The sequence below is a fragment of the Enterococcus sp. C57 genome, from assembly GCF_040887305.1.
GTDB classification, from domain to species: Bacteria; Bacillota; Bacilli; order Lactobacillales; family Enterococcaceae; genus Enterococcus_B; species Enterococcus_B hirae.
On the sequence record NZ_JBFOFP010000006.1, the window covers coordinates 1 to 57,671 of the forward strand.

Genomic DNA, 57,671 nt, shown 5'->3' on the forward strand with positions numbered 1-57,671 from the left:
ATTAGCGAAAGTACAAGAAGCACAAAAAGCTTATAATGATGCGCACATTATTGTACTTCCTAAAGGAAATAAATAGGCGAATTGATGACAAAGAAATATTTTTATCATGAAATCGATTAGGTTAGAAAAAATGATTGATTGGATAAATAATCTAAAAAAGAGCTTGGAACAAAAAAACGTGCCAAGCTCTTTAGCATATGTAAAAATAAATAAAAGCGGTTGTGACATACTTTTGTCACAACCGCTTGTTTAGTAGTTAATCATTCTTTTTCAGGTAATTTATTCTCTAAATCAGTACGTACCACTAGAACATCACAAGTGGCGTTACGAATCACATATTCTGAAACAGAACCAATAAATAGACGTTCAACAGCATTCAATCCTGTTGCACCTAACATGATTAAATCTACATGGTTATCCTCAGGAATTTCTTTAGCGATGATTTGTTTCGGCGAGCCGTATTCAATCACGGTAGTAACATTGTTCAATCCCGCTTTTTTAGCATTTGCTTCATAATCAGCTAGCGTTTGCTTCGCCATTTCAGTTGCTTGCTCTGCCAACATGCCATCAAATGATGAAACGGTTTGGAAAGAACGAGTATCAATCACGTGTGCTAATAAAAGTTCTCCATTATTTCTGATAGCAACGTTTACGGCTTTTTTAAAAGCTAATTCAGCTTCATCAGAGCCATCTACGGCAACCATAATTTTTTTGTACTGTTGTAACATAAGCATTCACTCCTTCAGATAAATCAATCATTTATAATTCTATTGTAAAACAAGTTGAACAAAAAGAGAATTATTTACTGTTTGGTTTGACCATTTTCCGAGCGAAAGTAAAACTGAAGACAGAAGCAACAATAATGACCAAGAGCAGGTAAGCCAAAGCAATAAATCGTTGATTGAAAAAGGCGACAAAAATACCTAATACCCCTAGGAAAGCGTAAATGGCACCATAGAATTGTAAATAGCCACGATTTTTCTCTGTTTCTTCTATTAATACGAAAAAGATGGGTTGTTTTTTTAATAAATAATAGCTAACAAATAATAATAATAATGCGGCAATGCCCATTAAAAGTTGAATCATAGAAATTCCTCCAAAAGTCTAAAGATTGGTCAAATAATGTTTTTCAAGGGATCTACTCGAAAAAAAAGGAGCTGTACCAAGTAATTGGCATAGCCCCTTAATCTTCAAAAAATGGTAATCTCCGTTAATGCCGTTGTTCGTCCTGTAGTATTGATCCCGCGAATTCAAGCAGGTGGGTCCCACGGTCGTAGCCTCGAACTACCAAATGATAAGGCATGTTACCAGCAGTGACACAAGACGGGTCCCAAGATATCAATAAAAATGTTCGGTCAACACACAAAGAGGACAATTCGAACATCACAGATTTCCCACCTCTATAGTAGCATATGGAAATAAAAAGAGCAATGAGAGCGCTCATGGAAAATCAAGTCTATGTCGTTGGCTTATTGCCTCCTGATTTTTTCCATTCTTTGATTCGCTGATATTGTTGCCCAAGGGCTTGTTCATATTTCCCTGTAGTCTTCGGATGATAATAAGACGCTTGTTTTAATTTGTCGGGTAAATATTGTTGGTTCACCCAGGCTTGATCAAAATTGTGAGGGTATTGATAACCAATCCCACGATTCAATGCCTTGGCTCCTTGGTAATGACTGTCTCGTAAATGATCGGGCACTTCGCCAGCGTTGCCTGAGCGGATATCAGCAATCGCTTCATCTAAAGCGGCATAAGCAGAATTTGATTTAGGAGAGAGACAAAGATCAACTACGGCATCTGCTAAAGGAATCCTTGCTTCGGGAAGTCCTAGACGTTCAGCAGCTAAGACAGCATTGACAGTTCTAGCTGCGGCAGCAGGGTTTCCTAGACCAATATCTTCATAACCAATCACCATCAAGCGCCGACAGATACTTGCCAGGTCCCCAGCTTCAACCAAACGGGCTAAATAATGAAGTGCTGCATCAACATCGCTTCCTCGGATCGATTTTTGAAAAGCTGAAATCACATCATAATGAGCATCTCCGTCTTTATCATGAGTGAGGGCTTTTCGTTGGATACATTCTTCAACGATGGCTAATGTCAAATGAATGATCCCCTGTTCATTTGGCTCGGTCGAACGAGCCGCTAATTCCAAGCCGTTGAGTGTGCTTCGAAGATCGCCGTTCGTTGCCCGTGATAGATGAAGCAAAGCATTTTCGTCTAATTGAATAGCTAGATTACCAAGTCCACGCTCTTTATCACTTAGAGCTGATCGAACCGCTTGCTGGATATCTAATTCGTTTAAGGGTTTTACTTCAAAAATCTGTGTTCGACTGCGAATAGCAGGATTAATCGTGATATAGGGGTTTTCAGTTGTTGCGCCAATCATGATGATCCGTCCATTTTCCAGATGAGGGAGCAAAAAATCTTGTTTCGTTTTATCAAGACGATGGATTTCATCAAGTAAGAGAATGACAGTGCCACTCATCTTGGCTTCTTCGGCAACTACTTGTAAGTCTTTCTTGGAATCAGTTGCTGCATTGAGCATGCGAAAGGCAAATTTGGTTGAGCCAGCAATCGCACTAGCAATACTGGTTTTACCAGTTCCTGGTGGACCATATAAAATCATGGAAGACAGCATTTTGGCATCAACCATTCGCCGAATAATTTTTCCTTCACCAACTAAATGTTCTTGTCCTACGACTTCATCGATCGTTCGTGGACGCATCCGATAAGCTAAAGGTTGCTGCATAAAACGGCCTCCTTTTTTTATTTTTCGTTCGTTAATTATACCATACATTAAGACAATCCACTTTATGGTAACGCTAATTTAGAAAGCCGTAAACCGTAAAGTGAAAGGAAACGAGTTTACTCATATTCAGGCTAAGTTTAACAGAGAGGATCCTTATTGAAAGGACTGGGGGACTTTTAAAATAAAGCACCAGTTTCCTCGTTTATTCTGATTTGAGGTAAAATAAAGGGAGTGAAGACATAGATGGCTTGGAGGAGGAGAAAAATGAAAGCGACACGATTATTGAGTGAAACATTGTTACGAGCACAAGAACGGTTTGAAGAAACGTTAGACCAGCTAGATGTAGCAGAAGCAAATACAATGCCGGCACCTTTGATCAAATCAGTAACTTGGCTGATCTGGCATACTGCTCGAGAATTAGACCTTCAAATATCCGATTTGAAAAATAGTGAACCACTGTGGTTTAGTCAAGACTGGTCTGGAAAATTTGCATTAGATCTGCCTGATGATACGCAAGATTGGCAACACACACCTGCGGAAGCAAAAAAAGTCGTCGTAACAGACAAAAAACTACTTACAGATTATTTAGCTAATAGTGTTTCATTGACGATTGAGTACTTGGAACAAGTCGATGAAGGAACACTTGATGAAGTCATTGATTCCAACTGGACACCTCCTGTCACACGTGAAGATCGTCTCGTGTCGATCATTGATGATGCAGTGATGCATTCTGGTCAGGGAATCTATACTCGCCGACTGGTGATCGGTAAATAATGAATGCTAAACCTTGTTCTGGTTTGAACGGTCTATGTAAAATCCTATAAAAGGCTGTGACAGAAGTGTCTAGTTCTGAAAAATAAGCCGGAGAATCCGAAGATAGTTCTTCCTATTTTTGGGATTTTTCGGCTATTCTTATCTGCCTGTCTATTGCTGTAGGTTTTTCTTGGTTTCCATAGCTTATGCTTTCAATATTGTGTATGATAAGGGTGGTGAATAAAATGACAAATAAAGAGCAATTAGATGAACTTTTATTGAATAAAACAACACCCGAAGTTGCCAGAGATCTTTTAGGGATGTATTTAGAATATGTTACGCCAACTGGTACCGTTGGTGGTTACATCGTTGATGCAGAGGCATATCTTGGTCCAGAAGATGAAGCGGCTCATAGTTTTGGGATGCGCAGAACCCCACGAGTGGCAGCGATGTATGAAAAGCCAGGAACGATTTATCTTTATACGATGCACACCCACCGTATTTTAAATATTATTACGCAACCTGAAGGGATTCCACAAGGGGTAATGATTCGTGCGATCGAGCCTGCAACTGGTGTGGTTCAAATGAGCATTAACAGAGGCGGGAAGACTGGTCCTGATATTAGTAACGGTCCCGGAAAATTGGTAGCAGCATTAGGATTACCACAAGAACTTTATGGACAATCGATTTTAGACAGTCCGTTGCATTTTGTTTTTGAAAAAACAAAAATACCTAAGAAAATCATGGCTTTGCCAAGGATCGGTATTCCTAACAAAGGAGAATGGACAGACAAACCATTACGTTTTGTAGTGGCTGGAAATCCATATCTATCATTACAAAGAAAGAACCTGGTGGAGGAAGACTGGGGCTGGAGGAAGAAAAAATGAAAAAAACAAACTTACTAGACTACTTAGACAAAACAATCGAAAAAACGATCACTGATTATGATGTGGCATTAGACTGGGATACGAAAAACCATACGATTGAAATCATTGTCCGACTATTTGCAGAAAATAAAGCGCATTTGGAAATCGATGATGCCGAAGGTGTAGTTTCCGAAGAAGAAATCATTGAATTTGAAGATGGTATTTTATTGTTCAATCCACAAAAATCCCATTTTGATGAAAAAGATTATTTAGCGGTTATTCCTTATGAAGGAAAGAAAGGGATAGCCAAATCGGTCATTGATGCATTGATTGAGTATTTGAACGAAGTATTAGCACAAGGGCAAAGTGATCTCTTAGATTTTCTTGATGCAGATGATGAAACGGCAGTGTTTGAGTTGAATTGGGACAATCAACAGTTAGCAAAACTAGTCGAAGAAAAACAGCAAAATGAGACGGACGTCTATTTGCCTTATCCAAGTTATTAAGGAGTGAATGTCATGAAATGGAATGAAGTAAAAGTTGAAACCGCCAGTGAAGCAGTGGAAGCTGTGGCTAATATACTAATGGAAGCAGGAGCAAGCGGTGTTGCGATTGAAGATGCTTTAGACGTTGAAAATTTCAAGTCTGATCAATATGGGGAAATCTTGAATAAAGAAGATTTTACTTCATTAACAGAAGGCGCACTGGTGATGGCTTATTTCCCTGAAACGATTTTTTTACCAGAAATTTTGCCTTTTATCAAAGACCGTGTAGCCCAACTCCCAGAATTTGGCTTGGCGATCGGTAAAAATATCATCACCGTTAGTGAAGTGGAAGAAAGCAACTGGGCAACTGCTTGGAAAAAGTATTATCACCCAGTACGGATCACCAGAATGTTAACGATCGTGCCTAGTTGGGAAGCGTATCAAACAAGTGATCCATTAGAAAAGATCATTACATTAGATCCTGGAATGGCATTTGGAACAGGGACACATCCAACTACCTCTTTAACATTGCAAGCATTAGAAACGGTATTGCGTGGCGGAGAAACACTTTTAGATGTAGGAACTGGTTCTGGCGTCTTAAGTATCGCAGCAAAATATTTAGGAGCCAAAGATGTTTATGCCTATGATCTGGATGAAGTGGCTGTTCGTGCAGCGAAAGAAAATATGGATATGAATGAAGTAGCCAAAGATGTTCACGTAGCTGCTAATGATTTATTGAACGGCATCACAATCGAAAGTGATGTTATCGTGGCGAACATCTTAGCAGATATTATTTTGTTGATGATCCCTGATGCTTGGCGCTTATTAAAACAAACGGGGCGCCTGATCGTATCTGGTATCATTGAAGAAAAAAAACAAATGGTCATTGACGCCATGAAAGAACAGGGCTTTGTCGTTGATCAAATTTTCCAACAAAAAGATTGGTATGCAATTATCTTGAAAAAGCCTGAGGTGGAATAAATGCAACGTTACTTTTTAGAAGAGGCGTATCAACCAAATACACGCTTCGAACTTTCGGGAGAGGCATTTCATCATATCGTACGGGTCATGCGCATGGCGCCAAAAGATCAAGTCTATTTAGCATTCAACGATCAAGTATCGATTCGTGCGGAGATCACAGAAATCAGTGAAGATACCGTTTATTTGAGCGAGCTTGAAAAAGAAAAAAGCCAAAAGGAATTACCCAATAACATCACGATTGCCAGTGGTTATCCAAAAGGGGATAAACTAGACTGGATCGTTCAAAAAGGAACAGAATTAGGTGCGCATGGATTTATTGGCTTTCCAGCTAAAACATCTATTGTAAAATGGGATGCGAAAAAAAGAAACAAACGTCAAGAACGTTTGAACAAAATTGCTCAAGAAGCAGCTGAACAATCTCATAGACAGATTGCGCCCCAAGTGGAATTATTGGAAAGTCAGCAAGCTCTTTTTGATCGACTATCTGCTTATGATGTGTTGTTGATTGCTTATGAAGAGTCAGCAAAACAAGGAGAACTAGCCAATTTAGCTAAGGTATTCCAAGAACTCACTGATGGTAGTCGGATTTTAGCCATTTTTGGTCCTGAAGGAGGTCTTGCTCCTGAAGAAGTTGAAGCCTTTGTTGAAAAAGGTGGAATCTTATGTGGATTAGGACCACGGATTTTACGTACGGAGACGGCACCTCTTTATCTTTTAAGTGCGGCAAGTTATCAGTGGGAGCTCACTCACTGATAATAACTGAATAAAATCAGGAAAAATTGAAAAAATTCCGAACAATCTGTATAATAAAAACAATTATTTTATTGTAAACAACGGATGACATCAAATGAATGGTGTGCATGAGTTTGTTTCTAGTTATGTTATAAAAAAGAAGAATGGTTTTTAATATTATTCGGAGCAACAGCTGTTGTTCGTAACCTTTGAAAGGGGGATGTTCCATGCCAAAAGAAGAATTATTGACAGGTCCTGGAGTGATTAAATTGGTTAGCCAATACATGGGACCTGATCATGTAGCATTTGTTCAAAAAGCTTGCGATTATGCAACGGCTGCTCACGATGGCCAGTTTCGTAAATCAGGCGAACCATACATTATCCATCCTATCCAAGTTGCTGGGATCTTAGCTGATTTAAGAATGGACCCCCATACTGTTGCAACTGGTTTTTTGCATGATGTTGTAGAAGACACCGACGTTACTTTGGATGATTTGAAAGAAGAATTTGGTCCAGACGTTGCAATGTTAGTTGACGGTGTAACGAAACTAGGGAAAATCAAATACAAATCACATGAAGAACAATTAGCAGAAAATCATCGAAAGATGTTATTAGCTATGGCGCAAGATTTACGTGTAATTATGGTGAAATTAGCTGATCGACTACATAACATGCGTACGCTAAAACATCTTCGTGAAGATAAACAACGTCGAATCGCCCAAGAAACTTTAGAAATTTATGCACCATTAGCTCATCGCTTGGGGATCAGTCGAATCAAATGGGAATTAGAAGATACCGCACTTCGCTATCTCAATCCTAAACAATATTATCGAATCGTGCATTTGATGCAAACGAAACGAGAAGAACGAGAAAAATATGTCAACGCCACAGTCGAAGATATTCGTCTAGCAACAGAAGAACTAGATATCTATGCAGAAATCTATGGACGTCCTAAACACATTTATTCCATTTATCGGAAAATGAAAGACCAAAAGAAACAATTCAATGAAATCTATGATTTACTTGCAATACGGGTAATCGTTGACTCTATCAAGGATTGTTATGCTGTTTTAGGAGCAATCCATACCAAATGGAAACCAATGCCAGGGCGGTTTAAAGATTATATTGCTATGCCTAAAGCAAATATGTATCAATCCTTGCATACAACAGTCATTGGACCAGCTGGAAATCCGGTAGAGATCCAGATACGAACTCAAGAAATGCACGAAATCGCCGAGTTCGGGGTGGCTGCACATTGGGCATACAAAGAAGGTAAAAATGATAAGGTCGAACCAGATGGTATCACGAAACAATTAAGCTGGTTCCACGAAATCATTGAACTGCAAGATGAAAGTTATGATGCTTCAGAATTTATGGAAGGTGTCAAAGGAGATATCTTTAGTGATAAGGTCTATGTTTTCACTCCTAAAGGGGACGTGACAGAACTGCCAAAAGGTTCTGGACCTTTAGATTTTGCTTATAGTATCCATACTGACATTGGAAATAAAACAACGGGTGCCAAAATCAACGGCAAAATGGTTCAATTAGATTATAAGTTGAAAAATGGAGACATTATTGAGATTTTGACTTCACCTAATTCGTTTGGTCCAAGTCGAGATTGGTTGAAATTAGTTGCTACGAGTAAAGCTCGCAATAAAATCAAACGTTTCTTCAAAGCGCAAGACAGAGAAGAAAATATCATCAAAGGACATGAAGCAATCACAAAATGTATCATCGATCTAGGCTTTGCACCTAAAGAAATTTTAGCAAAAAGTAAGCTGCAAGATGCTTTAGAAAAGCTGAATTATCAAACGGAAGATGATATGTATGCAGCTGTGGGTTATGGTGAAGTCAGTGCATTGACGATGGCGAACCGTTTGACTGAAAAAGAAAGAAAAGAACAAAAGATCGAGCAACAAAAACAAGAAGCTGAAGAAATCATGAACCAACCGAAAAAAGAACCGGAAAAAATGAAGGTTCGCCATGAAGGTGGTGTCGTGATTCAAGGTGTCGATAACTTGTTGATTAGGATCAGTCGTTGCTGTAACCCGATCCCTGGAGATGATATCGTGGGTTATATCACTAAAGGAAGAGGAATCTCGATTCACCGAAGAGACTGTCCGAATGTCCAAGTAGACAAGCCGAATGTGGCCGAACGCCTGATCGAAGTTGAATGGGAAGATACCTCAAATACCAGAAAAGAATATGATGCTGATCTAGAAATTTATGGTTATAATCGTTCCGGCATGTTAAATGATGTCTTACAAACGGTAAATACCATGACTAAAAACTTAAACAGCGTGGAAGCGAGAACCAACAAAGACAAAATGGCAACGATCCATTTAACAGTAGGGATCCAAAATCTTGCTCACCTAAAGAGCATCGTGGATAAAATCAAAGCTGTACCAGATGTGTATAGCGTGCGACGAACCAATGGTTAGGAGGAAAACACGTGAGAGCTGTTGTCCAGCGAGTAAGTAAAGCTTCAGTGACGATCGATCAACAAGAAGTTGGGAAGATCGATCAAGGGCTGGTTATTTTACTAGGTATTCATGAAAAAGATACGCAAGATGATGTTGATTATTTAGTAAAAAAAATTGCACAAATGCGTATTTTTGAAGATGAACAAGGAAAAATGAACCGTAGTGTAGAAGATGTCGAAGGACAAATTTTGAGTGTATCCCAATTTACGCTGTTTGCAGATACTAAAAAAGGAAATCGTCCAAGTTTCATCTCAGCAGCTCGTCCCGAAACAGCTATTCCACTATACGAGGCTTTTAATGAAGGGATTAGAAATAGAGGGATTACCGTAGCAACCGGCCAATTTGGAGCTGACATGGCAGTATCTTTGATCAATGACGGTCCGGTTACTATCATTATTGATTCTCAAAATAAATAAGAGATGCTAGTATATTCATAATTGATTGAAATAAGATGAGCAGGACTCGTCAATTTCTTTAACCGATCCTCAGAGATTCGCACAAGCGATGAATCTTTGAGTGATCGGTTTTTTGTGTGCCTACTCGAAAAGTGTCATACAGATGGGGGAACCTATTTTTTAAGGAAAAAAGAGTGATTTTAGAGGAGAAATAGTTCTAAAATCGAGTCCATTTGGTCTTTTTTATTTTAGAACACTTTTTTTGTCAGCTATCTAAAAAAAAGATAAGCTAATAATAGATGAAGTGTTCTATTGGAGGAGATAAAAGATGAAAGAGGTACCAGTAGTCGATATAAAGATAACCGAGATTAAAAAAAGATATGAGCAAGGTTATCACTTGTTAAAGGAATTACGTAAAGAGGCAAATGCGCCAGTAGTGAAAGCAAAAATCTTCAATAAAGAAGCGATTGTGATCTACGGAAAAGAAGCCGCTCAAATTTTTTATGATCCAAGGAATTTCAAACGAAAAGGAGCAATGCCTAAATTAGTATTAAAAACGTTGTTTGGGAAAGATGGTGTTCAAACACTAGACGGTGCCCAACACCATCATCGCAAATCGATTTTTATGGATTTGATGACACCGGAAAGAATGGATACGTACCATCAAATTTTAGAAAAAAATTTGTCTCAAGCGTTAAACGAACAACATGGACAATTTGAATTATTTGATTTAAGTAAACAAGTACTATTTACTTCGATTTGTGAATGGTCAGGAATCAACTTAGCAGAATTGACCGATGAAGAAATCAATCAGTTCGCTGATTACCAAATTTCTATGATCAGTGGGACATTTACGTCGCCAATCGATCATATCAAAGGGGTTGAAAATCGTAAAAAATCTGAACAATGGGCTCAAAGGTTGATTGAGGATGCACGAGCAAACCCTGTTCCAGGTAAAGAAGATGTCGCTTTATATGCTTTTGCCCAAGCAACTGATCTTGATGGTAATTTGTTGCCAATCGAAGTGGCTGCGGTGGAATTGCTCAATATTATTCGACCAACTGTAGCATTGACAGTCTGGGCAGCTTTGATGGGACATGCTTTATTCAGTCGACCAGACTTAAAACAGCAGTTAAAAAATGACTTTACAGAACTTCAAGATCCGTTTATTCAGGAAATGCGTCGTTACTATCCATTTTTCCCAATGTTGCCAGCAATTGCTTTAAAAGATGTGTCAGTTGACGGCTATCTTATTCCTAAAGATAGTTGGGTTATTTTGGATCTATACGGGACGAATCATGATGAGCGTACAATCGATGCGCCAGATTCATTCATGATCAAACGTTATTTAGGGAAAGCAAAAGATCTTTCTTACGAAGAGGAATATGAGATGATTGCTCAAGGTGGAGGAGACTTTCGACAAATGCATCGCTGTGCAGGAGAATGGATCACTTTACACAGTTTACGGGTCTTTTCTGACCAATTAGTCAACCATTATGAATTTTCAGTACCTGAACAAGATTGGACGATCCCTAGTAATCAATTTCCAACTTATCCTAATAGTCGTGTACTCTTATATAAAGAATAGTGCGTAGAAAATAAAAAGTCTGAAATATAAATCTCATTCTGTAGCGCCCCCCAAAAAAAGTTAGACTAAAAAACTAACTTTTGGGGGGCGCTTTATTTTTTATTCTAAAACAAGTAAACGGTGTTCAAGCAACAGCTCCTTGAAATAAGCCTGAATTTTTCAAAACATGAGAAGCTGTTTTAAAAAATCCTTTCTTATTATCATCGGAGCTTCCCGTTGCTTTCACAACCTCTGATTCACGGTGTTCAAAGAGCTGACCTTCGGCGATAAGTCAAAAAATCTCAAAACATGGGGAGCTGTTTCGAGATTTTCCTCCTTAACGCTCAGGTCAAAACGCTCTTTTCACAACCTCTAATTCACGGTGTTCAAGAAGCAACTCCTCAGCAATAAGCGATGATTTTCTAAAATATGAGAAGCTATTTTAAAAAATCCTCTCTTATTCGCTCGGAGCTGATCGCTTCTTTCACAACCTCTTGTTTTAAACGGTGTTCAAGCAACAGCTCCTTGAAATAAGCCTGAATTTTTCAAAACATGAGAAGCTGTTTTAAAAAATTCTTTCTTATTGTCATCGGAGCTTCCCGTTGCTTTCACAACCTCTTGTTTCAAAAGTTCTTTTAGTTTAGCTTTTTTTCTTTTTGTTTTAGACTAAAGAAAAAAGGAGGAATTGCGAATGGCAGAAATAAGAATTGGACATTCACAAGTTTACGCTGAACAACTTGGCTTAGGAGCGAATGCGATCGGTGGTCATAATCTTTTTGCTAACTTAAAAGATGAAACTGGGAAAGAAGTTGTACGAACCGCTTTGCAAAACGGCATCAATTTAATTGATACTGCTTATGCTTATGGAAATGGACGTTCAGAAGAACTGATCGGTGAAGTCTTGCAAGAAAATGAATTTGATCGTTCACGGGTGATCATTGCCACTAAAGCTGCCCATGTTCCTGGACAAAAAGGGGTATTCAATAATTCACCAGAATTTTTGACCCGTTCTGTAGAAGAAGCACTCCGACGTTTACAAACTGATTATATTGATATTTTTTATATCCATTTTCCAGATAAAGAAACGCCAAAAAATGAAGCAGTCGCTGCGTTGCACAAACTAAAAGAAGCAGGGAAGATCCGTGCAATCGGAGTCTCTAATTTTTCAATGACTCAACTGAAAGAAGCAAATCAAGATGGCTATGTTGATGTTGTTGAAGATAAATTTAGTTTGATCCATCGTGAAGCTGAAAAAGAACGTTGGCCTTATCTTGAACAACATAACATTAGTTTTGTCCCTTATTTTCCACTTGCTTCCGGCTTGTTAACGGGAAAATATCATTTAAATAGTCTTCAAAGTATGGCTCCAGATGACCCTCGTAAGGAGAATCCGGATTTTCAAGGAGAGAGGTTTGAAAAAATCATTCAGGCTGTCGAACAACTTGCACCGATTGCGAAAAACAATCAAGCTAGTATTGCTCAACTCGTTTTAGCTTGGTATATGAAAAATCCACGGATTTCTGTCGTGATACCTGGAGCGAAAAAACCGGAACAAGTTAGAGATAATGCTCGTGCATTAGATATTCATTTATCGTCCACTGATTACCATACCATTGATCAACTCTTTAAAGATTTTTAGAAAAATACAGAGAAGGTCGTGACAGAAGAAGTTAGCTCTGAAAAAATGAGCGTGTGCTGGAATGAAGGATGCTAGTAATTAAGGAGATGTTTCATTCAGTTAGTCGGTTAGCACCTTATTAATTCTCAGTTGATTTACAGATTTTTCTTGACTTTACGCCTTGTTTTTAGTAGGTTATAGATAATATTGAAAATATCAATGAAAGAGCGAGTAAGTTTCTGAAGCTTTACAAGAGAGGATCATCAAGGCTGAAAATGATCTAAAGTTTTAGGTTCTAAAAGACACTCTGGAGATGGACGAGTGAAAAGCCGTCCCGTGTACGAGCGTTAATCGTTAGAGGAAAGAGCAATCTTTCAAAAATAGGTGGTACCGTGTATGAATTAGTCATTCACCCTTGTTCGTAATGAATAAGGGTGGATTTTTTTTTACATAGAAAAGTAAAGGGGAGAAAAAAATGAGTTTCCAAAGACCAAAAGGAACAAATGATATTTTACCTGGTGAGTCAGAAAAATGGCAGTTCGTGGAAGAAACAGCGCGTTTATTGTTTAGAGATTATCAATACAATGAAATCCGCACGCCTATTTTTGAACACTATGAAGTCATTTCTCGAAGTGTAGGGGATACAACGGATATCGTGTCAAAAGAAATGTATGATTTCTATGACAAAGGGGAACGCCACATCACTTTACGTCCAGAAGGAACAGCACCGATCGTTCGTTCTTTTGTGGAACATAAATTATTTGGACCAGAATATGCAAAACCTTATAAAACATTTTATATGGGACCAATGTTTCGTTATGAACGCCCTCAAAAAGGTCGTTTACGTCAATTCCATCAAATCGGAGTAGAAGCTTTTGGTTCTGACAATCCAGCAACTGACGTAGAAAGCATGGTTATGGCCCTTGATTTCTTCAAACAATTAGGAATCACTCAAATTCGATTAGTGATCAACTCGCTAGGAGATAAAGAAACGCGTCAAGCATATCGTCAAGCATTGATCGACTATCTTTCACCATTTGAAAAAGAGTTGAGTGAAGATTCACAACGTCGTTTGCATGAGAATCCGTTGCGGGTGTTAGATAGTAAAGACAAACGTGATCAAAAGTTTGTTGCTGATGCACCATCGATTTTAGATTTCTTAAGCGAAAAAGCACAAAAACATTTTGATATGGTCGTTGCTATGTTGGATGCACTTAATATACCTTACGAAATCGATAGCACGATGGTTCGAGGGTTGGATTACTATACACATACAATCTTTGAGATTATGAGTGATGCACCAAAGATGGGCGCACAAGCGACGATTTGTGCAGGTGGACGTTACGATAATCTGGTTGAAGAACTAGGCGGACCTCAAACACCGGGTTTTGGTTTTGCGATGGGGATCGAACGCTTGCTGTTAACAATGGAAGCAGAAGAAGTCGTGATTCCGGCATTTAATGAATTAGATGCTTATGTCGTGGCTTTAGGCGAAGAAACGAATATCGAAGCATTGAAACTGGTGCAAACGATCCGCAATTTTGGGTTTTCAGCTGATCGTGATTTTATGGATCGTAAAGCAAAAGCACAATTCAAAACGGCTGATAAAGCGAATGCTAAGTTAGTGTTAGTTATTGGCGGAGATGAGCTGGAAAACCAAACGGTCACAGTCAAATCAATGGCTAATAGAAAAGAAAAAAGCTTTAGTTTAACAGAAGTTTATGAACATTTTGATGAAGTCTATGATGAAATGACTTTATTCGAGTAGGAGGAAAAAGAAAAATGGCACAAAGAACAACTTATTGCGGTTTGATTTCAGCAAAAGAACTAGATCAAACTGTTACATTAAAAGGGTGGGTACAAAAGCGAAGAGACCTAGGGGGAGTAATCTTTATTGATTTACGTGACCGAGAAGGAATCGTCCAAATCGTTTTCAATCCTGAAGTCAATAAAGAAGCATGGGAAATCGCGGATAAATGTCGGAGTGAATACGTGATTGAAATCACTGGTGTGGTTCGTAAACGTGAGGAGCTAGCCATCAACCCTAAAATGGTCACTGGTGAATATGAAGTATTCGCAAACGAAATTGTTATCTTGAACAAAGCAAAAACACCACCGTTTTTGATTGAAGACGATCAAACAGTCGGAGACGAGATCCGTATGAAATATCGTTATTTAGATTTGCGTCGTCCAAAAATGACGAAAAATATCAAAATGAGAAATGAAACAACGAAAGCAATCCGTCATTATTTAGATGATAATGATTTCATGGATATCGAAACACCTTATTTAGGAAAATCAACGCCAGAAGGGGCTCGTGACTATCTTGTTCCTTCGCGTGTTTACCCAGGGCACTTTTATGCTTTACCTCAATCACCTCAGTTGTTTAAACAATTATTGATGAACGCAGGGTTTGATCGTTACTACCAAATCGTTCGTTGTTTCCGTGACGAAGATCTTCGTGGTGATCGTCAGCCAGAATTTACTCAAGTAGATATTGAAACGACATTCTTGACGGCAGAAGAAATCCAAGATTATACCGAAGGCTTGATTGCGAAAGTGATGAAAGATGTTCGTGGAATCGACGTTACTTTACCGTTTCCTCGCATGACGTATGACGAAGCAATGAATCGCTACGGTAGTGATAAACCAGATACACGTTTTGAGATGGAGTTGACCGACTTAAGTGAAATCGTCAAAGATGTTGATTTCAAAGTCTTCCAAATGGCTCTTGAAAAAGGTGGCGTCGTCAAAGTTTTAAATGCTAAAAATGCTTCAAGCAACTACTCTCGTAAAGATTTAGATAATCTTGGGCAATACGCTAGCCAATTTGGTGCGAAGGGATTAGCTTGGCTAAAAGTAGAAGAGGACGGCTTGAAAGGTCCAATCGCTAAATTTATGGGAGATGCAACAGAAGCAATCGTTCAAGCGACAAACGCTGAAGTTGGAGACATTTTATTATTTGGTGCGGATACAAAAGAAATCGTAGCTGCAACACTAGGTGCAATCCGTACACGCTTAGGAAAAGAATTAGGCTTAATTGATGAATCAAAATTCAATTTCTTGTGGATCACAGAATGGCCACAATTTGAATATTCTGCAGAAGAAGGACGCTACGTATCCGCTCATCATCCATTTACGATGCCAAAAGAAGAAGATCTTGAACGCTTGAGTACAGATCCAGCTAGTGTCTATGCAGAAGCATATGATATCGTATTGAATGGCTATGAGCTAGGCGGTGGCTCAATCCGGATCCATACTCGTGAAATCCAAGAAAAAGTCTTAGAAACTTTAGGCTTTACGAAGGAACAAATGGAGGAACAATTTGGTTTCCTATTAACTGCATTGGATTATGGGTTCCCACCACATGGCGGTATTGCTCTTGGCTTGGACCGTTTTGTGATGTTACTTGCTGGTGAAGAAAACATTCGTGAAGTTATTGCTTTCCCTAAAAATGGTAGAGCAGCAGATGTCATGAGTGATGCACCAAGTACGGTATCAGATGCCCAATTATTTGACTTGAATATTGATGTAACCAGCATGGACTAAGTTTATTCGTATTGAACAAAAGACTAGTAACTCAATTCCATTGATCGTTTTATAAATAATAAGTACGGGAGTCTGGACTAGGTGTAAAAAGACTCTCGTACTTGTTTATGTTGTCTTGATTTAATTCCAAAACGATTTATAATTAAGCCATAGCGTATAATGTCAGTTGAGTTTTAACCCATATTTTCAATGGATGCTACGTTTAGTGATGCGATAGGCGAAGAATGAATCCTTCTTTTTGGTTAGTGTAATGATGGATCATTATAGAGTAGTCACTGAACGTAATCGTTCGTTCTTTCATTATATACTACGTATCTTTACTCACTATCCAAATTAAAATTAAGAAAGGAAATTCCGGGAAAAGAGAGAAATTGACTTCCAGCCAATGATTGTCTCTTCATACGAATTCATATGAAAATTACGAGATCGTAACCGGAAATACAAAGCAATGAAAAAAACTTTCGAAAATTGGGCGCATCATGATTATACGACCAAGCTTTCGGTATCTATCGTTTATGCATTGATTGCATCAGTAGCACTAAACTTTTTTTATCAACCAGGACATATTTATTCAAGCGGAATCACTGGCTTGGCACAAATACTGACTACTTTATCTAAATCGTTGATTGGATTCGAAGTACCCGTCTCAACGACTTTATACTTATTGAATATTCCTTTATTTGTTCTTGCTTGGGTGAAGATCGGTAAGAAGTTTACGATTTTTACATTTATCACCGTGACATTGACGTCACTTTGTATCCATATCCTTCCTCTAACGGTTCTTTCAACTGATCCAATCATCTGCGCGATTTTTGGGGGAGCTGTGATGGGGTTAGGGATCGGGTTAGCCTTAAGAAATGGCTTATCCTCAGGTGGTTTGGATATCGTCAGTATCACTATTCGTAAAAAGACAGGAAAATCGATTGGTTCAATTTCGATTTACTTCAATGCATTGATCGTTTTCGTAGCTGGTATCCTTTTTGGCTGGCAATACATGTTTTATAGCGCACTTTCGATCTTTGTCAGTGGGAAAGTAACCGACGTGATGTATACGAAACAAAAGAAAATGCAAGTGATGATCGTAACGAAGCATCCCGAACGAGTAGTCAATGAAATCCAAAACTGTATGCGTCGTGGAATCACGATCATCAATGAGGCAGAAGGAGCTTACAAGCACGATAAACAAACGGTGTTGATGACGATCGTTACACGCTATGAGTTGCCTTTGTTAAGAGAAGCGATGAAAGCTTCTGATCCACAAGCGTTTGTCAGTATCGCCGAAAATGTCCAAATTCTTGGTCGGTTTTATGAAGAGGGCGTTTAGTGCAAGTGCAACTTATTGACAGAAAAAGTGACATATCCAAATAAATGAATCGATCAGTGTGGCTGGAAACAACTTTATTCTACAAATCGTTTGATAAAGTTGGGCATTGTGTAGCTTGATTTGTATCTGGAGGGTGAGAATCTTCAAACAGTTTATCCTGTTTTGAGATTTTCACCCTTCATTTTGCTAAATTTGTCGTAACGATCTTAGTAAAGTGATTCTTTCAGTTAGATGTAATCTTACTGAAACTTCAAGGTTATTTTTAGTTATATGTTGTTCATAGTTGAATTTTTATTAAAGTTGCGGAAAAAGTTATTCTTTTTTTCAAAGTTTTATGGGAAGATAGAAATGATAGCGAAAATCACATGAATTTTTCTTGCTATTTTTGTACAATACACGTATATTACAAATGAAAAAAGTTTATGAAAAGTTGGAATATTGAATGGAAAAACAAAAAAGGTTAAAAAATAGTCGCTACATTACTGGTTTTGACGGTATTCGTTCTTTGGCAGTAGTAGGAGTGATTTTGTACCATTTGCTCCCTACAAGTTTGAAGGGTGGTTATTTGGGCGTCCCGATATTTTTTGTTGTATCAGGCTATTTGATCACTGATTTATTACGGCAAGAATGGGAACAAAATGGCAAAATCAATATTTGGCAGTTTTATGTCCGACGAATGAAAAGGTTATATCCAGGATTAGTATTTTTACTAATCACTGCATCTGCTTATATTACGTTATTTCAACGAGGGTTATTGAATAACTTACGAGGAACAGTCGTTAGTAGTTTATTGTATGTCAACAACTGGTGGCAAATAAAAAATGGTTTGTCTTATTTTGATCGATTTGCCAATGAATCACCGTTTACCCATATTTGGTCATTGGCGGTGGAAGGTCAAAACTACTTAGTTTGGCCCATTCTTTTTGTTTTGTTAATGGTTTTTGTACGTAAAAAGAAGTGGATCGTTTATACAGTCTTAGGAGGATCACTTATTTCTGCGATCCTCATGATGATCCTGTTTACGCCAGGCGGCGATCCAACTCGAGTATATTATGGAACAGATACGCGATTGTTTTCAATTTGGTTAGGAAGTGCTTTGGCTTTTGTCTGGCCAAGTACCCGATTGAAAAAAAATATTCCGAAGCAAGCAAAACGGGTGTTGAATCTAGCCGGATTGATTTCACTGATTGCATTGATCCTCTTCTTTTTCTTGTTAGATGATCATTATAGTTTTGTCTATTATGGGGGCATGCTGTTAGTTAGTCTCTTCTGTGTCGTTTTAGTTGCGGTAACAGCGCATCCAGGCGCAAGTGTGAACAAATGGTTAACCAATCCCGTGTTTTCTTGGATCGGTAAACGAAGTTACGGCATCTATCTGTATCAATTTCCAGTCATGATTTTTTATGAAGCAAAAGTTGCGAATATTGCGGATCATGTTTTGCTTCATACATTGATCGAGATTTCATTGATCCTGATCATTAGCGAACTTTCTTATCGCTACATTGAACGTCCTTTGGCACGATTCGATTATGGACAAACGATTCAAGTAGTCAAAGGCTGGTTCACTAAGCCGATTATCAGCAAGCAAAAACCTTGGGTCATTCCAGGAACATTGATGGTGTTGATCGCTCTTGTTGGTTTTGTTACAGCACCTAAGAATTCAGTGACTGCGGATCAAAAAAAATTACAAGCACAAATTGCTGAAAGTAAAAGATTGGCGGAGGAAAGCCAGAAAAATGAAGATAATAATTCCAACACCGTTGATCAAGCAGTTCTTGACAAATATGGACTAACAGCTAAACAAGGAAAGAAAGCGCAGAAATTAGAATTGACAGCATTTGGGGACTCAGTCATGTTAGATGCAGCGACTGATTTGAAGGAGTTATATCCTAAAGTTGTTGTTGATGGAGACGTTGGTCGACAATTATATGCGAGTGAGCCATATATTGAAGAACTGAAAAAACAAAACTTATTGAAAGATACGGTTTTGATTGGCTTAGGAACAAATGGAGCCTTTTCTGAATCGCAATTTGATAGCATCATGAGTGCCTTAGGAGATCGTAAAGTTTACTGGGTAAATGTCCGCGTTCCTACAAAACGTTGGCAAAACGATGTGAATGCCTTGTTAGCACAAATGGCTAAAAAATACGATAATCTTACATTGATCGACTGGTATGATTATAGTAATAGCCACAATGATTGGTTTTATGATGACCAAGTACATCCAAATCCAGAAGGAATGAAACACTATATCCATTTAGTAAGTGAAACTTTATTAGGGAAAGATAAAACGAAGAAAACTGTTTCAAGTGAATCAACCCAAAATGATACGAATACTAATAGTGGTAGTGTAGCTAGTTCTGCTAATGGAAATGGTAGTACGGAATAGTTGAATAAGAGATAAGACATCTTGATTTTCCGGCTCTTTGTCAATAAGGACTGATAAGTGGTATAAAATCAAATACGGGTCAGAATGAACCTCATTCTGACCCGTATTTTTTGTTATTTAACGTTAATTAATTGATTGCTCAAAAAGATCCTAATATTCATGTTCTCAAATGATTTAAATCCGTAAGCTACACGTTTGATTGTCTTTATATGGGGATTCTTCTGGAAGCTTTCGTAAGCAACCTCGATACATCATCAGTCCCATAAATTATGGAGCCGATTTTCCTCTAACAATGAGTGCTGAACTCATTTGAAAGGATCTCAAGATGTCTTTTCAATTGTTTGAAGTAGGTAACAATCAACAGCCAAAAAAACTAATTTTTGTGTTTTTGTTTAGTTCTCGTACATTCCCTTAAAAGGTCGATTCAGCCCCAGTAATATTGACCCAAATTATTGTTCTGGCAACATGTGAGAGGGCTGTGTCTTTAAATACCGTTCTTTTTGAGTGCGCGTGAGTTTTTTAAAGGCTGCTTCGGCTTTTGTTGCGTCACTCCTAGTTGCAAACACCTCAGCATGGATCATTTTGACGGGTCGCCTTTTTTGTAATCGGGTATATTTAGCTCCTGTCCCATGATTGTGTTCTGCTAATCTTCTTGAAAGATCCGTCGTATAGCCACCGTAAAACGTGCCATCTTTACAAGCTAAGACATAAAAATAATGCTCACTGGCCATAAAGAATTTCTCGGATTTCATTTGTATAGCTACCATCAGGCATGTATGTGATCAACGGTGAAGCAACTTTAAAGCCATCTAATTTGCCTTCTTTGATTCCTTCGATCAACAAAATATTTGCCTCTTTCCCCATTTTTGGATAAACGAATTGAATTTTTTTAGGGGCGATACGGTGTTTTTCTAGTAACTGAATAATTTCTAAAAATCGGTCTGGGCGATGGACCATTGCAAAGCGTCCATTGGTTTTTAATAATTTACTAGAAATTTGGATCACATCTTCAAGAGTAGTATGGATTTCATGTCGAGCAATCGCTAAATGCTCATTCGGATTTTTTTTATTGGTTGGTAATCCCTTAAAATAAGGGGGATTACAGACGACTAAATCACATGAATTATGACGAACAACGGATAAACTTTCTTTTAAATCAAGCGTATGGATGGTCATTTGGTGTGTTAGCTCGTTTAATTGGATACTACGTCTTGCCATATCCGCTAAACGTGGTTGAATTTCGATTCCATCAATCAACGCATTCGTTCGTTTGCTCAAAAAAAGACCAACTGCACCATTTCCTGCACAGAGGTCAACGATTTGTCCTTTTTTCGGTACACGTGCAAAATGAGCAAGTAAAACAGCATCTAGTGAAAAAGAAAAAACGTGAGGACTTTGAATGATTTTAATATCATTTGCATATAATTGATCGATCCGTTCATCTTCGTGAAGCATGGGTTCCCTCCAAAATGAAAAAACTAAGTGATTGTATTATACTATTTTTATAAAAAAGAACCAAGGTACCTTGTAAAGTTTCCTAAATTTAGGCATACTATGACCATACACCTAGAAAGGAAGAGACTATGTTCTATCGATTTATGAGAGGGCTAGTCCGAGTGATCTTAGCAGTGATCAACGGCAATGCCCGGTATGAAAATAAAGAAGTTTTACCACAAGATGAGAATTATATTTTGGTAGCGCCACATCGAACTTGGTGGGATCCTTTATATCTTGCTGTAGCAGCTTCGCCTAAAGAATTTAGCTTTATGGCAAAAGAAGAATTATTCAAAAATCCAGTATTACGCTTTATTTTGACACATGCCCATGCGTTTCCAGTAAAAAGAGAAAATCCAGGACCTAGTGTCATCAAAACGCCAGTTAAAATTTTAAAATCTACTCATTTAGGTTTGATTATGTTCCCAAGTGGAACAAGACATGCAACGGAATTAAAAGGCGGAATGGCATTGATTTCTAAAATGTCAAAAGCAAAAATCGTTCCTGCTGTCTACCAAGGACCATTGACTTTGGGTGACTTATTCAAGCGAAAACGTGTGGTTGTGCGTTTTGGTGAACCAATCGATTTGTCTGATATCAAAAAAACAGACAAAGAAGGAATGGCAGAAATCGAACGTAGAACACAAGCCGCTTTCGATCAACTAGACAAAGAAGTCAATCCTGACTTTAAATATGAAATCAAAAATAAAAAGTAAATGATTCTTTTTTAATAAACATCAAAGCGCAAGGTAATGATAAAAGTTGTGATTCTTTCTAAGCATGGGACTATCTATGTTTATACGGAATCAGCAACTTTTTTTCATTGCCTATTTGTTTTAGTCCGTAATGATCCTAGGTATCATGTAATGAGGGGAAGTGTTATAATAATTAGAAGGACATTTTTTGAGGTGATGAGATGCGTTTTTTACATACAGCTGATTGGCATATTGGAAAAAAACTACAAGGATACGATCGAATCAAGGAACAAGAGCATGTTTTAACCCAGATCTTAGCAATTGCAAAAGAAGAAAATGTTGATGCAATCGTGATTGCGGGAGATCTTTATGATCGAAGTGTTCCGTCAGTGGATGCCATTGAAGTGTTCAATCAATTGATGGTCGAATGGAATCTACGGGAAGGATTTCCGATTTTTGCGATATCCGGAAATCATGATAGCGGTATTCGTCTTTCGACAGGAACACCTTGGTTCAGTCAGTCCGATTATTATTTACAAACTAGATTGCCAGAAGCCTTTCAACCAATCATATTCAAGGATACGCAATTTTTCCTTTTGCCTTATTTTGAACCAATCTCAGCGAGGATATATTTTGAAGATGAGCAAATACGCACCATTCAACAAGCAATGGAAAAAGTCATTGAGAAAATGAAAACGCAGTTTGACTCAACAAAAAAACAAGTGTTAGTGAGTCACTTTTTTGTGACCGGGAGTATGAAATCAGATTCAGAAACCAAAATTGAAGTAGGCGGATTAGATGCTGTTCCAGGAGATTTACTTGAACCATTTGATTATGTCGCATTAGGACACCTCCACAATCAAGCAGCATTGAATCAAAAAAATGCCCATTACAGTGGGTCGCCTTTAAAATTTTCATTGTCAGAAATCAATCAAAAAAAAGGTGTTTGGATCGTAGATTTAGAAGAGGACGTCTCTTTGAATTTTCGAGAACTGACCCCGTTATATGATATTGAAGAAATAACAGCAAGTTTTAAAGAGCTGTTGAATCCAGATTTTTATCAGACGATCAATCGTGAAAATTATCTCCAAATTTATTTGGAAGATCGAACAATTATCCCTAACATGATGAATCAATTAAGAAAAATCTATCCACGGATACTTGGTGTGGAACGTTCAAACGGTCGAGTAGAACTGAAACAGGGAAAACAAAAAAAGATGATGACAAAGGATCCACATAAGATCGCACAAGGCTTTTTCAAAGAAATGACCAAGGAACAGTTGACGAACAAGCAGGAAATCTGGTTAAAAGAAACGCTACAAGAACTCACGGACAGGAATGATCAGTAATGAAACCCAAGAAATTACGACTAAAAAATTTTGGTCCTTTTATTGACGAGACAATTGATTTTGCGAAATTGACCGAAGCACCACTATTTTTGATTACTGGAAAAACAGGTGCAGGAAAAACGACTCTTTTTGATGGAATGACTTATGCATTGTTTGGTGAAACTTCTGGCAGAATCAGGACTGGTAAAGAAATGCGGTCTCTTTTTGCTACGCCTGAAGAAGAAACGTGTGTCTTTTTTTCATTTGAGCATCAGCGGCTGAATTATGAGATTGAACGTAAGCCAGAACAACTCTTGGCCAAACGTAAAGGTGAAGGCAATCGAAAGCAAGCAGCAAAAGTTTCTTTGACGATCTTTGATGAAGCGGGCAAAGAAATGCGCCAATACACGAAACGTAGTGAAGTGGATCAATTAATCAAAGAATTAATGAATCTGGATGCGAAACAGTTTTCTCAGATCGTTTTACTACCTCAAGGAGAATTTCGTAATTTTTTAATTTCATCAAGTAGTGAGAAAGAAATTGTCTTACGTAATTTGTTTGGCACGCAATTTTTCCAACAACTTAATGAACAATTGAAAGAAAAAGCCAAAGAACATCAAAAAAAATTAGATCATCTTGAGCAAGAATTGAGTTTGCTGCAAAAACGGTTTATCCCTTTGGACACAGGAACGGTTCCTGAAACCTTAAGTTTTGATGCGTTATTCACTTATTGGCAGGCAGAGCAAACAACATTACAAGAAAGACTTCTCCAAGAAAAAAATAAACTGGTTCATTTACAAGAACAACAAAAGCAATTAGAAGATACCTATTATCATTCGCAAACATTGCAAACACGTCAGGAAGAAAAGCAAAAATTAGAGCAAAAATATGCAGAATTGATCCAGCAAGAAAGTGAAATCAATGAAATAAAACAATGGATCACTCATTATGAATTTGCTGAACGACTGGTCGATACGTTGACACGAAGTCAAGAATACCAGAAAGAACAAGCAGAACTGATTGATAAAGAACAGACTTGTTCTGAAACATTCGTTCAACAAGAACAAGCGTATGCACAGTGGCGTAAAGATGAACCTGAACGAAAAAATGCCCAACAAGAAATGGAACATGCAGCGAATCGATTACAAGTCATGAAGTCATTGATCCCAATTGCGGAAGAATGGCAAAAAAAGCAAAATGAAAGTGAAGAGTTACAAAAGGCTAAGAAAAAAGCAGAAGAAAAAGAACAAAAAATTCTTCAAGAACAAGTCCAGTTAAAAGAAGAAGAACAAAGACTAGCAGAACTGCTGCTTGACCAAGATCGCTTGCACAGTGATCAATTGTGTTACGAACAACTTCGGCATGAGCAAGAAAAGTACCAAACTATCCTTACAGAAAATCACCAGAATACAGAACAGTTAAAGGTGAATCAAACCAAGTTGTCCGAACTGATCACAAAACTCCAAGCTCAACAAGTAATGTTAAGCAAACAAAATAATCAAGTTGATCTTTTAAAGAGTCAATGGGCAAGCCAACAAATTGCGAAGTTGCAATTGCTATTATTACCAGGGCAACCTTGTCCAGTTTGTGGGTCAACGGAGCATCCTAAACAACGAAATGAGCATGTATTGCCTAATCAAGAAGAATTTGTCCAACTGGATGCAAATTTAGCCGAGGCAGAAACAAATCTTGAACAAATCAATCAAGAAATAGGGCGTAGTGAAGCAGAAAAAGCACAAATAGAACAAAAAATAGCTGACTTGGAAAACTTCGGAACAGAAAAACAAGTAGAGATCCAAAAAAGCAAAGAACGATTACAACATTTGATCCAGCAATCGTTTAAATTTGCCATAGCAGATGATCCTCTTGTATCCTTAGAAAAAATCCAGCATGATTTGGATTCGCGTGCAGAGGCTATCACACAGGCAAAAATCGCTACTCAAACACTAACTGAACGTTTAAGTCTTATCGAAGATCAGCGAAAGAAGATCACCGAACAAATCAGCCAAAACAAAGAAGAGCTCCAACAAGTACAAGGGGAGCTTGTTACCTTGACGAAACAGTTAGAAGGACAAAATACTCAGACTTTGATTGAGGATGTCAACCAATTAGAAGAAAATGTTGCGATGAAAGCCCAATGGTTAGCAGAAGAAAAAACAAAAGAACTTCATTTTTCTCAAGAAATCAGTTTGTTAAAAGCGCAAATGGCTAATATTCATGAACAACAGGCAAAAATTGAAAATAAAATTCAGCGTATCCAAGAGGAAATTTCAGCAAAAATAAAAGAGCAAGCTTACTTTAAAGAAGCAGATGAGGTATTGGCATTTGCTAAACAAACAGTTGAATACCAAGAGAAGAGTCAACTGGTCAACGCATATGAGAAAGAACGATTAATCGTTGAAGACCGCTTAAGCCAGTTGAACCATGTTGCTTTAGCTGAAACACTTCCTGATTTAGAACAATTGGAGCAACAACTAGATGAGCTAAAAGCTGCGGTTCAAACACAACAGGAACATTGTTATCACTTGCAAGAGCAAGAACAGCAGAATCAGCAAATCATCGAAGAATTTTCTTCGATTTATCAAGCGAGTCAAGAACAATTAGATGAATTGATCCAACTACAACAATTATCGCAAACGATGAATGGGGAAAACCCTAGAAAAACCAGCTTGGAAAGATACGTACTACAAGTGTATTTACAAGAAGTACTACAAGTGGCAAATGTGCGATTGCAACGTCTGACGAAAAATCGTTACCAATTTGAGCTTGCAGATGAAGTGGGAAGTTACCGTGGGAAAACAGGGTTGGAGATCAATATCTATGATGATGAAGCAGGTCTGACACGTGGGGCTCATACGCTATCTGGTGGCGAAAGTTTTATTGCAGCTTTATCCTTAGCGTTGGCTTTAGCTGAAGTGATCCAGACACAAGCCGGTGGTGTGTTGATCGAAGCGTTATTCATTGATGAAGGATTTGGATCGTTAGATGAAGAAGCACTTGAAATGGCGATTGAAGCATTAGAAACAATTGAAAGTGAAGGTCGTATGATCGGGATCATCAGCCATGTGAGAGAATTAAAAGAACGAGTAGTACAACAAATCAGAATCGAAACAGAAGGTAGCGGACAAAGTAAAGTACGCTATCATCTTGGATAAGAGGGGGATTAACTGATGAAATGGAGCATTCCAGAAAAAGTCATTGCAAGAGGACGTCAATATCTGCAAGAAGGACGGGTATTATCGGTTGTCCCTGACCAAGAAGAAAAAGTTTGGCATGCGGAAGTCTTAGGCAGTGAATTGTATATGGTCGATTTAGATGGGACAGCCAAAGAAGTCGATTTCTGCCAATGCCCTTATTGGGAAGAACATCATTATTGTAAGCATACAGTGGCAGTCGAACTGTACTTGCGCTCTAAGAATCTTTCACGAATAATCAAGGCAGATCAACCTGCGTTAGAACCAGTCAAAAAAAGTAGCGAAGGTGAAATTTTAACGAAAGGTTTTTCAAGACTAACTGTCAAAAAAAATTCACCACGGACGCAACCATTGATTGTGGAATATCAAGTAGAAACGATTGAGACCAATCATTATCATCCGGAATTAGCTATTTTAGCCGTTTATTTGCGGATTGGCTATTTAGATCAGCCAAAGAAAACGTATATCGTTAAAAACATTTTTGATTTTTTACATTCCTATATGGAAAATGAACGTTACACTGTGAATAAACAATACCAGTTCCATCTAGATCAACGAGCTTTTCAAGGAGAAGATCAAGTAATCTTAAAAACGTTAGCTGAGTGTGCCCAAACGCAACTTCTTTTAGGTGCAAACGGACTACAAGTCAAAGGGAAATTAGATAAACGTTATTTGTTATTACCGATCGAACAAGCAAAAACATTGTTAGAACAGATGAACCAAACGACAAAACTCCAAATGAAGATCGGAGAAGTGAATTATCAAGGGGTTCGATTTTCTGATAATGAGCCTTCCTTAGAATTTGAAGTAACAAAAAAAGAAGAGGCCTATCAATTAAGCGCACTGAATGACTTTGAGTTGTTCTTTACTCATTATCAATGGGGAATGATCCAAGGAACTTTTTATTCATTAACAAAACGTCAACAAGCAGTCTATTTAACTTGGAAACAGCTTATGAGAAGATTTGAGAAACCAGAAGTATTGTTTCTTAAGCAAGAACTATCCTCCTTATTCAAAGAAATCATTCCATTGCTATCTGAAATTGGTCAAGTGAGCATAGCGGATGAAGTGAAAGCAGAAGTTGCTGATGTGCCAGTGGAATTTATTTTCTTCTTTAGAAAATCGAAAGGCAAGATCCAGGCTCGTGTTGATTTTGTCTATGATGAAGTCGTTTTTTCAACAGATAAAAAACATGAAGTTATTGCTGAAAATGCTTCTGAAGTATTAAGAGACAAAGCCCAAGAACAACGTGTATTAGACTTGTTCAAAATGTATCGCTACCAACGAAATGATACAGGCTATGAACGTTTATTGCCGACAGGAGAAGAGTTGTATACTTTTTTCCGTACAGAGTTAGCCGTTTTTCGTCAGTTTGGTGAGGTCCGTCTTGGTAAAAAACTTCGGGAATTGTATTTAGATGCACATCGACATCAACCGAAGATCGAAGTGGAAGAAACCAGTTCATGGTTAGATATTCGTTTTGATGTGACTGGGATTGAGGAACAAGAAATCAATCAGGTCTTACAAAGTTTGTTGCGAAATGATGCTTTCTATACGTTAGAAAATGGGCAAGTACTGTCCTTTGATTCCGAAGAGTTTCAGCAAACAAGTCAAATCTTGCAACAATTCCGTGAATCGATCCGTTCAGAATCTGGAACGATCCATGTGCCTAAAAACCAAGGATTGATCATTCAAGATAAGTTAGCAGGAAGTTCAGCAACTTTTGGTGACTCCTATCAAAAAATGATCCAAGATCTAATACAACCTGAACAATATCAAGTATCCTTGCCAGCAGGTCTACAAGCTGAATTGCGTGATTACCAAAAACAAGGATTTCGATGGTTGAAAATGCTGGGAAATTACCAGTTTGGCGGAATTTTAGCAGATGAAATGGGTTTAGGAAAAACCCTTCAGACAATTGCCTATTTGCTTTCAGAAAAAGAAGAAAAAGGCGAACTCTCTGCTTTGATCGTCGCTCCTGCTAGTTTGATCTATAACTGGCAAGCAGAAGTGAAAAAATTTGCTCCTTCTTTGAGCATCCAAGTAATCAACGGGAATAAAAAGGAACGAGAAGAACTATTAGCTCGTAAGGCAGATATCAGAGTCACTTCTTATGCTAGTTTAAGACAAGATTTAGCAGATTATCAAAAACATGCGATTAATTATTTGATCCTTGATGAGGCTCAGATGGTTAAAAATAGTAGTACCAAAACAGCTCAAGCGCTACGAGAATTAAGTGTACCGCAACGTTTTGCCTTAAGTGGGACGCCAATTGAGAATAATCTGGAAGAACTATGGTCGCTCTTTGCGACGATTATGCCGGGATTTTTCCCGAATAAGACCCGCTTTAGAGAGCTGGCACCTGAAGAAATTGCCCGAATGATTCGTCCGTTTGTGTTACGAAGGGATAAGCAAACCGTGTTAAGCGATCTACCAGAAAAAACCGAGATGAATCTTTATTCTGCATTGACAGAAGAGCAAAAAACCGTGTACTTGGCTTATTTACGTCAGATGCGAGAAGAGATTTCTACTATGGACTCAGAAGCTTTTAAAAAGAATCGCATCGGTATTCTAGCTGGTTTGACACGATTACGCCAAATTTGCTGTGATCCAAGATTATTCTTGGAGGATTATGAAGGTGGCTCAGGAAAGCTAGAACAAGTCAAAGATCTACTGGTCGCAGCCAAAGAAAACAATCGGCGGGTTCTGTTGTTTTCTCAATTTACAGGTATGTTGACCATCTTACAAGAAGAACTAGCAGAATTAGGAATTTCTACTTTTTACTTAAGAGGAAGCACCAAACCGCAAGATCGTTTAACGATGGTAGATGCATTCAATGAAGGAGAACGAGATGTCTTTTTGATTTCATTGAAAGCTGGCGGAACCGGACTCAACTTAACGGGAGCAGACACGGTAATTCTGTATGATTTATGGTGGAACCCAGCCATTGAAGAACAAGCGGCAGGACGTGCGCACCGTATCGGACAAAAAAATGTGGTCGAAGTTTGGCGCATGATTGCAGAAGGAACGATTGAAGAGCGGATGGATTCGTTACAACAAGAAAAAAGAGAGTTATTCCAAAAAGTCATCCAAGGAAATGAAGACCAATTAACCAAATTAACGGAAGATGATATCCGGATGATTCTGAGTGTCGGAGACCTGGAAGACTAAAAATTTTGAAACAAAAAATAATTAAATCTTAAGACTCAATAATAAAAAACTCTCGAAACAAGATTATGTTTCGAGAGTTTTTTAGTTATTTGTTTTGCTAGGAGCTGTGCATGGATGCTTTAGCTGAAAATTACTTTCATCGTTTCTAATAATTGATCAAATGAGGTGATTTCGATATCACAGTTCAATGGACCATCAACTTTTCGTTCACGATGGTTAAACCAAAGCGCTTGCCAACCAGCTCTTTTAGCACCTAATACGTCATTGTCGTAGTTATCGCCTACATATAGAGTTTCTTCTGCAGTTAGATTGAAACGTTCTTCAGCAAGTTGAAAAATCTCTTTTTCTGGTTTCTGAAATCCTGTTGCTTGCGAAACGATCATATGCTGTGAAGGAATCCAGTTTGCTAATTGAAGTTGATTCAATTTTTTGGTTTGATGATCGGTGGGACCATTGGTAATGATTCCGAGAGGGATATTCATTTCAGTCAAGAAGTCCAATGTTTTCTTTACTTCCTCATGAAGACAGATATTATCTAATTCTTCTTCATAAACTTGTTGGAAATAAAGACCTTCTTCTTCAGTAATATGTGGATAATCTAAGTCTTTTAGTGATTGGCTGATTCGATGTGCACGCATATACTCCAAGGTCCATTTTCCTGCCATCACTTTAGGGAAATTTTCATCACTGTGATGACGGAACCGGAGATATAATGGTCCCATATCTATATCTGAAACAAGCGGCACTACTTTTTTTACCGCATTTCTAAATGGCTGTTGTTGATCGTACATCGTATCATCAACGTCAAAAACAACTGACTTAATCAAATTCTACACGCCTTTCGGTTTTCATCATTTTTTTCATAAATCCTCGACTATTGTATCAGAAAAATACCGGTTAAAACGTTGTTAAATAAAGGTTTTTATTACTATATTTCGCTTTTCTTGACAGAATAAGCTTTTTAAGTTTCAGTTTTTTTCACTAAAATAGTAAAATTGAATATCATTTGATTATCTGATGAATAAATTAATCCTCAATGAAACGAAATTCTGACTAATTTTAATAGAATAATCCTATTTTACTTGATAAAGAATGTTTTTTTTAATACAGAAAAACGAAAATGATTAAAATATAAAATAACACTTAATGATGACGATAAGGCGTTTTGTAGTGATTTTCATTTTATAACCATTGTAATATAAAAGGGTGCTTAATTAGCGGACAAAATAAGGGTTAGGTTCAATTAAAAGGACTGTTGTAATAGCAAACAAAATAAACCAGACAGAAATAAAAAACATAATTTTTTCAAAGAAACCGTTTTTTTGTGGGGTGAGTAATAAAATAATAGTACAACTTTAAAGCCTGTTTCAATGGCGGGTTATATTTGAATTAAATTTGAAAACTCTCATTTTTTAATTGCTAACTAAACGTAAAGCGTTGGTTTTACGGAATATAAATCTTAGATAACTTTCATTTTTTTGATAAAATATTATGAAAAAAGCTAGCTATTTAAAAGTTGATTATGTATAATAGAAACAGATGGAAGATTATAATGATCTTCTGTTACAAAAAAGTGACATTAGTCATGAAAAGGAGTGGTGCACGTTGTTAACACTATATACTTCCCCAAGTTGTACTTCCTGTAGAAAGGCCCGTGCGTGGTTACAAGAACATCAAATTCCATTTGTTGAACGAAATATCTTTTCTGAACCATTAAATAGTTCAGAATTAAAGGCAATCTTACAAATGACTGAAGATGGCACAGAAGAAATTATTTCAACACGTTCAAAAGTTTTCCAAAAACTAAACATGGATCTTGATGATTTACCATTGCAAGAACTGTTAGAACTCGTTCAAAATAACCCTGGATTGTTGCGTCGTCCGATTATGATCGATGACAAACGCCTACAAGTTGGTTTCAATGAAGATGAAATCCGTCGTTTCTTACCACGTGATGTACGTCAATTGGAATTGCGTCAAGCACAATTAATGGCTGGATTATAGAAAATAAACGTTAACTTAGAAAAACTATTTTTGTAGTTTTTCTAAGTTTTTTTTTACCAGAATAGAAAGTACATATAACTAGATGTAACATGCAAAGGAATTTTACTCTTTGGGTGATAGCAAGATTTGAGAAGACCAAAATACTTGGTATCAAAAATTCGATTTATTGTTAAGGATTACTTTTTGAATGCCGTTTATTCGTTCTCGCATTAGGAGTGGCTTTTTGTCCTAAGCTCTTTTTTACGTTTTGCTAAGTGAAAAAAATGATGTCAAGGTTAAATTAAAAACTTATTTTGATTTTAAATGGTAATTTTTTTTCTTTACATTTAAGCTTATTTCGCTACAATGAAGTTATATTGATAGTTGTGGCAAAGTGAGGTGTAGCCAGATGGAAATGGAACATATTAATGAAAATACGATCCGAGTAATGATCGGTCATGAAGATTTAGAAGAGCGAGGCGTCTCATTTTTAGACTTGCTTGGTAACCATAGAGAGATCGAAAATTTTTTCTACAGTATTTTAGAAGAAGTTGATATTGAAGATGAGTTCCGCAGTAGCGAAGCTGTTACATTTCAAGTGCTTCCTAAAGGAGACGGTTTAGAACTTTTTATTAGTAAAAACTTACCGAATGAAGAAATGCTCCAAGAAGACGAAGACTCTTTAGATTCTGATGATGTAACTGAATTTATCCAGCAACAAATCTTAAATAATGAAGAAGAAACGACTGAACGCATTTCCGATGAAACAGAACACCAAGCGATTTTTGCTTTTGAAGACTTTGAACAAATGATTCAACTAGCCAATGATGTCGAGTTGGATTCAGCCTGGACAGATTTGTATTTACTAGATGATATCTACTATTTAGCCGTACATTTTTGGATGGAAGATTTAAACCAAACAGATGTCGCGAATGAAGTAGCTCGAATTTTAGAGTTTGCAGAAAGAAGCGATCGGACCATTGAAACATTGAACGAATATGCGCAATTACTTATGGAACGAAATGCTTTGGAACGTACAAAATTTTATTTTGCGTAAGCAGCAAATAATCAAAGAAACAATTTGAAGAATCTGATCAATGAAAATGATCAGGTTCTTTTTTTGACGTATTTTCTTTTAGAAGGGGGGCAGCTAATTTATGATGGTTGCAATCGATAAACATGGAAAAAGATTTCTGGCTACAACATGTACGAAACGGCAAAGTCTTTTCTGCCCAGCTTGTAAGGAACCAGTGATATTAAAAACTGGGCAGCAAAAAACAGCACATTTTGCTCACAAAAATTTACAGGATTGTTTTGGTTTTAGTGAGAAAGAAACAACGGAGCATCTCCAACTCAAAAAATATTTTTTTGAGTGGTGTAGACAATTTGTTACTCATCCGCCTGTCTTAGAAGCCTATTTACCAGCCCTTCGACAAAGACCAGATATCCTTTGCGGGGATCTAGCCATAGAAATTCAGTGTTCAGTTCTCGCTTATGAACGGATGAAAGAACGAACAAAAGGATATCTAAGCAAAAACTATCGTGTTTGGTGGATCTTAGGCTCTGCTTTTTTCAAAAATGATCGTTTAAAAACGAGAGAAAAGTACTTTTGTATGTACAATGACACCATGGGCACTCATTTATGGAAAATCGATTGGCTGGAAAAAAGATTATATTTGTTTTATCATTTGGCAGAATTATTTTCTGGAACAGTAACCTATGAAACAATCAGCTGGCCTTTCTTTAGTGAATCTCCTGTAAGTCTATTAGAAAAACAGATGGAGAATCAAAATCGGCAAAAAGTTCTTACTAATGTTGGCTGTCAAAAATGGTTACAAAAAAAATTATACTATCGTCAGTCTAAATACGTTCATTTACAAAAACAATTCTATCTTAGAAAAAAACATTTACTTTATTTATCTCCATGGATGTACGCAGAAAGTCGATTTTTTTTTATTTTCAAGAAAAAGTCTTCTTTTATCGTCTTTTATTTGAAGAAATCATCAGTGAACAAGCAGGCAGAAGCAAACAATGGAAGTATCTCAATTGGCTCCAAAAAATTGAACCAAATAAAACAACTTGGCTTTATCCAATGGTTGATAAGAAAAAGATTTTCCGATTACTTTACCAGGAATGTGAGGAGATATTCTTGATGTCAAACAGAAATAAATTATGATACACTAATTAAGAGTAGCTGATTTTAGTAGGCTTATTCATTTTTCTATTTTCAATATGAATTAGAAAAAAAGAGTGAAAACAATAAAGGAGTGTATTAAATGAGTGAAACGACCCAATTACCAAAACGAGAAGAATTGCCTGAAGAACTGACTTGGGATCTCACCAAAATCTTTTCTAGCGATCAAGAATTTGATGAAAAATACCAAGAATTAACAGAAGAATTAAAAAATTCCGATCAATATAAAGGAACATTAGCAAAGGGTGCGACAGAATTTCTGAATGCGCTTGAATTTGTTTTAGATGTTTACCGAAAAGTGGAACTCATTTATGTCTATGCTCATTTAAAAAATGACCAAGATACAGCAAATACGACTTATCAAGCGTTATATGCGAGAGCAGGAAGTTTATTTTCTAAAGTAAGTGAAGCAGTCTCTTGGTATGAACCAGAAGTCCTTCAACTTTCGGATGAGCAGATTTGGCAGTATTTTGAGCAAGAGCCGAAGTTAGAACTATATCGTCATTACGTAAAACAAATGGTGGATAATCGTGCGCATATATTATCTGCAGAACAAGAATCATTACTAGCTGGAGCAGGAGAAATTTTTGGCGCTTCCAGTGATACATTTGCTGTTTTAAACAATGCCGATCTAGAGTTTCCTACAATCGTGGGAGAAGATGGGAAAAAAATCCAGCTTTCTCATGGTGTCTATGGTCAATTGATGGAAAGCACAGATCGTACAGTTAGAGAAGCTGCATTCAAAGGGCTTTATCGTGTCTATGATCAATTTAAAAATACGTTTGCTTCAACATTGAGTACCCATATCAAAGGGCACAATTACAAAGCAAAAATTCGCCATTATCATTCTGCTAGAGAAGCTTCTTTGAGCAACAATCATATCCCAGAAAGCGTTTATGATACATTGATTGAAGTAGTCAATAAAAATCTTCCGCTATTGCATCGCTATATGGAATTACGCAAACGTCTTTTAAATGTAGAAAAACTGCATATGTATGATCTATATACACCAGTATTAGGAGAAGCTCCTATCAAGTTCACTTACGAAGAAGCGAAACAGAAAGCTTTGGAAGCTTTGGCACCAATGGGGGAAGAATATCTGTCAGTGGTAGAAAAAGCTTTTGCTGACCGTTGGATCGATGTGGTCGAAAATAAAGGGAAACGAAGTGGCGCTTATTCTTCAGGAAGCTATGATACCAATCCTTATATTTTAATGAACTGGCATGATACGTTGGATCAATTATTTACGCTCGTACATGAAATGGGACATAGTGTGCATAGTTACTTTACTCGTTCAAATCAACCGTTTGTTTACGGTGATTATTCCATTTTCTTAGCAGAGATTGCTTCAACAACTAATGAAAATATTTTGACAGAATACTTGCTTGAAACTGAACAAGATCCACGTGTTCGCGCATATGTCTTGAATCATTATCTTGATGGATTCAAAGGAACGATTTTCAGACAAACACAATTTGCAGAATTTGAGCATTTCATGCATGAAGAAGATGCCAAAGGTGTACCTTTGACCAGTGAATATCTAAGCGACAGTTATGGGGAATTGAATGCCAAATATTATGGATCAGCGGTAGAAAAAGATCCGGAAATCAAATATGAATGGTCTCGTATCCCACATTTCTACTATAATTATTATGTTTATCAATATGCAACAGGCTTTTCAGCTGCCTCTGCTTTGGCGCAGAAAATTTGGGGTCAAGAGCCAGATGCTCTAGAAAAATACCTTACTTATTTGAAATCAGGAAATAGTGATTACCCAGTTGAAGTCATGAAAAAAGCAGGCGTCGACATGACAAAAGCTGATTATATCGAATCAGCTATGACTAAGTTTGAACAACGATTAAATGAATTAGAGGAACTAGTTGAAAAATTGTCATAAGTGTTCGAGACAAGCATGCGTTGATTATCAACAGATAGCTTCTGTTTCTTTTATCTGATCTAAATAGCTGAAACCCACAAAAGTCCTATGTGGATTTCTGTGGGTTTTAGTTATTTACCTCATAATTAAAATAAATAAGAGCATTTTATTTTTTTATAGTTGCTTGTTTATATTGACGTAAATTTTATTTTTTCTTATGCTATAGAAAATAATTTGTCTGATAGATGTTGGAGATGCCTATCAATACTTCTAAAAATACATAGATGGTATTCAAGTGTCAACTCTATGAAATAAGCCAAAATTTTTCTTATTGTCAGAGAAGTTGCACAATATTTTTGTACCATACACATTCAAAAAAGAAATGGAAGGATGAATATGTCTTTTTGGGGATTTGAACAAGAGTCAGATGAAGTAGTGTTAACTTATGTCAATTGTCATGTACGTTGTCTGCGAGAAGCTGCTCGCTTGGAAATGAAGAAAAGAAGAGCAAAGAACGCGAAGAATAAAAAACAGAGCTATAATAGGAAGAAGGTGTCCCAGAAATGATGGAAGTACAAATCACTAGAAAAAGTGAGTTAACAGAAGGTGGTTGTAATGCCTGTGGTATCGTAGATGCTGCGATCTATTCGCTGCAATTAGGAACGAAAACAGCAATCATCGCTGATTTGACTGTGGGTTCGTTAGTTGACAGTCTAGCACTACTAGAAGGATATGAAGGTGAGGACATCTATGAAATGTTAGGAGAAATTCGCCAGTTGAGTAGAGCGGGCAAGACGATCAATGTTTCTGAAGAATTAGGGAATGTGACTTTTTGTACAGCTGATCAGCAACTGACCGTCAAAAATAGGATGGAGCGTCCAGCCTTATTTGAGCAAGTTAATCAGATCCTTCAACAGTTTTTTGAATTAGGACCATACAAATTTAAAGAAATAGCCACTGTACCAAAACATGATCCTGAATGGCAAAAACGAATCGAAGATCAAACGGATCATGCGTATTTATTTCAATAATAGTAGATGTTTTATTGAAATGGATATGGTGAGAAAATTAGCTGCAAAAAGACCGACCGCCAAAAGTTGTTTAAATGAACTTTTGACGGTCGGTCTTTATTTTGACACTTATTTTCAGGTAGCATTTCATGATTATTTGTTTTTTTGAAAAGTGACGATCTTACTTTTGCTTTATCCTTTTGAAACGTAACGTTGAACTACCTTACATTTCTTTCATTGGATTAAGCTGAAACACTTTCTTCCATAATCTTTGTAGTACCATTGCCGATGTGTGCCACATAAAATTCTGGGGCGTAGCCAACGACGTCTAAGTATTCATCATAGACCTTGTTTTTAAAGTTAGGGATATTTTCTTCTTTGACTAATGCGATCGCACAGCCACCGAAGCCAGCTCCTGTCATACGGGCGCCTAGAACACCTTCTTGTTTTTGTGCTGCATCGACTAATGTATCAAGCTCGATACCAGTTACTTCATAATCATGTCTCAACGAATCGTGTGAAGCATTTAATAATTGACCAAAAGCAGCCAAGTTTCCTTGTACCAGTTCAGCTTTAGCTTCTAGTGTTCGTTGGTTTTCAGTAACTGCATGACGAGCACGACGAATCAATGTGTCATCACCAATCAAATCAATGTTTGCTTCAAATGTTTCTTCGTCTAAATCACCTAATGCTTGGATAGCTAATTTTTGTTGGAGACGTTTTAGTGCTTCTTCACATTCACTACGTCGTTCATTATATTTAGAATCAGCTAATTCACGACGTTTATTTGTATTCATGATTACTACTGCATAGCCATCTAATTTTACTGGAACCATTTCATATTTTAACGTATTTGTATCAAGTAGAATAGCTTTGTCTAATTCGCCAAAGCCAATCGCAAATTGGTCCATGATCCCCGAGTTGACACCGATAAATTCATTTTCTACTTTTTTACCAATTTGAACTAATTCAAGTCGATCAATGGATAAATGGAATAAGTCTTCTAAGGCAACACCGACTAACAATTCTAAGGAAGCGCTACTTGAAAGTCCTGCACCGTTCGGGATCGTCCCTTCAACTAAGAGTTCAAAACCATGTTCAATTGGGTAGCCTGCTTCGTTTAGTTTAACGATCATACCTTTGACATAGTTTGCCCATCCTGCTTGTTTGTCGTAATCAAGTTGGTCTAAAGTAAAGCTGATGACACCGTCGTCTTCAAAGTTTGTTGAGTAAACCAATACTTTATTATCCTCACGAGGTGCGGCAACTCCTTGTGTGCCATAAGTGATGGAGGCAGGGAAAACATGACCACCGTTATAATCTGTATGTTCACCAATCAAGTTGATTCTGCCTGGAGAAAAATATTGTGTGGTTTTTTTAGGTCCAAAGATTTCTGCGAATTTTGTATTTAAACTGCGTTTGATTTCCATAGTTAGATACCCTCTCTTGTGTCGATTTTAAATTCTGTAGTTGTTTCAAATGGTGTGTGTGCTGTTAAATGAATATTTCCAAAAGCTGGATACTGTTCTGCTCCGGGAGCGATTTGAGTCTCAAACGTGATACCACCATGGTTGGCTAGTTTCTTTCCATGCATTTCTGGGGTGTCTTGCCCAAAGTTAGCAGTGAAGATCACAACACTAGGTGAATCGGTCATGATGCTTACTTTGATTTGTTCATCGGGACTTAATAAATAAGCCGATACATGATTCATACCTGGGTTATTTAAAAAGAAAGGATGATCGATCCCATCAACAAGTTGTTTTTGTTCAAATTGACTAGTAAAGACGGTGGCTAATTTTTGAGGTGTTTGAAAATCAAAAGGTGTTTGAGCAACACTCGCTTTTTCGCCAGTTGGTATACTATCAGGTCGTAATGGAGCGAAAGACTCACTGTCTAGCCAAAGCGTATGTTGATCAATTGATTCTTCTACATCGCCACTTAAATTGAAATACACGTGGTTGGTCGGATTGAAAAGCGTATCCTGATCACTGATTGCTTGCGTTCTAACACGCCAAATGTTGTCTTCTGTCAAAGTATAACAAACTTCTACGGATAGATTTCCAGGAAAACCATGTTCTCCGTCGGGACTGGTAGTAGTAAATGTGACTGAGCTTTCTTTGTCTGTTTCACTTAGTTGATACGTCCATTTTTTCTGTTCAAATCCTGGTGTACCTCCATGAAGTGAATGCCCTGTCTGAGGATCGACACTCAATTGATAGGTTTGATCATTCAAAGAAAATTGGCCTTTTTCAATCCTACCTGCTGTTCGTCCGATCGTTGCTCCGATATAGGCATCTTTTGTCAAATATTCTTGTGCGGAGTCAAACCCTAAAATTAATTCCCGATCATTAGCAGTTAGTTGAACGATCCGTGCACCTAAGTCAGTGACGGCTAATTTAAGTCCGTGAGTATTGGATAATGTTATCAAATGGTACCCCTGACCAAAGTCTTTTTCTGTAATCGTCATAATATAATTCCTTTCTTAATGTTGTGGAATGATAAAGTCATCTTCTAATTCAGATGCGAGTTCTTCATGTGAAGCTAATTTATTTTCTAGTTCTTTGACGATTTGCGCATGTTTTTTCTCTGTCAAAGTGATCTTCCAAGCAAAAATGATGGCAGAAAAGAACATCAATGCTGCAGGAACATAAAATGCATACGCTTTAAAAGTCATGATCCCATGATTGGTAATATCAGCAGCAGAAGCATTTCCAGTCATACCAGCTGCGATTGCGACAAACCCAACGATCCCATTAGATAAAGCACCTGCAATTTTATCGAGCAGTGGGCGAATCGATAAAGTCACAGCTTCGTTACGAATCCCATTTTTCCATTGTCCATATTCTACAGAATCAGTGATCGTCATCAAGGCAGATAAAAAGATCAACTGTTGTGGGAAGTAAAATAAAACAAGTCCAACGATCACGATCGGTAAGCTAGTACCTGCGATAGAGAAGAAGAAGTAAGAACTGATCATCATCGCAATACCGCCGATATAGACATAGCGTCTAGAAATCAATCGTGTCAAAGCAGGGAATAAAGGCACAGCGACTAGTCCAAGTAAAGCTGCTACTAAACCGACAATCCAGAATTGAGTTGGTTGACCTAAGACATATTTGAAAAAGTAGAATAAAACGGCAGTTGTTGCTACATTGGCAATAGCATAAGCAATGTAAGAAAGTGCTAACCACATTAATTGGTCATTTTGGGCAATTGCTTTAAAGACATCTTTGATGCTTGCTTTTTCATTTTGTTGACGAATCGCCGTGTCGACTTCTTTTGTTCCTAAAGCTGTAATAATTGCAGTTCCTCCAGAGATCACAGCGGTAATCACACCGAACCAGAACCAACCTGAAGCGCCTTCAACATGATGAGCAGTGACTAAATAAGTGAAAAATGTGACGATTGGTACGACGACCAAAGTGGTCCCGTTTGCTCCTAAGGAAGAACCGAATCGAGCAAAAGTCGCGAATTTTTCTCTTTCTTTGGTTTCAGTACTTAAAGCTGGAATCATTGACCAAAAAGCAATATCTTTAAATGAATAGAAACTATCTAATAATACAAAAACAATGGTAAAAAGGATGATAAACAAAGTTGTATTGTGAGTAGCAAGGCCAAAGAAATTAGTAAAAAGAAAAATCAAAAGGAATGAACTAACTAAACCACCAATGACCAGCCATGGTTTAAATTTTCCATATTTTGTCCGAGTATTATCAATAATCCCGCCAATCAATGGATCGAAAACGATTTCAATCAAACGAATACCAACGACTAAACTGGTCACCGTAGCGATCATTCGAGCAGTAGTTGCTTTATCTGTACCTGCAAACATCTCGCTTGTTACAAAAACCATAAAATAAGTGCTGAGAGTAACATAAAAAGTATCATGACCGAATGCGCCTAAAGCATAAGAAACCCGTTGTATCATTTTGTTCTTCATAGTATCTAATCCCTTCTTTGTTAAATATACAATAAAAAGTTAACCGGTTACAATAAATAAAAAAAGTTCTTTTTCTACTATTGACTTTATCAAGAAAACGCTTCCTGATGAATATATTTTTGTGACTAATATTTAACTTTTTGTTGCACGTTGTAGAACAAGAAGAGTAAAGTAAAAACAAAGGAGTGAGAGCGATGGAGCAAGCAATATTTTTAAAAAAAGAACGTCAAGAATTAGCTAAAGGGTGTTATTTTGACTTTTGTGGATTTTCAAAAACTTTGCCATATCATTCTTTCGGTCCAGCAATCAGACAAGATTATGTGTTACATGTCGTGATGGAAGGTAAAGGAACTTACCATGTGAAAGAACAGCAATATCAATTGCAAAAAGGAGATCTGTTTTTGATCCGGCCAGGGGATTCTACTTTTTATTTAGCAGATGGTGAAGAGCCTTGGGTCTACTGTTGGTTGTCTTTTGGTGGGCCATTAGCGAAAGAGATCATTGAACGTTCCTTATTCAAAGAAGATCAGTATACAATGGTTTCTGCAGGTATTTCGGCATATATAGATATTATTTTGGACTGTCTTCATTATTCACAAGACGGTTTAGCAGATGAGTTAGAATTGACGGCTTTGACTTATCGCTTTTTATCCGTATTACTAAAAGATGGCGGGAAAATCGGTTTGGGAAATCAAAAGGTTTCTTCGCCACTAGCAATCGAAACAGTGAAGTATATTGAAGAACACTATCCAGAAAATTTAACAGTAGAGGAAATTGCTCGACAACTGTCAGTCAACCGGAGTCATCTATCAAGAGTCTTTAAAAATCAATTAGGAACGAGTATCAAAGAATATTTGATTGGCGTGCGAATCAACCGAGCAGCATTTTTATTATCGTTGACTGATGATTCAGTAGAGAGTATCGCTTATCAAGTTGGTTTTAATAGTTTAGTTGTATTTAGCCGAATGTTCAAAAAGACAACTGGAGAAACAGCAACAAATTATCGGAAACGGATGAAAAATGAAGCGTCCAAAAACCTTTCATTAGGTGCTTTGAAGAAAGAATTAGAAGAACAAGAGATTGTTTCCTGGTCTACCTAACCATAAGGCAGGAGACTAATGACATTTTGTGTTCTGTGCTAAACTAGAAAATAGCAAGAATGAAGAGGAGTCAAGAAATGAGAACTTTGATTATCGTTAGTCATCCTACGATTGAGACATCATTGAACCAACAGTTTTTCAAAGAAGCAACTGAAAATTTAACGGTTACTTGGCATCATTTGGAAAAACATTACCCAGATTGGACGATTGATCGTGATACAGAACTTGAATTATTAAAAACACATGACCGGATCATCTTCCAATTCCCTTTGTATTGGTATAGTGCGCCAGCTCATTTAAAACTATGGGAGGACACTGTATTGGAACACGCTGACGAATTTCTTAAAGGCAAAGAATTAGGGATTGTCGTAACAACTGGCGTTTCTGAAAAAGAATATCAAGCAGGCGGGAAAGAAGAATATACCATTTCTGAATTATTAAGACCGTATCAGCGGATTGCCCACAAGTTTGAAATGACTTTTTTACCTCCATTTGTGATGGCGCAATTCATGTATCAAACAGAAGAAAAGCGTTGGGAGCGTTTAGTGGCGTATCAACAATACCTGACATTAGTAGGCAAACCGACCTTGATCAAGCGAATAAACTGGTTTATTGAGCGACTAAGCAGCAATCATTCTTTACAACAACTAGATCAGACTAAGCAAGCATTCTTAATCGACTATTTAGAGAATGAAAAAGAAGAGATTGAAGACCTCACATTTATCTTACAAGAATTAAAGGAGCAATAAAATGGCGGAAGAATGGTTTGTACGACAATTGGAAGAATTAAGTACATCGGTAGATTATGAAACAAAAGCTGTGTTGCATGAAACAAAAAAACTTTTACTGGAAATTTCAGAACGAAAAGTCCAATTACAAGGAGAAATCGATGGAGAATCCTGGAATCATCAAAAATGGTGAGTTTTGTTTATAAATAACACAGTTTAAAATGTTCAGAATGATGATTATTTGCTACAATGGGATTAAAGTAGGATTGAGAACGCTATTTTATATACTAATGGGTGGTGAAAGAAATGAACGAAGAAAACGAGCAAAGAGTCAATGTCCGAATGGCTCGTAGACAACAACAGAAAAAAGAAACGCAACGCCGATTGATCAAAATTGGTTCGGCTGTTGCTGTTTGCTTAGTCCTTATAGGTGCTGTTACAGCTCTTTATTTTCATGGAAAGAATAGTTCGAGTGCAGAAAGCTCGGTCGCAAAAACAAGCGAAACTACCACAAAAAAAGCTTCTTCCACAACGAAACCAAAAAATAAAGAAACTGCAAGTTCGACTCAAGAATCGAAAACAGGCACACTGACGGATCAGTTACAAACGATTATGACAGATTATACAAAGAAATTGGAAGAACAAACACCTCGTTTGATCGAAGAATACCAAGCTGAGATTCAGAACAATCAAAACGGTGTGATGGGATTGTCTGCGATTGCTAATCAAAAGGCTCGAGCGCTACAAGCTATTTCTGATGAAGGGATCAGCAAACTACAAGCAACGTATCAAGCAGCGCCAACCAAAGAAGGTGTAGATCTTGCAAATTGGATCAACCAACTTTCAGCAGATTATACGGAACAAGTAGCTAAAATTTCTGATATCTATCTCCGAACAAGTGCTTCGGTACAAGCAGAAACGTCAAGCAGTCAAACAACTAGTGAAACGGAAACTAGTGTTTCTCAGACGACTGACTCAACGACACAATCTTCCAGTCAAGCTACCCAAGGAACCGAAGGACAGACAGCAAGTGCTACTTCAAATGAACAAGCTGCTACTACTGTCGTTCAACAAGGAGAAGGTCCCAACCAGATTGCGGAACGCACAGGAATACCAGTTGATAAGCTTTTATCATTGAATGGGATGACGATGGACAGCTATTTCTTCAGTCCTGGAGAAGTATTGAAATTGAATTAAGCCACTGACAAGATGCCTTGATCAGCAAAAATAAGCTAGCGACCAATTAATTGATTGGACACTAGCTTATTTTTTTGAATTGAAATGGTTTGTTTAAGTTCATCGTGAACTGAATAAAAGATATAGATAATAGTAAGATAGTGATACATAAATAAATAGTAGGAATTTTGTTTATTTTAGACCATAAAAAAGCAGGGACCCATTTGATGGGAAGCCCTGCTTTTTTGATGAAGATTAGTGACTTTTCAGTCTTCGTTCACGTAGAAAATAATGAATCGTCATGTAGCACAAAAACACGAGACCAATAATCAATGGAATTCTTGTTTCTTGATTGATAAACATAAAAATCAAGACAATGGCTAAAAATAATAAAGTAAGATAATTGGTATAAGGTGATAATGGCATTTTAAATGGATGATCTCTTATTTCTTCTGGGTGTTGTTTTTTAAATTGGATCTCACTAAGTAAGATAACTACCCAAGGAACCATCCCCGGTAAAATACTGGAACTATAGACAAAAACGAAAATATTTTCTGCATGATTCACAAACAAAGGTAACAGGTAATTTAAAACTAGGCCAATCAATATCCCGCTAGAAATCGCTACGACTGGATAAAAAGGTACGCCATGACGGGTTAGTTTTAAAAATTTCCTCGACATTTTTCCATTGATTGCCAAGGTGTAGATCATTCGACTGGCACTGAAAATACCCGAATTACACCCAGATAAGGCAGCCGTCAAGACGACGAAATTGATCAATCCGGCAGCAAATGTGATCCCGATTTTAGAAAATGTTTGAACAAATGGGGAACCTATTGTGCCTAATTGATTCCATGGATAGATACTAACGATAATAAAAATAGCACCAATGTAAAAAATCAAGATTCGTCCAATAGTTGATTGAACAGCTTCAACGATCGTTTTTTTCGGATTTGCAGCTTCTCCAGCGGCCATTCCGATCAGCTCGATTCCTTGATAAGATGCAACAACAATGGATAGCGCAAAAAAGAAACCTTTTACTCCGCCGGTAAAGAAACCGCCGTTTTTCCAAAGATTAGAGATCCCGACTGCTTGGCCTTGATTTCCTAAGCCAAATAAGATGACACCTAGCCCTACCAGAATCATCAAAACGATCGTGCCGACTTTAATCATTGAAAACCAAAATTCTAGTTCACCAAAAGCTTTAACAGAAGCTAAGTTGGCAAGCATCAAAAAGAGGATGACAACAATCCCAGGAATGATTGTTGGCAGATGAGGCCACCAATAATTCATATATTCACCGACTGCAATGACTTCACTGATCCCGACAACAATAAACTGAAAGATGTTACTCCAAGCAGTTAAATAACCAGCGACAGGATGAAGATAATTACTAGCATAATTCGCAAAAGAACCCGTTGAAGGATCGACATAAAGCATTTCGCCAAGTGCTCGCATGATCAAATAAAGAAAGAGACCTGCGACAGCATAGGCAACCATTACTGAGGGACCTGTCCAACGAATGGTTGAGGAAGCACCCATAAACAATCCTACGCCGATCGTTCCTCCTAGTGCAATCATCTGAATGTGACGGGCACTAAGGCTTCGAGTTAATTTTTCTTCTTCCATACTAAAACTCCTTTCATTTTTGAGTAAAACAAGCAAATACGAATAAATGATAGACATTAATAACGAATAAACGATCAATAAAAACAATTTGCTTTTAAAACTCTTGATGTGATTTTACAGAAAGTTCTCACAAATTGCGAGCCTTTCTTGTAAAAAAAATCATGCGGGATACTTGAAAATGCTTTCGTCTTTAGTTAAACTATAGTTAAATAAAAAGTTAGGTAAACCTAAAAGGAGTGGAGAATGTGTCAGAAGCGATCATTAATATCCAGCAATTAACCGTTGCTTATCAAGGAAAGTTAGCGTTAAACGAAGTTGATGTAATGATCCAACCCAAAAAAATCACTGGGATCATCGGTCCAAATGGTGCGGGAAAATCAACTTTTATGAAAGCCATACTGGCTTTGATTCCCAAAGTATCTGGAGAAATTTCTTTTGGCGGTTCATTGCTAAAAGAAGCACGTAAAAAAATCGCTTATGTTGAACAACGAAATGAATTGGATCTATCTTTTCCAATTGATGTGTTAGGTGTGGTCTTATTGGGGACTTATCCATCATTAAGGTTGGGACAACGTCCGGGAAAAAAAGAAAAAGAACGAGCACAGCAAGCATTAGAAAAAGTCGGTATGGCTTCGTATGGGAAGCGACAAATAAGCGAATTGTCGGGTGGACAGTTACAACGTGTTTTTATTGCCCGCGCATTGGCGCAACAAGCAGAATGGATTTTTCTTGATGAGCCATTTGTAGGGATTGATGCCGTAAGTGAGAAAAAAATTTTTTCAATATTGAAAGAATTAAAAGCAGCAGGTAAAACGATCATCATTGTTCATCACGACTTGCACAAAGTAACAGAATATTTTGATGAAGTGATTTTATTGAATCAGCAATTGATCGCTGCCGGACCTGTTGCAACTACATTTACTTCAGAAAATCTGAAGATTGCTTATGGTGAAGTGATCGGGCAATTAGTGAAAGGAGCAAAAGAAAAATGATCCAATCGTTTATTGAAGGAATGATGAACTACCAGTTTTTACAATATGCATTGTTCACATCAATGCTCGTTGGTTTGGCTTCCGGGGTGATCGGATCTTTTATCATCTTACGAGGGATGTCGTTGATGGGAGATGCTATTTCACATGCGGTCTTACCAGGAGTAGCAATTTCCTACATGTTTGGCTTTAGTTATATTTTAGGTGCAACGGTCTTCGGCATGTTGACGGCAGGACTCATTGGTTTTGTCACCCAACGAAGTCGATTAAAAAATGATACAGCAATCGGTATCGTCTTTAGTTCATTCTTTGCATTAGGAGTCATTTTGATTTCTTTTGCCCAAAGTGCTACGGATCTGTACCATATATTATTTGGAAATGTGTTAGCGGTGAGAGAAAGCGACCTGCAGATGACGGCGATCGTTAGCGGTATTGTGTTATTGTTTGTGTTCATTTTCTATAAAGAACTCAAAATTACTTCTTTTGATCCGATGATGGCTAAAGCTTATGGGCTAAATATTACCTTGATCCACTATTTGCTCATGTTTTTCCTGACGTTAGTCGCAGTGGTTAGTTTACAGACAGTAGGGACGATCTTAGTGATTGCGATGTTGATCACACCAGCTGCTACAGCTTATCTATTAACGAATAGTTTAGTGAAAATGATTGCTATCTCATCAACAGTTGGTGTATTAAGTGCAATCTTAGGGGTATTTTTTAGTTATAGCTATAACTGGCCTTCCGGTGCAACCATCGTTTTAGCTTGCGCGCTATTCTTTCTGTTGGCATTTTGCTTTTCACCTTCTAAGGGAATCTTTTTTGCTCATAAACGGGTCATAAAAAGCGAGTAAAAAGAATGATCATGTAAAACAAATCATTTGAAAAAAGGAGTAATGAGATGAAAACCAATAACTATCGGATTTTTTGGGTAATGTTCGCAAGTTTCTTTTTGTTAGTGGGCTGTGGCAGTCAAGAAAAGCAGGAAGCTAATAAAGAAACGACTAAAGAAACATTGAATGTTGTAGCAACCAACTCTATCTTAGCGGATATGGCAAAAGAAGTAGGAAAGGAACATGTAGCTGTTCATAGTATCGTGCCTGTAGGAACAGATCCTCATGAATATGAAGTGTTACCAGAAGACATCAAAAAAGCGAGTGATGCCGATGTGATTTTATATAATGGGCTAAATCTAGAAACTGGTAATGGCTGGTTTACAAATTTAATGGAAACCACACATAAAAAAGAAGAGAAAGATTATTTTGCAGTGAGTAAAAAAGTAACACCCATTTATTTATCAGGTGGGACTTCCAAGAGTAAAGCTGACCCTCATGCCTGGTTAGATTTATCGAATGGGATGAAGTATGTAGAAGAAATTACCCGTATCTTTTCAGAAAAAGATGCTGAAAATAAAGCAGTCTATGAAGAAAACGCAAAAAAATATATTGAAAAGTTGAGCGAATTGGATGAAAAAGCTAAAACAAACTTTCAAACAATTCCTGAAGATAAAAGATTATTAGTAACGAGTGAAGGAGCTTTCAAATATTTTTCCAAAGCTTATGGAATCCCAGCAAGTTATATTTGGGAAATCAATACAGAAAGTCAGGGAACTCCTGAACAAATGAAACGAATCATCAATCAAGTAAGAGACTCTGCAGTACCCGCTTTGTTTGTCGAAACAAGTGTTGATCCTAGAAGCATGGAACGTGTGGCGAAAGAAACGGGAGTAGCTATCTATGATCGATTATATACAGACTCTATCGATAAGGAAGGCAAACCAGGAGATTCTTATTATAAGATGATGGACTGGAATATCCGAACGATCCATGATGGGTTGACTCAAGAAAAATAAATGGTACAAAATAGCTTTCATTCAAAAAAACTAGAAAAGAATGCGTGCTAAATAGCCAGCCGAAGAGATCAAAATCAGTTCGTTAGATTTTGGTTTCTTCGGCTTATTTATGCTAAAAATCAAGATTCAAAAAACAAGAAGCAGGAGGATTCATTTACCCTGATTTATGTGGAAAGGAGATCAAGCGAAGGCTCACTTATTTTGCAAGTAAAAAAATAAAAAAAACGTCTGCTTTTTGTTAGTTTCGGATACCTTTTTTTGTTGTTTTCCGTTATAGTTAAAGATAAGAAAGGAAGGTAAAGCTATGAATTTTACGCGTAAAGATAAACAACTAATCAAAGAAGAAATCCTTAAAGTGATCGAACAACAGGATAGCTCTGATAAAGATCAAGACCTTCAATTTCTTGAAACAGAAATGGCTAAATTATTCATAGCAAGTCCAAGTGAATCGGATGTAGAAGAACGTTATCCGGGGAAATGGCTTTTTGATGAATTTCAGCCATTAGATGAACAGACTGGAATTGGTTATTTTGTCTCGATTTCTTCTGTTGGATTTATTCCAGGAGTATTAGTGAAACAAAATAATGAAATCAATATCAAGGCATGGCCAGCATTATTTTCCACAATGGGGACAGAAGGGGTCATTGAAAAAATTCAATCGGCTTATTATAAAAGTTCGTTTATTGCAAATAGTAAACTAATGAATACATTCTATAATCGTTTGGTTTTGATTGCCCGCCCAGGAGATATTCCACAAACATTTACCTACTCGCAGCAAAAGAATCTCTACGAAGAAACATTATATTCCAGAGATTTATCCACTTTTTCCGCAGTAGAACAGGTTCGATTGCATGAATTGTTGCATACTAAGCCAGTATCGCTCAACTTTTTTCAAGCGCTAGATAACCAAAGAAAATGGTTGTCTCTCAACTATTGGGAAATCTTTGCTACTAGAAAAAGATGGATGGAAGAACGAAAGATCGCAGATCAACAGATCCAATTTGTCCAACTAAAAAGAGATCGGCTTTATTACGGAATTTATAGTCGCTAGCAATTATTTGAATAGGTGGAAAAGATGACAAAAACCTTAAAAGAAGAAATCATTGAAGAAAGCAAACGTTTAGGTATTGATAAAATCGGATTTACGACGGCAGAACCCTTTGATTATTTAAAAGAGTCTTTAGAAGAACAAAAAGCCGCTGGACATACTTCGGGATTTGAACATCCAGTGATTGAAGAACGTTTATATTTAGAAAAAACTTTTGATCGCCCACAATCGATTATCGCTATTGCTTTAGCTTATCCAACCAAGATCCATGAAGAGGTCCCAAAAGATGAAAAAAGAGGACAATTTGCGCGGGCATCTTGGGGAATCGATTACCATGATATTTTACGTGACCGTCTCAATCAATTGATTACTTTTATCCAAAGCAGAGCAAGTGTCTGGCAACAAGAAGAAGCTTGGCGGTTTGCCCCACAAGTGGATACTGGAGAATTAGTAGATGTGGCTGTTGCACAAAGAGCAGGACTAGGATTTATTGGTCGAAATGGGTTGCTGATCACAGAAGAATACGGTTCATTCGTGTATCTTGGAGAAATTGTCACCAATATCGTATTTGAACCTGATGAACCAGGTGTTTTTGGCTGTGGTGATTGTACTCGTTGTGTGACAGCTTGTCCGACAAAAGCTTTGTTAGGCGATGGCAGGATGAATGCACAAAGATGTTTATCTTATCAGACCCAAACCAAAGGGCTAATGCCAAATGAGTATCGGAAAAAAATGCGAAATGTCATTTACGGGTGCGATATCTGTCAGTTAGTCTGTCCTTATAATCAAGGGAAAGATTTCCATTTCCATGAAGAAATGGAACCAAAAGTAGAAGAAGTCTATCCGAAATTAAAACCAATGCTTTCTTTATCAAATAAAGAGTTTAAACAACAGTTTGGGCATTTAGCTGGTTCATGGCGAGGGAAAAAACCATTGCAAAGAAATGCTTTGATTGCTTTAGCAAACCTTGGGGATACTTCGGCTTTACCTGAGATCGAAAGCTGCTTAAGTGATGTTCGACCGGTTATTCGAGCAACCGCTGCTTGGTCGATTGGGCGTTTAGGTAGAAAAGAACCAGAAAAATGGTTGGAAACTTTAGAGCAAATGAAACAACGCGAAGAAGACCAAGAAGTGATCACAGAAATTATAGAAGCGCAAGAAATGTTAGCCAAGAAAACGAAGCGAAAAAAGAGGACATGAAAGAAGCGGTCAGCTCCGAGCGAATAAGAGAAAATTTTATGTACAAGATTCCTTTCACTTCTATATAAGAAAAAAATAGAGTATTATGCTAAAACAAGCGTAGTACGACAAAGAGACTAGGACAGTTAGTTTGTTCTAGTCTTTTTATTGATTAAAGTAAAATAATGGATCATAACTAAATAATAAAAAGAATCTGTATTAGAAAATTTCAATACTTAGAGTAGTATAATCCACTGAATGTTCGACTTGTTTATAATTGAAGCAGTTCAAAAAATAGAATACTATCGGTTTTTTTTAGCAAAAAATCTAGAAATACCAGAAATTTCAAAAATATTAAAAAACTTATCCTAAAATTTTTTAGTAAAGGTTGTAATAATTACTCAATTTTTTGTCGTTTTGACACATAATTACTAAAAAAAAGGATAAATTAAATAAAAAAATCAAAAAAGTTAAAAAAAAATACTAGAAATATTACAAAATATAAGATTTTCTAAACTTTATAAGAAAATGTTAAAAAACGGTTTCTTTCTTATGATATAAGGGTTCTAGGACTTTAGTCGTACTTTTTTGTCCAGAGTTATGTTACAAATGTTAAAAATTAGGATATTTTGTCATTAAATGTCATATTTCTTTTACCTATGAAATATTTCTAGATGATAAAGTTAATGACGTTGATAAATACATGGAAAAAAAAGGAGATAAACATGAATTCAATTAAGAAGATCGTTTTAGGAACAACTTTTGCTGCTGGTGCAACTGCAATGTTTGTAGGAACAACTGCTCATGCTGACGAAGTCTATACAATTAAATCAGGTGATTCACTATCAAAAATCTCACAAAAATTTGTTGGAGATAACTCATTGATCGATGCAATCGCTGAAAAAAATGGTATCAAAGACATCAACCGCATCTATGTTGGCGAAGAATTAACGATCCCGACTTCAAGTGATGCTTCAGCAAAAACAGTCGAAGCACCAAAAACAACTGAAACAGTAACGGAAGAACATACATATGTTGCTCCAGTTAAAACAGTTGAAGTAACACCTGCTGCTCCAGCTGCTCAAACAGCAACAGCTCCAAGCAATTCAAGTTCTGCAAAAGAATGGATTGCGAATAAAGAATCAGGCGGTTCTTACACAGCAACTAACGGCCGTTACATCGGACGTTACCAATTAGATGCATCATACTTAAATGGTGACTATTCTGCTGCAAACCAAGAACGCGTAGCTGATCAATATGTATCATCACGTTATGGCTCATGGGATGCTGCTCAAGCATTCTGGTTAGCAAACGGCTGGTACTAAGTCGATTATTGAATACTAATAAAAAGACAAAACCAAGAAATCGTGTCATTCGATTTCTTGGTTTTTTTGCTGTTTAGGGATGAGACAGTAATGACGAAAAATAAATGAATGAAATAGTTATCTCTTTGTTCATCTTAGGTTTTCTTGATGTAGTTATGGAGATCTTTTTGATAGTCCGTTCCATGCCACGTACCAGTGTTTATAAATTCAGCTAAGAGATAACCGATATAAGGACCAGTCGTTAAACCAGAAGAACCGAGTCCACTTGCGACGATCAGATTTGGTTCATCGAATAAAGGACCAAAAAACGGAGCAAAATCAGACGTATATGCCCTCGTTCCTACTTGTAACTGATAAGGCTGTGAAAGTAATTTTTCTGGTTGTACAAAAAAAGCTTTTGTCTGTTCAGTCAACTGTAAAAATGCTTCATTAGTAGGAGTCAGATCCCATCCTTGTTCATTTTCATGTGTAGCGCCTAATAAGATTTTTCCGTCATTGAAGGGAATGAGGTCTGCTTCTCCATCTAGCATGGCAACAGGCCATTTTTGGCTTTGGAGCTGATGAGTAGTAAAAGCGATCAACTGCCCTTTTTGAGGACGAAGATCGACCTGATAGCCTAATGGTTCCAATAAAGGCTTCAAGGAAGGACCAGGAGTCAAAATGACCCGGTCAAACGGTTCTTCATCAAATTCTCCGAGGATCAGCCAATCATCATTCCTTTTTTGTAGGCGAATCTTATCGTTTATTACTGTTACACCAGCCCTTTTCAAGCGTGCCGTTAAATAATGAAGGTAAGCTTTTCCGTCTAAACGGCCACCACCAGTGATGAATAAAGAGGGGGTCGGTTTTAATAAAGGAAGTAAATCAGCTGTTTGATCCGCTTTTAATAAATGGATTTCTCCGATCTCAGGTGCCTCTTTTTTTCGTTCTTCTGCAAGATCAAGTAATTCTGCTAATTGTTCTTTTTGTCGAAGCAAGAGTGTACCGGAACGAGCATAAATGGTCGGATCAAGTGCGAAATCTTGCACTAATTTTGGGAAAAATGCCGCACCGTCTTTGGCTAAACGATACCATGTTTTATTTCTTCTTTTGGATAACCATGGAGAAATGATTCCCGCACTTGCTTTGGTTGCCTGACCAATTCCATAGTCAAATAAGGTGATGCTGTATTTTGTGGTATCTACATAATTGGCTAATGTCATACCGATGATTCCACCACCGATAATGGCGATTTTTTCCATGTTTGATTCCTCCTTTACTTACAAATTGTATTTTTGCACAAAAAAACGGCAGTTGCAAACGACTGCCGTTTCAATCAATCATGAATGTTTTGTAGTTAAACTATAACGAATAAATAAGATAAAGCTGATAACTAATAGAAGAAGTAATACACCTAAAGCAACTTGTGAACCGAATGTCGTGGCGACTTTATAGCTCAAATCAGCATGCGCTTGAATAAGGTTGATAATGATTGCCACTAATGAAGTAGCAACGGCACCAGAAAATTGTTGTAAGGTGTTAAAAACAGCATTGCCATCACTTTGATAGTCATCCGTTAAAGCATTCATCCCAGTGGTCATCATATTGCTATAAGACAAACCAATCCCTATCATATAGATCACGTGGCAAGTAATCAACAATAGCAATGAAACATGTCCTAGAAGAAAGACTAGTGCGGACCAACCAACAAGAGCAAGGAGTAATCCGGCAAAAATCGGTTTTTTGGGACCGTGTTGATCAAGCAGTTTTCCAGAAAAAGGCGATAATACAGCGCCAATCGTAGCTCCTGGCAACATGGCGATTCCAGCGATGAAAGGGCTGTTTCCTTGAACAATCTGAACAAAATTTGGTAAGACAAAAGAAACGCCTAGCAATAAGAACTGGTAGATTAAAAAGCTAAATAAGAATAAACGAAATGTTTTATTAGAAAAAATGGTTAGTTGGATCAATGGATAATCGGCTTTTTTTGTTCGTTGATAAAAAAGGATCCCACCAATAATCGCTATTAGTAACGCAAACCAACTAAGCGGTTGTCCTAGCATACTCAAAAATGTTAAGCTACCGCTAAATAATAAACACAAACTAAATACACTCAACACATCCAAACGTCCACTTTTTTGAACGGGCATTGAAGGAATAGCAACTAAGCCGATGCCAAGAGAAAGAATCAAAATAGGAATCAAGAAAAGAAAGATATGATTCCAAGTGAAATTTGAAGTTAAGATTCCCCCATATGTTGGCCCGATAGCCGGAGCAATTGCTGTGGTCAGTGTTCCCACCCCCATCATCGCTCCGCGGCGGTTCATAGGCGCAAAGGTCAAAATAATATGGAACATTAGTGGTAAAGCAATCCCGGTAGCTGCCCCTTGTAAAAGCCGACCAAGTAATAAAATGAAGAAAGTCGGAGAAAAGAAGTCAACAATGATTCCTGCTAAAAAAAGCAGGTTTGAAAGTAAAAAGAGACTTCTAAGGCTGAAATTTCGTGTTAAATAAGTTGATAATGGCACGATGATCGAGATCATCAGCAGGTAAATCGTTGTCACCCATTGAACTTGTGCAGTCGTTAATTGAAACTGGTTGATCAACGTTGGAAATGTGACGTTCATTGCTGTTTCGATCAACACTCCCGCAAAAGACATCATGCCGGTTGCGATGACTGCAGGTACTAAGAGTAATTGTTTTTGTTTTGTCATGTCCTCACCTCAAAAAATTTCGTAAAAAAAGAGAGTGATTTCTATTATAAAAATAGAAACCGCCTCTCTCTCGACACGTAATATACGTGTTATCTGTACGATTTATTTCCATCGCTTATTCTAGCATAGAGGTAAAAAAAGTGTCAACCAGGTTAGCCAAGTCTTTTGAAAAGAGTTATGATAGTAGAGAATAAATCATCGCAGGAGGAAAAAATGGCTACGATTGATTGGAAAAAAACGGAACCAGGTTATAGTAGTAAAAAAAAACCACAGATCTTAACGTTATCTCCACAGAATTTTTTTAGCATAAAAGGAGTAGGGGATCCAAATGAAGACGATTTTCAGCGACGAGTGGCAGCTTTATATGCTGTTAGTTATGCGATCCGAATGGCCCCAAAGAAAAATTGGCAGATTCCTAACTATCTTCCCTACACTGTTTATCCATTAGAAGGACATTGGGGATTACAAGAAGCTTATTTGCAAGAAAAAGTAATGAAGAAGAGTCATTTTGCTTATCAGATCATGATCAAACAACCTGAATTTGTGACGAAAGAAGTTGCACATGAGGCTCTACTACGTGTAGCGGACAAAATTCCCAATGATTTGTTCGACCAAGTAGTATTTAGTAGCATGGATGAAGGATTAGTCGCTCAGATGCTTCATGTAGGACCATATGAGGATGAGCCACAAACCTTTGAAAAATTAACAACGTTTATCGAAGAGCAGGGGTATCAACGGATAGCTAAAGAACATAAAGAAATTTATTTAGGGGATCCGCGCAGAGCCAACCCAGAAAAACTGAGAACGATTTTGCGTGTCAAGATTGCGCCAAAAAATCAACTAAAAAAATAAAAGTAAAAAATACCAAAAAAGGCAGAAAAACGATTATTTTTTTGCTATAATCAAAGACAAGAGGTGTCCGCTATGAAAAAAATCCAACGACAAGCATTGATTCGTCAGATCATCACAGAAAAGCCAATCAGCACACAAGAAGAACTATTGCTTTGTCTTCAAGACGCAGGGGTGACAGCCACTCAAGCAACTATTTCGCGTGATATCCGTGAGCTGAAGTTAGTGAAGTCTACGGATGAAAATAAGCAAGTTCGTTACAATCTATTCAGTCAGCCTGCTGAAACGTTACATGAAGAACGACTACAAGCAGCTGTTAAAAGAGAAGTTTTGAAAATACAAGTTGTTCAATTTATGATCGTGGTGCTAACAGAAAAAGATGGGGCGGATGTCGTAACCAATTGGCTAGATGAAGTCGCTTATCCAGAAGTTGTTGCAACGATTGCTGGAGTGGATACATTTATTGTGATTTGCCGTTCGGAAGAAGAAGCACAAGATTTTGCAGAAAAATTAGAAAGAATGAGGGAATAAAAGAAGGGAGAATGATTTATGTCTTTGTTGAAAGCGCTACAAAACGGATCTGATATTCGAGGGATTGCCATGACGACGGAAACACATTCAGCTAATTTGACACCAGCTGAAATCCAAAAAATAAGTTGTGGCTTGGTTAATTGGTTAAAAAGGGATCATCCACGCAAATATCAAGAAGGTAAATTAACGGTAGGAGTGGGGCGGGATAGTCGAATCAGTGGTCCAACGTTAGAAAAAGCGCTGATTGACGGATTAATCGAACAAGGCATAAATGTTCTTGATTTTGAGTTAGCTACGACACCGGCGATGTTTATGGCTACTCAGTTTTCTCAATTCCAGTGTGATGCAAGTGTGATGCTAACAGCTAGTCATTTGCCGTTTTACTTTAACGGCATGAAGTTTTTTACAGCTAATGGCGGCGCAGAAAAAGAAGATATCGCATTTATTTTATCAGAAACAACACCAAATAAAACCAATCATAAGGGGACAGTCCAAAAAGCCGATCTGTTAACACCTTATGCAGAAGACTTAGTTCAAAAAATCAAAAATGGTATTAGAAAGAAAGGAATGTCTGACACAAAACCGTTAGCTGGCTGGCGGATCATCGTAGATGCAGGAAATGGCTCCGGTGGTTTTTTTGCTGAAAAAGTACTACAACGATTAGGGGCAGATACGACAGGTTCGCAATTTTTAGACCCCGATGGTCATTTTCCGAACCATATCCCGAATCCAGATAATGCTGAAGCCATGGCAAGTATCAAGCAAGCTGTTTTGGAAAATCAAGCCGATTTAGGAGTGATCTTTGATACGGATGTTGACCGTTCGGCAGTAGTCAGTGCAAGTGGTCAAGTGATCAATCGTAACAATTTGATCGCCTTATTAAGTACGATCGTGTTAAAAGAATACCCTGGAGCGACGATCGTAACTAATTCACCAACGTCTAATCACCTAGAAACGTTTATTGAAGAAAAAGGTGGCAAACAAGATCGTTACATTTCAGGTTATCGTAATGTCATCAATCGTGCAATTGCATGCAATAAAGAAGGAATCGATGTTCCATTAGCGATTGAAACAAGTGGGCATGCAGCATTCAAGGAAAATTACTTTTTGGATGATGGTGCCTATGTCATTGCAAAAATTTTGATGCTTTTGCCAGAACTGAAACAAACAGAACAAACGTTGGAAGAGATTATCCACGACTTAAAACAGCCACAAGAAGTACAAGAAATTAGGTTAAGGCTTAGTGAAGAGGATCCGAAAAAACAAGGGGCAACAATTATTCAAGGGTTAGCGAACGAATTGAACGAAGAGGGACTGGTATTTCATCCGGAAAATGAAGAAGGAATTCGTTACGATCTAAAAGAACCATATGGGAATGGCTGGTTTTTATTACGAGCAAGTTTGCATGAACCATTACTGGTGCTCCAGATCGAAAATGATGAAGTTGGAAAAAATCAACACGTTTTACAGCTACTTGCGGAACATTTAAAGAAATACTCAAATGTTGAACCACTGATAGTGGATACTAAGGAAGCGAAGGGAAATGAAAAGTAAAAATGGTTGCGAACATAGTAATTTTTTTGACTATATTAGTTTATGGTGTTAATTTTTTAGTTTTTCTTTATCTTAGAATCAATCATATCAAAAATTGTGTAGAGAAATTAGCTATTTATTTGGGAACAAACATGACTTTATTATTTACGAGTGGTATTTTTCTCTTTTTTGGAAAAATCATTGAAGATGGCATCCTTGTTTTTGAATAAGTAACTTTCATGAGAAAATAAACTAAAATGCTC

At 37.4% G+C, this 57,671-nt stretch carries 48 protein-coding genes, 1 other RNA gene and 1 pseudogene; 36 read left to right on the forward strand and 14 right to left on the reverse strand.

Annotated elements, in window-relative coordinates; translation table 11 throughout:
* Positions 1–260 precede the first annotated feature (260 nt).
* From AB5M32_RS08355 to AB5M32_RS08370, 4 genes are all read right to left on the reverse strand, one after another.
* Positions 261–728, reverse strand: coding sequence for a universal stress protein (locus AB5M32_RS08355; RefSeq protein WP_010720888.1), 468 nt, complete (start codon positions 726–728; stop codon positions 261–263).
* A gap of 70 nt (positions 729–798) precedes the next feature.
* Entirely contained in the window at positions 799–1,086 is a 288-nt protein-coding gene (locus tag AB5M32_RS08360; protein ID WP_010720887.1) for a hypothetical protein, read from the reverse strand.
* A 114-nt stretch (positions 1,087–1,200) separates the two neighbouring features.
* Positions 1,201–1,395: non-coding RNA, 6S RNA (gene ssrS / locus AB5M32_RS08365), on the reverse strand.
* Between the two features lie 61 nt (positions 1,396–1,456).
* Positions 1,457–2,752: a replication-associated recombination protein A gene (locus AB5M32_RS08370; protein ID WP_178287189.1), complete on the reverse strand. Its 1,296-nt coding sequence runs from the start codon at positions 2,750–2,752 to the stop codon at positions 1,457–1,459.
* 264 nt (positions 2,753–3,016) lie between these two features.
* Between AB5M32_RS08370 and AB5M32_RS08375 the strand changes: the two genes are divergently transcribed.
* The 13 genes from AB5M32_RS08375 (at position 3,017) to AB5M32_RS08435 (ending at position 19,894) form a co-directional block, all read left to right on the forward strand.
* Complete coding sequence (locus AB5M32_RS08375) at positions 3,017–3,526, forward strand: DinB family protein (RefSeq protein ID WP_010737081.1); 510 nt, start codon at positions 3,017–3,019, stop codon at positions 3,524–3,526.
* A gap of 224 nt (positions 3,527–3,750) precedes the next feature.
* Complete coding sequence (locus AB5M32_RS08380) at positions 3,751–4,392, forward strand: DNA-3-methyladenine glycosylase (RefSeq protein ID WP_178287191.1); 642 nt, start codon at positions 3,751–3,753, stop codon at positions 4,390–4,392.
* Complete coding sequence (locus tag AB5M32_RS08385) at positions 4,389–4,877, forward strand: DUF3013 family protein (RefSeq protein ID WP_010720883.1); 489 nt, start codon at positions 4,389–4,391, stop codon at positions 4,875–4,877. The genes AB5M32_RS08380 and AB5M32_RS08385 overlap by 4 nt, the downstream gene beginning before the upstream one ends.
* Before the next feature lie 12 nt (positions 4,878–4,889).
* The gene (gene prmA / locus AB5M32_RS08390) at positions 4,890–5,837 is read left to right on the forward strand and encodes a 50S ribosomal protein L11 methyltransferase (RefSeq protein WP_010720882.1); all 948 of its coding nucleotides are present in this window, start codon (positions 4,890–4,892) and stop codon (positions 5,835–5,837) included.
* Positions 5,838–6,590, forward strand: a complete 753-nt coding sequence (locus tag AB5M32_RS08395) for a 16S rRNA (uracil(1498)-N(3))-methyltransferase (RefSeq protein ID WP_010737085.1) — start codon at positions 5,838–5,840, stop codon at positions 6,588–6,590.
* 206 nt (positions 6,591–6,796) lie between these two features.
* Complete coding sequence (locus tag AB5M32_RS08400; RefSeq protein ID WP_010720880.1) at positions 6,797–9,010, forward strand: bifunctional (p)ppGpp synthetase/guanosine-3',5'-bis(diphosphate) 3'-pyrophosphohydrolase; 2,214 nt, start codon at positions 6,797–6,799, stop codon at positions 9,008–9,010.
* A gap of 11 nt (positions 9,011–9,021) precedes the next feature.
* Positions 9,022–9,468 (forward strand): D-aminoacyl-tRNA deacylase, encoded by a 447-nt coding sequence (dtd, locus tag AB5M32_RS08405; protein ID WP_034699948.1) that lies wholly within the window; start codon positions 9,022–9,024, stop codon positions 9,466–9,468.
* Positions 9,469–9,775: 307 nt separating this feature from the next.
* Positions 9,776–11,035: a cytochrome P450 gene (locus tag AB5M32_RS08410; protein WP_178287195.1), complete on the forward strand. Its 1,260-nt coding sequence runs from the start codon at positions 9,776–9,778 to the stop codon at positions 11,033–11,035.
* Between the two features lie 670 nt (positions 11,036–11,705).
* Complete coding sequence (locus AB5M32_RS08415; protein ID WP_178287197.1) at positions 11,706–12,653, forward strand: aldo/keto reductase; 948 nt, start codon at positions 11,706–11,708, stop codon at positions 12,651–12,653.
* Positions 12,654–13,107: 454 nt separating this feature from the next.
* Entirely contained in the window at positions 13,108–14,400 is a 1,293-nt protein-coding gene (gene hisS, locus AB5M32_RS08420; protein ID WP_063627542.1) for a histidine--tRNA ligase, read from the forward strand.
* 14 nt (positions 14,401–14,414) lie between these two features.
* Positions 14,415–16,181 (forward strand): aspartate--tRNA ligase, encoded by a 1,767-nt coding sequence (gene aspS / locus AB5M32_RS08425; protein ID WP_178287199.1) that lies wholly within the window; start codon positions 14,415–14,417, stop codon positions 16,179–16,181.
* Positions 16,182–16,629: 448 nt separating this feature from the next.
* Complete coding sequence (locus AB5M32_RS08430) at positions 16,630–17,505, forward strand: YitT family protein (RefSeq protein WP_010720874.1); 876 nt, start codon at positions 16,630–16,632, stop codon at positions 17,503–17,505.
* Between the two features lie 442 nt (positions 17,506–17,947).
* On the forward strand, positions 17,948–19,894 hold the full coding sequence (locus AB5M32_RS08435) for an acyltransferase family protein (RefSeq protein ID WP_010720873.1): 1,947 nt from the start codon (positions 17,948–17,950) through the stop codon (positions 19,892–19,894).
* A gap of 113 nt (positions 19,895–20,007) precedes the next feature.
* On the opposite strand, the pseudogene AB5M32_RS08440 reads toward AB5M32_RS08435, so the two are convergent.
* From AB5M32_RS08440 to AB5M32_RS08450, 3 genes and pseudogenes are all read right to left on the reverse strand, one after another.
* A pseudogene (locus AB5M32_RS08440) lies at positions 20,008–20,115 on the reverse strand (transposase); the annotation flags it as partial.
* Positions 20,116–20,343: 228 nt separating this feature from the next.
* Positions 20,344–20,625, reverse strand: coding sequence for a GIY-YIG nuclease family protein (locus AB5M32_RS08445; RefSeq protein ID WP_053766274.1), 282 nt, complete (start codon positions 20,623–20,625; stop codon positions 20,344–20,346).
* Positions 20,615–21,349: a tRNA1(Val) (adenine(37)-N6)-methyltransferase gene (locus AB5M32_RS08450; RefSeq protein WP_010720871.1), complete on the reverse strand. Its 735-nt coding sequence runs from the start codon at positions 21,347–21,349 to the stop codon at positions 20,615–20,617. Before AB5M32_RS08450 ends, AB5M32_RS08445 begins: the two co-directional genes overlap by 11 nt.
* 128 nt (positions 21,350–21,477) lie before the next feature.
* Between AB5M32_RS08450 and AB5M32_RS08455 the strand changes: the two genes are divergently transcribed.
* From AB5M32_RS08455 to AB5M32_RS08470, 4 genes are all read left to right on the forward strand, one after another.
* The gene (locus AB5M32_RS08455; RefSeq protein WP_010720870.1) at positions 21,478–22,104 is read left to right on the forward strand and encodes a 1-acyl-sn-glycerol-3-phosphate acyltransferase; all 627 of its coding nucleotides are present in this window, start codon (positions 21,478–21,480) and stop codon (positions 22,102–22,104) included.
* 200 nt (positions 22,105–22,304) lie between these two features.
* On the forward strand, positions 22,305–23,432 hold the full coding sequence (locus AB5M32_RS08460) for an exonuclease SbcCD subunit D (RefSeq protein ID WP_178287201.1): 1,128 nt from the start codon (positions 22,305–22,307) through the stop codon (positions 23,430–23,432).
* Positions 23,432–26,566 (forward strand): AAA family ATPase, encoded by a 3,135-nt coding sequence (locus AB5M32_RS08465; protein ID WP_178287203.1) that lies wholly within the window; start codon positions 23,432–23,434, stop codon positions 26,564–26,566. The genes AB5M32_RS08460 and AB5M32_RS08465 overlap by 1 nt, the downstream gene beginning before the upstream one ends.
* A 15-nt stretch (positions 26,567–26,581) precedes the next feature.
* Positions 26,582–29,776, forward strand: a complete 3,195-nt coding sequence (locus tag AB5M32_RS08470) for a DEAD/DEAH box helicase (protein ID WP_178287205.1) — start codon at positions 26,582–26,584, stop codon at positions 29,774–29,776.
* 119 nt (positions 29,777–29,895) lie between these two features.
* On the opposite strand, the gene AB5M32_RS08475 is transcribed toward AB5M32_RS08470, so the two are convergent.
* Positions 29,896–30,603 carry an HAD family hydrolase gene (locus tag AB5M32_RS08475; protein ID WP_010720866.1) on the reverse strand — a complete coding sequence of 236 codons (708 nt, stop codon included), beginning with the start codon at positions 30,601–30,603 and terminating at the stop codon, positions 29,896–29,898.
* 778 nt (positions 30,604–31,381) lie between these two features.
* Between AB5M32_RS08475 and spxA the strand changes: the two genes are divergently transcribed.
* The 5 genes from spxA (at position 31,382) to AB5M32_RS08500 (ending at position 36,860) form a co-directional block, all read left to right on the forward strand.
* On the forward strand, positions 31,382–31,780 hold the full coding sequence (gene spxA, locus AB5M32_RS08480; RefSeq protein WP_002296384.1) for a transcriptional regulator SpxA: 399 nt from the start codon (positions 31,382–31,384) through the stop codon (positions 31,778–31,780).
* Between the two features lie 388 nt (positions 31,781–32,168).
* On the forward strand, positions 32,169–32,816 hold the full coding sequence (locus AB5M32_RS08485) for an adaptor protein MecA (protein ID WP_178287207.1): 648 nt from the start codon (positions 32,169–32,171) through the stop codon (positions 32,814–32,816).
* A gap of 100 nt (positions 32,817–32,916) precedes the next feature.
* Entirely contained in the window at positions 32,917–33,912 is a 996-nt protein-coding gene (locus AB5M32_RS08490) for a competence protein CoiA (protein ID WP_178287209.1), read from the forward strand.
* A 123-nt stretch (positions 33,913–34,035) separates the two neighbouring features.
* On the forward strand, positions 34,036–35,850 hold the full coding sequence (gene pepF / locus AB5M32_RS08495; protein WP_034699929.1) for an oligoendopeptidase F: 1,815 nt from the start codon (positions 34,036–34,038) through the stop codon (positions 35,848–35,850).
* Positions 35,851–36,392: 542 nt separating this feature from the next.
* Positions 36,393–36,860, forward strand: a complete 468-nt coding sequence (locus tag AB5M32_RS08500) for a DUF4809 family protein (protein WP_178287211.1) — start codon at positions 36,393–36,395, stop codon at positions 36,858–36,860.
* Between the two features lie 221 nt (positions 36,861–37,081).
* Here the strand turns inward: AB5M32_RS08500 and AB5M32_RS08505 are convergent, their stop codons facing one another.
* The 3 genes from AB5M32_RS08505 to AB5M32_RS08515 are packed head-to-tail and all read right to left on the reverse strand — an operon-like array spanning position 37,082 to position 40,779.
* Positions 37,082–38,269 (reverse strand): galactokinase, encoded by a 1,188-nt coding sequence (locus tag AB5M32_RS08505; protein WP_010720860.1) that lies wholly within the window; start codon positions 38,267–38,269, stop codon positions 37,082–37,084.
* Positions 38,270–38,271: 2 nt separating this feature from the next.
* A complete protein-coding gene (locus tag AB5M32_RS08510) occupies positions 38,272–39,306 on the reverse strand; it encodes an aldose epimerase family protein (protein ID WP_178287213.1) in 1,035 nt (344 codons plus the stop codon).
* A gap of 15 nt (positions 39,307–39,321) precedes the next feature.
* Positions 39,322–40,779: a glycoside-pentoside-hexuronide (GPH):cation symporter gene (locus AB5M32_RS08515; RefSeq protein WP_034699920.1), complete on the reverse strand. Its 1,458-nt coding sequence runs from the start codon at positions 40,777–40,779 to the stop codon at positions 39,322–39,324.
* Positions 40,780–40,973: 194 nt separating this feature from the next.
* On the opposite strand from AB5M32_RS08515, the gene AB5M32_RS08520 reads away from it, so the two are divergent.
* From AB5M32_RS08520 to AB5M32_RS08535, 4 genes are all read left to right on the forward strand, one after another.
* Positions 40,974–41,879, forward strand: coding sequence for an AraC family transcriptional regulator (locus AB5M32_RS08520; protein ID WP_034699918.1), 906 nt, complete (start codon positions 40,974–40,976; stop codon positions 41,877–41,879).
* 77 nt (positions 41,880–41,956) lie between these two features.
* Positions 41,957–42,628: an NAD(P)H-dependent oxidoreductase gene (locus tag AB5M32_RS08525; RefSeq protein WP_010720856.1), complete on the forward strand. Its 672-nt coding sequence runs from the start codon at positions 41,957–41,959 to the stop codon at positions 42,626–42,628.
* A gap of 1 nt (position 42,629) precedes the next feature.
* Positions 42,630–42,800 (forward strand): hypothetical protein, encoded by a 171-nt coding sequence (locus AB5M32_RS08530; protein ID WP_010720855.1) that lies wholly within the window; start codon positions 42,630–42,632, stop codon positions 42,798–42,800.
* A 113-nt stretch (positions 42,801–42,913) separates the two neighbouring features.
* Positions 42,914–43,804 carry a LysM domain-containing protein gene (locus tag AB5M32_RS08535; protein ID WP_010737107.1) on the forward strand — a complete coding sequence of 297 codons (891 nt, stop codon included), beginning with the start codon at positions 42,914–42,916 and terminating at the stop codon, positions 43,802–43,804.
* Between the two features lie 234 nt (positions 43,805–44,038).
* Here AB5M32_RS08535 and AB5M32_RS08540 read toward each other — a convergent pair whose 3' ends face one another.
* Positions 44,039–45,412 carry an amino acid permease gene (locus AB5M32_RS08540; RefSeq protein ID WP_178287217.1) on the reverse strand — a complete coding sequence of 458 codons (1,374 nt, stop codon included), beginning with the start codon at positions 45,410–45,412 and terminating at the stop codon, positions 44,039–44,041.
* Between the two features lie 245 nt (positions 45,413–45,657).
* Here AB5M32_RS08540 and AB5M32_RS08545 point away from each other — a divergent pair, with 245 nt between their 5' ends.
* The 6 genes from AB5M32_RS08545 (at position 45,658) to AB5M32_RS08570 (ending at position 51,802) form a co-directional block, all read left to right on the forward strand.
* Complete coding sequence (locus AB5M32_RS08545) at positions 45,658–46,404, forward strand: metal ABC transporter ATP-binding protein (RefSeq protein ID WP_010737112.1); 747 nt, start codon at positions 45,658–45,660, stop codon at positions 46,402–46,404.
* Positions 46,401–47,252: a metal ABC transporter permease gene (locus AB5M32_RS08550; RefSeq protein ID WP_010720851.1), complete on the forward strand. Its 852-nt coding sequence runs from the start codon at positions 46,401–46,403 to the stop codon at positions 47,250–47,252. The genes AB5M32_RS08545 and AB5M32_RS08550 overlap by 4 nt, the downstream gene beginning before the upstream one ends.
* A 47-nt stretch (positions 47,253–47,299) precedes the next feature.
* Positions 47,300–48,250, forward strand: a complete 951-nt coding sequence (locus AB5M32_RS08555; RefSeq protein WP_063627531.1) for a metal ABC transporter substrate-binding protein — start codon at positions 47,300–47,302, stop codon at positions 48,248–48,250.
* Positions 48,251–48,554: 304 nt separating this feature from the next.
* A complete protein-coding gene (locus tag AB5M32_RS08560; RefSeq protein ID WP_010720849.1) occupies positions 48,555–49,301 on the forward strand; it encodes a hypothetical protein in 747 nt (248 codons plus the stop codon).
* Positions 49,302–49,325: 24 nt separating this feature from the next.
* Entirely contained in the window at positions 49,326–50,498 is a 1,173-nt protein-coding gene (gene queG / locus AB5M32_RS08565; protein ID WP_010720848.1) for a tRNA epoxyqueuosine(34) reductase QueG, read from the forward strand.
* 704 nt (positions 50,499–51,202) lie between these two features.
* A complete protein-coding gene (locus AB5M32_RS08570) occupies positions 51,203–51,802 on the forward strand; it encodes a LysM peptidoglycan-binding domain-containing protein (RefSeq protein WP_010737115.1) in 600 nt (199 codons plus the stop codon).
* Between the two features lie 134 nt (positions 51,803–51,936).
* Here AB5M32_RS08570 and AB5M32_RS08575 read toward each other — a convergent pair whose 3' ends face one another.
* Both AB5M32_RS08575 and AB5M32_RS08580 read right to left on the reverse strand, forming a co-directional pair.
* Positions 51,937–53,043: an FAD-binding oxidoreductase gene (locus AB5M32_RS08575; RefSeq protein ID WP_063627529.1), complete on the reverse strand. Its 1,107-nt coding sequence runs from the start codon at positions 53,041–53,043 to the stop codon at positions 51,937–51,939.
* A 78-nt stretch (positions 53,044–53,121) separates the two neighbouring features.
* A complete protein-coding gene (locus tag AB5M32_RS08580) occupies positions 53,122–54,495 on the reverse strand; it encodes an MFS transporter (protein WP_010737117.1) in 1,374 nt (457 codons plus the stop codon).
* Between the two features lie 213 nt (positions 54,496–54,708).
* Here AB5M32_RS08580 and AB5M32_RS08585 point away from each other — a divergent pair, with 213 nt between their 5' ends.
* The 4 genes from AB5M32_RS08585 to AB5M32_RS08600 all read left to right on the forward strand — a co-directional run bounded on the left by AB5M32_RS08585 (position 54,709) and on the right by AB5M32_RS08600 (position 57,638).
* Entirely contained in the window at positions 54,709–55,347 is a 639-nt protein-coding gene (locus AB5M32_RS08585) for a GyrI-like domain-containing protein (RefSeq protein WP_010720844.1), read from the forward strand.
* Between the two features lie 72 nt (positions 55,348–55,419).
* Entirely contained in the window at positions 55,420–55,875 is a 456-nt protein-coding gene (locus AB5M32_RS08590) for an arginine repressor (protein WP_010737119.1), read from the forward strand.
* A gap of 18 nt (positions 55,876–55,893) precedes the next feature.
* Positions 55,894–57,429 carry a phosphoglucomutase gene (locus tag AB5M32_RS08595; protein ID WP_063627528.1) on the forward strand — a complete coding sequence of 512 codons (1,536 nt, stop codon included), beginning with the start codon at positions 55,894–55,896 and terminating at the stop codon, positions 57,427–57,429.
* A gap of 2 nt (positions 57,430–57,431) precedes the next feature.
* Positions 57,432–57,638: a hypothetical protein gene (locus AB5M32_RS08600; RefSeq protein WP_034699898.1), complete on the forward strand. Its 207-nt coding sequence runs from the start codon at positions 57,432–57,434 to the stop codon at positions 57,636–57,638.
* The last annotated feature ends 33 nt before the right edge of the window (positions 57,639–57,671 follow it).

Bases quoted from the DNA above. Each gene is read 5' to 3' on its own strand.
- AB5M32_RS08355 (WP_010720888.1), bottom strand. From the start codon at position 728: ATGTTACAACAGTACAAAAAAATTATGGTTGCCGTAGATGGCTCTGAT.
- AB5M32_RS08360 (WP_010720887.1), bottom strand. From the start codon at position 1,086: ATGATTCAACTTTTAATGGGCATTGCCGCATTATTATTATTATTTGTT.
- AB5M32_RS08370 (WP_178287189.1), bottom strand. From the start codon at position 2,752: ATGCAGCAACCTTTAGCTTATCGGATGCGTCCACGAACGATCGATGAA.
- AB5M32_RS08375 (WP_010737081.1), top strand. From the start codon at position 3,017: ATGAAAGCGACACGATTATTGAGTGAAACATTGTTACGAGCACAAGAA.
- AB5M32_RS08380 (WP_178287191.1), top strand. From the start codon at position 3,751: ATGACAAATAAAGAGCAATTAGATGAACTTTTATTGAATAAAACAACA.
- AB5M32_RS08385 (WP_010720883.1), top strand. From the start codon at position 4,389: ATGAAAAAAACAAACTTACTAGACTACTTAGACAAAACAATCGAAAAA.
- prmA (WP_010720882.1), top strand. From the start codon at position 4,890: ATGAAATGGAATGAAGTAAAAGTTGAAACCGCCAGTGAAGCAGTGGAA.
- AB5M32_RS08395 (WP_010737085.1), top strand. From the start codon at position 5,838: ATGCAACGTTACTTTTTAGAAGAGGCGTATCAACCAAATACACGCTTC.
- AB5M32_RS08400 (WP_010720880.1), top strand. From the start codon at position 6,797: ATGCCAAAAGAAGAATTATTGACAGGTCCTGGAGTGATTAAATTGGTT.
- AB5M32_RS08410 (WP_178287195.1), top strand. From the start codon at position 9,776: ATGAAAGAGGTACCAGTAGTCGATATAAAGATAACCGAGATTAAAAAA.
- AB5M32_RS08415 (WP_178287197.1), top strand. From the start codon at position 11,706: ATGGCAGAAATAAGAATTGGACATTCACAAGTTTACGCTGAACAACTT.
- hisS (WP_063627542.1), top strand. From the start codon at position 13,108: ATGAGTTTCCAAAGACCAAAAGGAACAAATGATATTTTACCTGGTGAG.
- aspS (WP_178287199.1), top strand. From the start codon at position 14,415: ATGGCACAAAGAACAACTTATTGCGGTTTGATTTCAGCAAAAGAACTA.
- AB5M32_RS08430 (WP_010720874.1), top strand. From the start codon at position 16,630: ATGAAAAAAACTTTCGAAAATTGGGCGCATCATGATTATACGACCAAG.
- AB5M32_RS08435 (WP_010720873.1), top strand. From the start codon at position 17,948: ATGGAAAAACAAAAAAGGTTAAAAAATAGTCGCTACATTACTGGTTTT.
- AB5M32_RS08445 (WP_053766274.1), bottom strand. From the start codon at position 20,625: ATGGCCAGTGAGCATTATTTTTATGTCTTAGCTTGTAAAGATGGCACG.
- AB5M32_RS08450 (WP_010720871.1), bottom strand. From the start codon at position 21,349: ATGCTTCACGAAGATGAACGGATCGATCAATTATATGCAAATGATATT.
- AB5M32_RS08455 (WP_010720870.1), top strand. From the start codon at position 21,478: ATGTTCTATCGATTTATGAGAGGGCTAGTCCGAGTGATCTTAGCAGTG.
- AB5M32_RS08460 (WP_178287201.1), top strand. From the start codon at position 22,305: ATGCGTTTTTTACATACAGCTGATTGGCATATTGGAAAAAAACTACAA.
- AB5M32_RS08465 (WP_178287203.1), top strand. From the start codon at position 23,432: ATGAAACCCAAGAAATTACGACTAAAAAATTTTGGTCCTTTTATTGAC.
- AB5M32_RS08470 (WP_178287205.1), top strand. From the start codon at position 26,582: ATGAAATGGAGCATTCCAGAAAAAGTCATTGCAAGAGGACGTCAATAT.
- AB5M32_RS08485 (WP_178287207.1), top strand. From the start codon at position 32,169: ATGGAAATGGAACATATTAATGAAAATACGATCCGAGTAATGATCGGT.
- AB5M32_RS08490 (WP_178287209.1), top strand. From the start codon at position 32,917: ATGATGGTTGCAATCGATAAACATGGAAAAAGATTTCTGGCTACAACA.
- pepF (WP_034699929.1), top strand. From the start codon at position 34,036: ATGAGTGAAACGACCCAATTACCAAAACGAGAAGAATTGCCTGAAGAA.
- AB5M32_RS08500 (WP_178287211.1), top strand. From the start codon at position 36,393: ATGATGGAAGTACAAATCACTAGAAAAAGTGAGTTAACAGAAGGTGGT.
- AB5M32_RS08505 (WP_010720860.1), bottom strand. From the start codon at position 38,269: ATGGAAATCAAACGCAGTTTAAATACAAAATTCGCAGAAATCTTTGGA.
- AB5M32_RS08510 (WP_178287213.1), bottom strand. From the start codon at position 39,306: ATGACGATTACAGAAAAAGACTTTGGTCAGGGGTACCATTTGATAACA.
- AB5M32_RS08515 (WP_034699920.1), bottom strand. From the start codon at position 40,779: ATGAAGAACAAAATGATACAACGGGTTTCTTATGCTTTAGGCGCATTC.
- AB5M32_RS08520 (WP_034699918.1), top strand. From the start codon at position 40,974: ATGGAGCAAGCAATATTTTTAAAAAAAGAACGTCAAGAATTAGCTAAA.
- AB5M32_RS08525 (WP_010720856.1), top strand. From the start codon at position 41,957: ATGAGAACTTTGATTATCGTTAGTCATCCTACGATTGAGACATCATTG.
- AB5M32_RS08530 (WP_010720855.1), top strand. From the start codon at position 42,630: ATGGCGGAAGAATGGTTTGTACGACAATTGGAAGAATTAAGTACATCG.
- AB5M32_RS08535 (WP_010737107.1), top strand. From the start codon at position 42,914: ATGAACGAAGAAAACGAGCAAAGAGTCAATGTCCGAATGGCTCGTAGA.
- AB5M32_RS08540 (WP_178287217.1), bottom strand. From the start codon at position 45,412: ATGGAAGAAGAAAAATTAACTCGAAGCCTTAGTGCCCGTCACATTCAG.
- AB5M32_RS08550 (WP_010720851.1), top strand. From the start codon at position 46,401: ATGATCCAATCGTTTATTGAAGGAATGATGAACTACCAGTTTTTACAA.
- AB5M32_RS08555 (WP_063627531.1), top strand. From the start codon at position 47,300: ATGAAAACCAATAACTATCGGATTTTTTGGGTAATGTTCGCAAGTTTC.
- AB5M32_RS08560 (WP_010720849.1), top strand. From the start codon at position 48,555: ATGAATTTTACGCGTAAAGATAAACAACTAATCAAAGAAGAAATCCTT.
- queG (WP_010720848.1), top strand. From the start codon at position 49,326: ATGACAAAAACCTTAAAAGAAGAAATCATTGAAGAAAGCAAACGTTTA.
- AB5M32_RS08570 (WP_010737115.1), top strand. From the start codon at position 51,203: ATGAATTCAATTAAGAAGATCGTTTTAGGAACAACTTTTGCTGCTGGT.
- AB5M32_RS08575 (WP_063627529.1), bottom strand. From the start codon at position 53,043: ATGGAAAAAATCGCCATTATCGGTGGTGGAATCATCGGTATGACATTA.
- AB5M32_RS08580 (WP_010737117.1), bottom strand. From the start codon at position 54,495: ATGACAAAACAAAAACAATTACTCTTAGTACCTGCAGTCATCGCAACC.
- AB5M32_RS08585 (WP_010720844.1), top strand. From the start codon at position 54,709: ATGGCTACGATTGATTGGAAAAAAACGGAACCAGGTTATAGTAGTAAA.
- AB5M32_RS08590 (WP_010737119.1), top strand. From the start codon at position 55,420: ATGAAAAAAATCCAACGACAAGCATTGATTCGTCAGATCATCACAGAA.
- AB5M32_RS08595 (WP_063627528.1), top strand. From the start codon at position 55,894: ATGTCTTTGTTGAAAGCGCTACAAAACGGATCTGATATTCGAGGGATT.
- AB5M32_RS08600 (WP_034699898.1), top strand. From the start codon at position 57,432: ATGGTTGCGAACATAGTAATTTTTTTGACTATATTAGTTTATGGTGTT.